Below are 57671 nucleotides of genomic sequence, written 5' to 3' on the forward strand. Positions count from 1 at the left end.
CGTCGGCTTCCTCGGCGGTCGTGCCTTCGGCCTGTCGAACTATCACGCGATTGAGTCGGGCTTCTGTCTCGGACCGCGCGGGGAATTCTCGATCCTGTTCATCACGATGGCAAGCGGCGGGTTCGTCACGCTGACTGGTATCTACATCTTCGTCTCAGCTTTCCTTGGGATCCTGTTCTTCCGAATCTCGAGTTCGCTCGCTGATAAGGCTCACCGGACCGCAAAAAAGGTCAAGCATACGCTGGATTGAAAAATGAGGATGACTCAAAAGTCGATCAGTAAACGAAAACCGGGAGTGGACTTCGAATCCACTCCCGGTTTCTCGTTCAGCCGACATCACTCGTTCCACTCGACTCCTGCAGGAAAAAGCGCGATAGTTCGCGCTGTCAGAGACAGACAAGACCCGGATTCCCTTTCCGCTTCGGAAAGGAATCCGCGGCTTGTGTCTCGCCTGAGGAAAGCGAGTGAAGGACGAGTGATGACTTTTGAGTCACCCTCATTCCGGTAATCATCCAAATCGATGTTTCTGATCACCGTCCGCTGAATGTCGGACGTTTCTTCCCGATGAAAGCTTCAAGTGCGGCACGATGATCGTCTGTCTTGCCAGCACGTGTCTGATAGATCACTTCTTGCGCGAGCATCTCTTCGAGTGTCGATTCATAGCTCGACGCGTGCAGACGCTTGATATATCCGATCACCTTCGTCGGCTGCTTAGCGAGGCGTTGTACGAAGGCCTCAACTTCACTATCGAACTGTTCGTCTTCGTACACACGCGTCACAAGACCGATACGGGCCGCTTCCTCTGCGGAAAGCGTCTCACCTAGCAGCGCAAGTTCGAGAGCCTTCGCCGAACCTACCAGCCGAGGGAGATAATACGGACTCCCGGCGTCCGGAACGAGTCCGATATGAACGAACGCGAGCGAAGCTGTCGCAGATTCCTTCATCAGACGGAAGTCGCAGGCAAGGGCGAGAGACAGGCCCGCGCCGGCCGCCACACCGTTCAGTGCGGCAACGATCGGTTTCTTGAGGTTCGCCATCGAACGGATGAGCGGATGATAGTAGGACTCCAAATACTCACCATGAACGAGTGTCGGATCAACCGTCTTCAGGTCCTGTCCCGCACAGAACCCTCTGCCGTCCCCCTTCAACAAAATCGCTCTCACTGAGTCGTCCTGTGACGCCTCCTCCATCGCCTCCGTAAGTTCGGTAAGCATCACGGAAGTCAGCGCGTTCAAGCGCTCCGGGCGTTTCATCAATACATAGGCCACTTCGTTTTCGACTCGATATTCAATCTCATTCCACATGAAAATCCCCCTTTTCCACTTTGAACGACAATTCATTATGATGTATTCGTGATATTTTATGAAAATCCTTTTAAAAGGGATTCTTTTTTATGCAAGCTTCAAATTTCCTCTTTCATTCTGGAAAACAGAGGCGTATAGTTCAGCAAAGATAAAAAAACGTTTGAACCGGAACAAAGGGGAATTTAACCATGACAAAAGCAAAACAACAATCACTCTTTCAAATCAGCTGGCCTCTCTTCATAGAAATCGCTCTCCATATGAGTCTCGGTATCGTCGCCACGCTGATCCTGAGCTTTTATTCTGACAGCGCAGCAGCGGCAGTCGGGGTCGCGAACCAGGTCCTGAACATCTTCATCATCTTGTTCAACATCACGTCCGTCGGGGCGACGATCATCATCGGTCAATATCTCGGTGCACGCAGGAATCTCGACGCAAGACAGACAGCACGTTCCGCATTTTCACTCAACCTGTGGGCCGGCATCTTGATCTCCGTCGTCGTCGCATTGTCCGGTACGCAGCTGTTAGGCTTCTTCTCACTCGAAGGCGCGACACTGGCGTTCGGTGAGACGTTCCTTAAAATCGTAGGTTTGTTCCTGTTTCTAGAGGCTATCTCCCTGACGCTCGGAGCTATTCTCCGAAGCCACGGCTATACGAAGAATGCCATGTACGTCACGCTGATGACGAACTTCGTCAGTGCAGCCGGAAACATCATTGCAGTTCTCGGACTGTTCGGCCTTCCAGTCTTCGGAGTTGCCGGGGTCGCCTGGTCGATCGTCGTCGCCCGTGCATTCGCCGTCGTCGTCCTGCTGTATGTCGTATACCGTAAGCTGTCGCTTCGTTTCCGTATCAAGGACCTGTTCGCGATCGACCGCGGGGATTTGAAGACGATCATGAACATCGGGATTCCTTCGGCAGGTGAAGGCATCAGTTATCAGTTTTCACAACTCGTCATCACAGGATTCATTGCGACTGTCGGAGAAGCGGCGTTGTCTGCCCGCGTCTATGTCTCGAACATCACGATGCTCTGTTTCTTGTTCACCCTTGCGCTTGCTCAAGGAACGCAGCTCCTTGTCGCGCAACAGGTCGGTGCCGGTGATTATGAAGCCGCACATCAGCGGACGATCAAGACATTGAAAATCGCCGTCGTCGCGAGTTTCGCTTCCGCTGTCGCCATCGCTTCGGCAGGCGGGCAGGTGCTCTCGCTCTTTACGTCGAATCCTGAAATCATAGCAATCGGTCTTCCACTGTTGTGGGCGAGCGTTTTGCTCGAGCCCGGCCGTGCCATGAACATCGTCTTGATGGGTACGCTCAAATCAGCCGGCGATGTCCGTTTCCCTGTTACGATCGGCATCTTGTCGATGTGGGGAGTCGCAGTCGTGCTCAGCTATACGCTCGGTCTCGAATTCGGCCTCGGTCTACTCGGTATTTGGATCGCGTTCTCGGCTGACGAATGGTTCCGCGGAGTCTTTGCGCTGAAACGTTGGAACGACCGGAAGTGGGTTGCCTATACTCTGACAACAAAAGGAGATACGCATGATAACGAACGCCGCGAGACTTCTGAAGCAGTCTAATGTCACTTTTGATCTACTAAATTACGATGTCGACTTGAACGACCTTTCCGCCGGTGCTGTCGCACATAAAATCGGACGTCCGCCGGAGGACATCTACAAGACGCTCGTACTCGTGGACGACAAAGGCCATCATGCCTTCGTCGTCCTTTCGGGTGCCGAGGAACTTTCACTAAAAGCGATCGCAAAGGCAATCGGGGCTAAAAAGGTTCAACTCGTTCCGATGAAGGATCTCGAGAAACTGACAGGTTATATTCGTGGAGGCGTCTCTCCGATCGGCGCAAAAAAAGCGTTCCCCGTCTATTTGTCCGACACGGCAGAAGCGAAGCAAACGATCATCATTTCAGCAGGCAAGCGGGGCTGTCAACTCGTTCTCGCACCAGAGGACCTGCTTGCGTTCACGAAAGGAAAAGTCTTTTCGAACTGCTGAATCCCTCTCAAAATATGGTATGATTGATAGTATCGAATATGCGGCAGGAGGAATTCATTTTGTGGAAAGAACGCATACGTAATACGATTCCGAACCTCTTTACGTTCGGAAATCTATACTGCGGATTTTTAGCAATCGTCATGGCAGCGAAAGGCGACTTTCAAAATGCCACGTTGCTCATCGTCATCGCCATGATGCTCGACAGCCTCGATGGCAGAATTGCTCGAATGCTTGGTGTAGCAGGTGATTTCGGAAAGGAACTCGATTCCTTGGCGGACGTCGTCACGTTCGGGGTCGCTCCAGCGATGATGGCCTACTATACATACTTCTTCGAGTTCGGTGAAATCGGGCTTTTGATCGCGGCGTTATTCCCGCTCTTCGGTGCGTTTCGTCTCGCCCGCTTCAACCTGACTGCGACGAACGTCGCGTCTACCTACTTTTCAGGAGTCCCGATAACTGCTGCCGGTGGCCTGCTCGCCGTCGTCACCCTGTTCAGCGGACGGATGAACGACCTGATGGTCCCGCTCGTCTTTACGGCGCTCGCCTTTTTGATGGTCAGCCGTGTAAAAATCCCGAGCTTCAAGGACATTCCGGTGCCACGCCATACGTTCGTCATCACGTTCACACTTCTCTATGTCACGTACGTGATGATCGCCCGGTCTAAGGAGTGGTCGACGTTCTGGTTCGTCGCCGTCCCGCTCTACATCGCTTTTCTGCTCTTCTCTTTCATCAAGAAGCGGCGGAACAACCACGTAAAAGAGAGCTGAACACCCATAGGTCTTTGGCCGACAAGACGCATCACCTGTTCCTATACAATGGAAGGACAGGCGGTGCGTTTTCTTTTTCACTCCTTCGTATTTGCGTATGGTCATTATTTTCAGGTACAGCTGGGAATGGCGTACATCTGAACCGCTCGTTATACTGAAGTCAATCTGAACGTGAGGTGATCCGATGATTCGATTTTCAACACGCCTGTGGTTTGTATTTGCCGTCTGGTACACCGTGGGTATTGTTCTCGTCAGCCTTTCGCTGCTTCCGCCCTGGCTTGAATGGGCGAACGCCGTCTTTCTACTTCTGTCCGGACTCTATGCGTCCGTCTACTTCTGGTTCGCACTTCCGCGTGCCCGCTTCGTGATCGCCGTCATTTTTTTCGGTTCCATCGCGATCGAGTCGATCGGTGTACATACAGGTTGGCCGTTCGGGGAATATCGCTATGAACAGGACTTCGGCCCGATGTTGCTTGGTGTTCCCGTGACGATTGGAGCAGCTTGGTTGTCCGTCATGGGCGCGAGCCATGCCTTCGCCCAGCGATTCAGCATGCAGCACCGTACGCTCGTTTTGACACCTCTCTTTGCGGTCTGGCTCGACCTTGCGATCGACCCGGTCTCAGCCAATCTGAAGTCGTATTGGGTTTGGCTTGAGTCAGGATTCTATTACGATATCCCGACCCAGAACTTCATAGGCTGGTACGGTACGGCGCTGGTTTTCAGTCTACTTCTGAGACGTTTCGAGCAGCCGGTCGAAGAGACTCTTAAGCGCAGAACGACATGGCTCTATCTGATGCTCCATCTCCTGTTCGGGATGACATCCCTCGCAGGCGGTCTGATGGGCGTTTTTCTGGTGAGTTTAGCTGCCTTCCCGCTCTACATCATGACGAGAGGAGTCGTTGAGAGTGATTTACGCCAACAAAAAACCCGTTTTTGACGCCCTTTTCTCATCCTATGTTAAAAGAAGGCTGATCAGCCGTTCGTTTCATCGCGTCCTCTACCGCGCAGACGATATTCCGCTGAAAGGGCTGATGCTCGCGACGCATGCATCCTGGTGGGACGGGATGGTCCTCCTCGCGCTGAACGATGCGATGTTGCATCATGATCCTTATGTCATGATCGACCGTCACGGTCTCGAACGTTTTCCCTTTTTCACCTATCTGGGTGGCTTCTCAGTCGATCCCACCTCCTTCTCCGAGGTACGGGAGAGCTTGCGGTACGCCGAGAAATTGCTTGATGCCGGACAGACGGTCTGGCTTTTCCCACAGGGTGGCGAGGTCCATCAAGAGGCCCGCCCGCTGAAGCTTGCTCAAGGTGCCTCTCACCTCGCGAAAGGACGGAAAGTCTCCATATTCTCCTTCTACTATTCATTTTCTCATCACCAGCGACCGGATCTATGGATACGGACAAGACGTCTTTCCGTCAGCGGGACTCTGAGGGAGCGGACAGAACGGCTAACCGAAGCCCTGACGACGCTATACGATGACGTCCGGGCAGACGCCATCGCAGATGCTGAGGCGCACTACATCCCGCTTTACGAACCTAAACGAACAGTGTCCGATTGGACGGAACGCTTGACGAAGAAGGTGAGAGGATGATCGTCTCCTTTTTCGCAGCTCTGTCACTTTTGATGTTCTCGGTAGTGAACCTCTTCTTTCTTCCGCGGCTGAAACGTATCGGCGAAGTGCCGCAGCTTGCTGTCTGTATTCCGCTCCGCAACGAGGAACGCCATGTCGAAAAGTTGATTTCTTCACTACGTGCTGCCCTTCCTGAAGGTGCGACCGTCTATTTATATGAGGACCGGTCGACAGACCGAACACGCGAGTTGCTTCAGGCGCTTACCCGGACAGACACACGCTTCAGAATCATCGACGGGCTGCCTCTGCCTGCCGGTTGGGCGGGAAAGGTTCACGCCTGCCATCAGCTTTCACGCCAAACGACCGAGCCTTATCTCTTGTTCCTCGACGCCGACGTCACGCTTTCTCAAGATACGATTTCCCGCCTGTTCGCGAAGATGCAGGAGGAAAAAGCAGTCTTCCTTTCGGGATTCCCGTCCTTTCCCGTCGAGACATTTCTCGGGAAATTATTGATTCCGATGCAACACGTGCTGATTGCCCAACATCTCCCTCTCTTTTTTCGAAAGGTACGACATCCCGCATTCGCTGCCGCTAACGGGATGGTCGTCCTCGTCGAACGGGAAGCATATGAAAACATAGGCGGCCACAAGGCGATACGGGACGCCATCGTCGATGATCTCGCGCTTTGCAGACTGTTCAAACAAAACCGATACATCACGACACTGGTCCACGTCGCTCCTTTCGTCAGTTGCGATATGTATGCGACGAACCGGGAAGTCTGGCTCGGATTCAACAAGAATATCTTTCGGGGAATGAACGATTCCTATCTGCTCGGAAGTTACTTTTTACTCTACTACGGGTATCAAGCAATGACGCTCCCCTTCGCAATCCTCTTTCCCTCCGCCTGGTCGCTTGGGGCACTTTCCTTCGTTCTTCTTGCCAGGCTGCGGATTGACCGCGTCGCTCGAATGAAGGGAGCATGGTTGCTCCATCCGCTTGCGTGCCTCGTCTACTGTCTTCTGCTTTTGACAGCCATGACGCGAAGCCTGCGGAAGGGAACGATCGAATGGAAGGGGCGCACGTATACTTAAGGGGGTCCTAAAATGAAACATGTCGCTGTGATCGGAGCAGGACTTGGCGGCTTGAGTGCCGCCATTTCTCTCGCTTCAAAAGGTTTTAAAGTTACTGTAATCGAAAAGAATAAGCACATCGGAGGAAAGATGATGCCGATCATGACGGAAGGGCATCGCTTCGACTTCGGTCCGAATACGATCACGATGCCTGAGGTCTTTCAGTCAGTGATCGCAAAGTCCGGTGCCGATCCGGACGATTATTTCCAGTTCGAAAAACTCGAGGCCCATACCGTCAATCATTTCGAGGATGGCAGGAAGCTGACGTTCCGTCCCGGCCGTGAGGCGATGCGGACCGAGGTTGACCGCTTCACGGGCGGTCAGCTGAAGAAAAACGATATCACCGGCTACATGGAGGAAGCGCAAAAACTGTACGACATCGCGAACAGCCGTTTCTTCACGAACCTCGATTCCTATCTCGATCCGAAGCTGTGGCGCGACATGTTGAAAGTCCACCCCTTGAAGAGCATGCACAAGCTCCATCAGAAGTATTTCAAGGACCCGGCTTTAATACAGGCGTTCGACCGTTATGCGACCTACATCGGATCTAATCCGTATGAAGCACCCGCGACGTTCGCGTTGATCGCCCATCTTGAATTGAACGACGGTGTCTACTTCGCAAAAGGCGGGAACACGACGATTGCCGACGGATTCGCAAAGCGCGCGCGCGAGCTCGGGGTTGAATTCAGGTTACAGGAGGAAGCGACGCAAATCGAGGTATCGGACGGTCTTGCGACCCACGTAGAGTTGAACCATTCCGAGTTCCTCCCTGTCGATTACATCGTCATGAACGGTGACCTGTTGACGCAATACCCGCGACTCGTCGCTGAGGCTGACCGGCCCGACTTCAAAAATCCGGTCGCATCACAGACTCCGCCTTCGATTTCCGCCTATGTTCGTTGTATCGGATTGAATCAAAGAATCGAAGGTCTCGCCCACCACAATGTCTATTTTTCTTCTGACTACGAGGCGGAATCACGTGCGCTCTTCAAGGAGCATCGTTATGCAGGCGAACCGACCATCTATATCTCGAATTCATCTGTGACGGATAGATCGATGGGAGATGCCGGAGATAACTTGTTCCTTCTCGTCAATGCACCCGCGACATCAAGCGGAAGTGAGATCGATTTTGATGCGTATGATGCGCTGATTGACCGGCGCCTGCGCAGGTTCGGAGTCGACCTTTCCAAAGCCGCGACGGATTTGCGGATGACGCCGAGTGATATGGAGCGCAAGTTTTCCGCTTATCACGGTGCGATCTACGGATTCGCCTCGAATGATATCCAGCATGCGTTTTTACGTCCCTCTAACCGTTCAAACAATGTTCACAATTTGTATTTTGCCGGAGGTTCTACGCACCCTGGCGGTGGAAGCCCAATGGTTACGCTTTCAGGAGGACTGGCGAGCGAGCGAATCATTCGTGCCGCTGCACAAGGCGTGTGAACGTTATGTGAAAAACAAATCAATCACTTGTACGGACCTCTTAGATTTGTTACGATTGGTTCGAGTTCAAGAGGTAGTGATTGACCCCACATCCTCGGCAAGCGCATATCTGGCTTCCCCGAGTCAGTCGGCGTTTTCGAACTTCAAAACAATCTCAATGAACCGACGAGCCCCACTCGGAATAGAGCGGATCAGGCAGCATGTAGCAACGACGTTCCCCCTTAGATCGTCAACATCCTGTCCGGTCCAAACGGCACACAATTCGTCCATCCCCCGTGGACATCGTTCCGTTTCTTAATGTGTTCAACGAGTTGTTCAATTGGAAAGTCGGACTCCCCGGTCCGCTTTCCGCATAGAAAAAAGACCTCGTCCCCGCGAGGTCTTTTTTCTATGCCTAAACATCAGATTTTCGTCAGTAACTTGATTTTCTGGAGGTTCGAGACGTAGGCCCGTTTCGTAAAGACGTCATAGCGATTGAGGCGTACCGCATCCAAAATACCTCGATAAAGCAATGCGGCTGCCCGCAAGGATTTCCGGCTTTCTGAAGGATATGCGGGGAACGTCGTCGATGCCAAGTCATATAATCCCTCGGCACGCAAGGCGATGGCTTCCCACAGACCTGAGAAATCGCCTGTCGGCTCTCCTCTAAGCACCGATTCTTCCGAAACGCCGTATCGCTCAAGCAACTCTCCTGGAAGGTAGATCCTGTTGCGTCGGGCATCCTCCCCGACATCGCGCAAGATGTTGGTCAACTGCATCGCGATACCGAGTTGAATGGCGCCTTCCTTCAAATCCTTTCGTCCCGGAGCAAGAATCGGCAACAGCATGAGTCCGACCGTGCTTGCGACGAGATAGCTGTAACGCTCGGTTTCCTCGAGTGTACGATACCGTGATTTCGTAATGTCCCATCTCATTCCTTCCGCAAGCTCGAGGAACGGCATCTCTTCCATCTCATATCTGTCAAAGACATCACGGAGGGCAAGCCATAGCGGCTGCTCGATCCGTTCGCCCGAACGGAAACGTTCGAACTCACTTAGGAACGCCGTCAAACTCTCTTTCGGGTTTGATGATTCGTCGACCGTATCATCCAGACAACGGCAGAATGTATAGATCGCGTTGACTGCCTGGCGGTCCGCTTTCGGAAGCAGCGAGAATGCCTTATAGAATGTCTTCGATCCCTGCTGAATCACTCCTTCACAATAATCGTACGCCTTCTCGGTCGTATACATCTTTCCACCCCATCTCTTGTTCCATCCGTTCAACGAGCAATGTCGCCCCCATCATGACGATCGGCACTCCTCCACATGGGTGGACTGATGCTCCTACGGCGTAAAGCCCCTCGATGTCCGGATAGGGTTTCGCTTGCGTCTTGAATGCTGCTGACTGTGTCATCGTCGGTGCGATGCCGAAGCTGCCTCCGGCGTATAAACCAAACTGTTCCGCGTCTTTAGGGGTACGAATCTTCATCTCGATGACCTGCTCGTCAAACCCCGGCAAATGATTCGTGATTCTGTCCATCACCCGTTCCATGAATCCGTTTTGCTCATAGTCCTCTTTCCCCATGCCAATCGGCGCTGGCGCCAGTGCGTACAGGACGCTTTTGCCTTCTGCCGCAAGGGTATCATCGATCGCACTCGGGTGGAACAGATACACTGCCGGTTGCTCGGGTACTTCCTTTTTCTCAAAAATCGAATGCATCAACGGCTTCAGTTCGTTCGGCATCAAAAAGCGATGGACGGGCAGTTCGATCTGACCGTCAACCAGGAAATAAAGGAGCATTGTTCCTCCTGAGGGAACGTAACTTTTTGGTCGTACTCCTTCTACCAGATGTTCCATGAGTGGAAAGTCCCCGTTCAGGACGATCGCATCATAATGAAGTGTCTCGCCATTTACGACTAACGAATCCGCCCTACCATCTTCTACTGGTATCCGCTCGACACGACTTCCGAGACGGATGTCCACACCTTCCTTACGCAACTCCTGTTCAATCCGCTCAGCCAGGGTGAAATAGCCCCCTCTGACATACCAAACGCCCTCTGCCTGTTCCCGGTAAGGAATCAATCCATAAAGTGATGGAGTGGTGTAGGGATTGCCTCCTATATAGAACGTCGGAAAACTGTAGGCGACCTTCAAATGTTCGCTTTCGAAATAACGTCCCATCTGATCATACGCGGATTCGAAAGCCCGCATGCGAAGGAGAGCAGTGAGCAGTTCTGGCTGGAGCATCTCCGCTTTTCCTTTATAGCTCCGTTCTAGCAACTTCGAGACGCTGTAGTCATATTCCTTCGACTTTTCATGCATATATCGCTGAAATGCTGCTCCTTCTCCGAATTGCCGTTCGATTGCGATGGTTTGATCGACGACATCCGCCTTTTTCTCAAAGATCGTTCCGTCCGAAAAATGCAAATCGTAAAGTGGTTCGATCGGAAGGATCTCGAGGTCATTGATGCCTACCTCCTGCAATTGTTGCTTTAGTTTCGACGGCATCAATACGATAGTCGGACCTTCGTCAATCTTGCTCCCATCAGAAAATTCAACCGCGGCAAGCCGGCCGCCGACACGCTCTTCTTTTTCAAAAATCGTCACCTCAGCCGAGGGGTACTTCCTCTTGATCATGAGTGCGGCATATAACGTACCGATTCCGCCTCCAACGAATGCGATCTTCATGTCAGCACACCTGCCTTCTGTTCGATCAACTCTGCCGTGATGCGGGCGGATTCGAAGATTGTCGGAAGACCGCTTCCCGGATGCGTTCCGCCTCCGACGAGATACAGACTGTCGATTTCCTCGAACTGATTGTGCGGACGGAAATACATCATTTGATCAAGCTGATGGCCCAGGTTGAAAGTCGCCCCGATGTGAATGCCGAGCTTTTCCCAGTCTGCAGGCGTATACATCTCTTCGACTTCTATCGCCTCACGGACTCCCTTGTAAGGCGAGCGACTTTCAAGGGCATCGAGAACCGCTTCCCTCAGCCGCGCCCCCTCCTTCTCCCAATCGATTCCGGATGCGTTGTTTGGGACCGGGACGAGTACGTAAAGAGCTGATTTCCCTTCAGGAGCGAGTGTCGGATCAAGGAGTGACGGGTTCTGGATGTAGAATGAGAAATCTTCCGACAAAATCAGTTCCTTCGTCATCTCCCGGACATTCTTCTCATAATCGTTTGCGAAGTAGATCGTGTGGTGCTCTGCGTCAAATGACTTGTCGACACCAAGATACAGCATGTACGTCGAGCAGGAGAATTTTTTCTTGCCGATCCGTCTCGGAGACCATCTCTTCAATACCCCTTCAGGCAGAAGGTGGTTCATCGCATGCGCGAAATCTGCCCCGAGTACGATGTCATCGAATAGTTGGTGTTCGCCGTTCTCCAAGATGACTCCCTTCGCGCTCTTGCCGTCGAGGATGACCTGTCTGACACCTGTCCCGAGCTTTACTTTCCCGCCATATTCCTCGACGACCTGCTTCATCGCTTCCGGCAGGCGATTGATTCCCCCAATCGGATGATGGACACCGAATGCATGCTCCATGTAGGAGAGGATCGAGAACCCGCCTGGACATTCCCATGCGGACATTCCGAGATATTTCGCTTGGAACGTAAACGCATATTTCAACTCTTCGCTCGTAAAGTAATCAGACAAAACGTCGTAGAGGGACCTTCCAATCGATAAGAACGGGAGTGCTGAGATCACCCTTGGTGACAGGTAGTCCCGCCAGCGGTCGTGCTTCGTCTGAAGAATCGGCAGCATCTTCGACAACTTGAGCGCCTGATCCGCCATGAAACGGTCATACCCTTCTCCGTCCCCCGGAAAGTGCTGCTCTATCGTCTCCCGCATCCGGTCACGATCTGTCGTCATCGTAAAACTTGAGCGCCCTCCATCGAAGTACAACGTATACATCGGATCGAGCGTCTTCATCTCGACATAGTCCTCGAGTTTTCGGTCTACACGCTCGAACAGGTTTTCGAGAATATGAGGCATGTTCAAAAAAGTCGGGCCGCGGTCGAATCGATACTCACCCACTTCTAGCCTTGAAGTTCGTCCTCCAACGCGGTTTTGTTTTTCATAGACGGTGACATCAAGCCCCCTTCCCGCCAAAAGCATCGCACAAGCGAGTCCTCCCGGTCCTGCTCCAATCACTGCTACCCGACGCTTCACAATCCATCTCTCCTTCATTGACACTGTTTGCACCTATTATACTTTTCACATATGAGCGCAAACAAATTTTAACTGTTTTGAACTGTTCAGACTGAAAAAGCAGTTCCTTTTGCGTGATTTTTGGAGAAATCACCTTTGCATGGCCGGTGCTCAGATTTTTTCACCTGTTCAAAAAACCACATCCGATGTCAGGATGTGGCTTCTGCAGTGACGATATACCAAGCTCCTTCTTTTAGGAAAGGCGTGATGGAGACGTTCTCAAAACCTGCACGGTGAAGGTCATCGGTCAGTCTTTCCTTTCCTGGGAGAGGATGAAGATTCTCATGAAGCGTCATGAACGTGTTGAACGCAGCAGAGAAAGGTGCTCCATGATCACTTCCTTGCAACGGTGTGACGAGAATGGCTGTACCTCCATCCTTCACGAAACGCCTTACCCCTTTGAGGAGGTCAATTCGTTCGTCTTCCGGGAAATAATAGAGGATATTGTTCATCATGACTCCGTCATACGTCTCATCGACGTCGAATGTCTTGATATCCCCGACCGCGAAGTCGATTTTCCCGCTCTTGTCCCGTCTCTTCGCCTCTTCGATGACACTCTCTTCGATATCGATTCCGGCAAGCCGAAGGTCGGGCATCGCTTCATGTAGCTTTCGCAGATATCCTCCATATGCACATCCGATATCGAGCAACGATTTGATTTCCCGCGAACGAATGATGTGTTTGACCGGAGGGAAGGCGACCGTTTCGACGAGGGCGGATGTTTCTGCGACGAGATCGCCGTGAGTCTCACCATCGAACTTGCGTTGTTTTCCTTCCTCAAGGAATTGCGGATAGGAGAAGAGGGCGGGAAGATGCAGTTCCATCAGTTCAGACAACATGAATCCGACGCTTCGCTCATCGTTCTTCAACAACTGGGGCAATACGCGCCGTGTCGGCTCGTAGCGGAGCTCCTTTTTCTTCAAGTGGCCGACCGCCACTCCTACCTCGAACCATCTGGCAAGTGCTGCCTTCGTCAGGGGCTGTTTCAGTCTGAGATGCGCCTCAGCCTGTGTCGCACCGCCGCACAGCGCATCGAACAAGCCATACTTATAACCGATATATCCATGCCAAAGAGGCAATACAGGCTCTGCTCTCTTCATCCATCTTCTTGCGCGCAATACTTTCGTCCACTCCTTCAATTGAGCCACGTGTGTTCCCCTCTCCAAATCGTGATAACATCCTTTTCCCAATTGAAGAGTTTCTGAAAACAAAAAAAGCCGAACCGGAGCATATCGCTCCGTTCGGCTTGTCTTCATCCGAAGATGATGCTGTTGAAGAAGGAGAGTCCGAGCGGCAGCGCGTACCCGAGGAAGACCGCTGCAAGCGCGAATACGGCGAACCCGCCGAACAGACCTGTGTACGACTTCCCTTTCTTCAGGCGGATGAGTGTCATTTCTCCAAGAATCAAGACGAGCAGACCCGCTGTCATCTTGATGTCATAGAATGGCGAGACTGAAGACTTCACTCCGTCCCCTACAGTCAAATAGAGATAGAGGCCCGTACCGAGCGTCAGAAGCATGAACAGGCGGTATGCCATATGTGCCCCTTTGCCATTCTTGCCTTTCTTGTACATCGAGAACGCGACGAAGAACGTCACGAGCAACAGGACCCACATCAGAACGTGGGTGTGAACGAAAGCTGTGATTGGCATGATGATTCCTCCTTGTCATTATCTTCTTAATCCTAGCTGATTTTCTCAGAAATCCCAAATCTTTTTTATATCGAGACCGTTTGCCCGACGAGCAGCGGCAGGTGGATGTGGAAAATCGTTCCCGAACGCTCCACCGACTCGACGGTGATTCTTCCGCCGTGTCCGGTCACGATCTCTTTGCAAATCGCAAGGCCAAGTCCGGTCCCCCCGATCTTTCGGCTGTCCGAGTTATCGACGCGGTAGAATTTTTCGAACAACTTGGGGACAGCATCTTTCGGGATGCCGATTCCTTCATCACTGACACTGATATGGACTTCATCAGTACTGCTGCGCAGTTCGACACGGATATTGCCTCCGTCAGGCGAATATTTGACAGCATTCGACAGAAGATTGCTGAGCAACTGCTTCAGCTTTTCCTCATCCGCTTCGATCAGGTGCGGTACCTGGTCCTTCACTTCGAACGAGATGACATGGCGGTCCGTCGAGGCCGCATAGAAGCTCGTCATCTCTTCAAAGAGCGGCAGAATGTCAACAACTGTCTTCTTGTATGACAGCTTACCTGACTCCATCCGCTGGACATCAAGGAAATCATTGACGAGATTCGCAAGCCGTTCGGTCTCGGAATGGATCGTCTTCAGGTATTTATGTTGTTTCGGCGTCTCGATGTCGCGGTTCAGCATCAATTCCGTGTATCCATAAATCGATGAGAGAGGCGTACGCAGCTCATGCGAGACGGTCGAGACGAACTCCGTCTTGAGGCGGTCCGCCTCCGTCTCCTTCGTCACGTCACGCAGGACGAGCAACAACCCTTTTCGCACTGAACCTATGTCGATCGGCTCGACATACAATTGAATGAAGGCGCATTTTTCACGAATCGAGAATTGGAGCGCCTCCTCCGGGAACTTGCCTGACAGCGCGTCATTGACATGACGTTCGAGAAGTTCAGGCTGATCGACGAGAGGTGACAGCATCGCGAGACACGCAGCGATCGATTCGAATCCGTTCCTGCCCTGGCTTTGGATTTCCGGGAACAGTTCATAGAGCGGCCCGTTGACGAACACTTCTTCCGTGTCTTGTTCAACATAGATGACTGCTTCACGAATCGAATCGAGAATCCGCTCCGTCTTCGACTTCTCACGCTCCATCTCGTCGAACATTTGCATGCGAAGGATCGAAAGCGACAGCTGTCTCGCGAATGACATGATCTCCCGCAGCTGTTTCGAAGTGAACTGGTCGCGATAACGCACGAGGTAGATGCAGGCGATGACCTGCTCCGTCGCCGGATCGAGAATCGGGACGGCTGTCTCATACATGTAGTATGGGTAAGGCAGCGGATGGTCACTCGATACCTGCTTCGAAGAATGGACCGGCCGCTTCAGCGAACGGGCACGGCTCAACAAAGAAAAGTCGTTTCCGATGAGCTGGTCCGCGAGACTCTCGCTCATTCCGTAGGTCGAGACATGATGCTCCCCGTTCTCATCGGTGAAGACGAGCGCGCCGATCTCCGATTCGGTGATCGCGACGAGCTTCTCGATGATTTCAGGATATGCAGTCAACGATTCACGCGCAGCCAGCGTCTCGGTCAATTCATTCCGGTACGCAAGATGCTTTTCGTTACGCATCGTCAGTTCAAGCGCCTCTTCAAGTTCCTGTTGCTGAGCTTGAAGTTCTTCCTGTTGAGCGACGAGCTCTTCTTGCTGAGCCTGCAGCTCCTCGTTCTTCGCAAGAAGATGTTGCTTGTTCTCTAAAATTGAAGCTGCCATCTGATTGAACGACAGCGCCAGGATCCCGATTTCGTCTTTCCGGTTCAGAACTTCCACGTGTGAAACATCCTCCCCGTTCGCAAGCCGCTGGCTGTTTTTGACGAGCGAAAGCAACTCGGCCGTGATGCGACGGATGAAGGGGTAGACGAACAGGAAAAGGACGAGAACGAGGACGAGAATATTCGAAAGCCAAATCAGCTGTGAATTCTGGATCTCTCGCTCTAGCTGTTCGCTCGCCTTCGCTCCTTCATCCCGAAGAAGTTCGCGATAGTCCCCCATGATGGATTCGATTTGACCGATTTGAGTCAGTACATCGATATTTCCTTCACTGTCGAGCTTTATTTTCCCTTCATCGAACAAACGCTTCCCGATCGGAAGAGAGACCAGCGTCCGGCCATCGAGGAACACTTCCTTCACCTCACCGCTCTCTTTCGCGGCAACGTACTCCTCGATTGCCGGGATGATCGCGTCGAAGTAATAGTCGTGCAATTCGCGTGAACGTTTCGCAAAGGTCTTCCCTTCTTCATAAGAGGAGTTCCTCTCGAACCACTCGGTCTGTTGATCGAGCGATTCTTCCTGCTTCTTGATCCGGGCAAGCACGTCCGGGTCCCCGAATAGGGTATATCCTCTGACATTGAATTGAAGGTCCTGCCATTCTTCCCACAAACCGCTCGTCCGGAAACGATTTTCGCTCAATTCATCGAGTTTCTCACGTGTGACGTCCAGACGTTCTTCCGTATAGTCGTAGACGATCAGGGAGGACATCGATAATGTTACGAGTACGACGTAAAAGGCGGCCATCAATTGACGGCCGACTTTTTCATTGATCCATTTGATTGTCACTCAGAATTCCTCCCACGACATCGATCAACTCAAGTGGGCTGAACGGTTTCGAGAAAAAGTAGTTCGCTCCGATTTCTTCGGCACGCTCTCGGTCTGACTGCTGGCTCTTAGCCGTCAGCATCATGATTTTGAGCTCTTGTTTCTCCGGATGTTGACGAACTTTTTCGATGACTTCAAGGCCGGTCATCCCGGGCATCATATAATCGAGCAGGACGAGATCATATGTCTCACTCATGATTTTTTGATAGGCTTCATCCCCATCTGTCGCTTCGTCAATCGTGTATCCTTCATCTTCAAGGGTATCGAGGACGAGCATTCGCAGTACATCCTCGTCTTCCGCAAGTAAAATCCGTGCCATATCACGCAGCCTCCTAAATTCTTATGAACAATCTTTTTTCATCCAACTCTTATTTTACACACTTTGTTCACCATATGAAAATAACAATACCTGAATTCGTGAAATCCGGCTACGTCATACAGAAAGAGCCACACCCAGCGAAGGGTGGGGCTCTCATTGATCTTTGAAATCAAATCTCGATTGTCGCATTCAGCTCGAAGGCGTAGATGACACGTCTATCGATTTTAATACCAAGAATCGATTCGAGTGCCTCCTGATATAACACGAGCTGGGTCCGATACCTTTCTTTGAGCACGTCCTCAGCCGTACTTCCTTCAGGCGTCTGAAAAACACGATCCGATTTATAATCGAGCAGGATATAGCTACCGTCATCCTCGATCAAGCAGTCGACGATACCTTGCATGACCGCATATTCAGAAGGACCCGTCCAGTCGTCCCTGAATCGTCTCGCGTCGATTTTGTAGGTGAACGGAAGCTCACGATAGACACGGTTCTCTTTCAGGCTACGCTCGAACACCTGACCGATATCGGATGCAAGAAAAGCTTCGAGTTGCGGCAGAGCGGCACGCATCGTCACCGCCTCTTCATCGATTATGCGGCTTTCTGTTTCCCATTCGTCGATTTGCTGATGAAGTGGTTTCCCTAATGCGTAGAGCTGCATCGCCAGGTGAAGGACGGTTCCGCGCTCTGCTCCGGTAAGCGTCTTTCCGAGGAAATGAGGAGACCGGTACTGATCGTTCGCCTCGATTCGGTACGTCGTTTCAAAAGCCGCACGTTCCAATTGCTCGCGACGCTTCAATTCCGTTACCGTCTGCTTGGCCGACGTATCCACCGCGCTTTTGTGGGCATATGAGAACGCGAACGATTCCTCGATCCGCCGGATGACGTCTTCGTCCGGTTCGACATCGATACGCTCAAGCACCTTGACGTGTTCCAGCTGATCTATCATCGCAGTGATCTCCTGATAAGGAGCGAACTCCGATTCCTTCATCTTCCGGACCGTCCATTCGATGTCTGTCCCTGTGCCTTGCAAGAGGGAGTTCCGAAGGACAGCAGGCGCCACCCAGTCCGCGTAACTTCGCGCAGAACGCCGTTCCTCTTCCGGAAGAAGCACTGAATCGTCCGTAAGTCCGCTCCATTTCACGAACTGATCATCGAGATCTTTGACGGACCCCGCAAGAATCAGCTTTTCCTTCGCACGGGTCATCGCGACGTACAGGACACGCATTTCTTCCGCCTTCATCTCACGGTCCATCTCCCGTTTGATGATTTCCTTCAAGAGAGTGGTGCTTCTCAGTCGCTTAACCGGGTCGACCGCGTCGAGCGCGATCCCGTAATTCTTATGCAATTGAATCGCTTGATTCTGGTCCTGTTTGTTGAACTGTTTACCGATCTGACTGACGATCGTCACGGGGAACTCGAGCCCCTTCGATTGATGGATCGTCATGATGCGAACGACGTCCTCGTCCTCTCCGAGTGAACGCGCCTCTGCAAAGTCCTCTCCCCGATCGATCAGACGATTGATCAGGCGCAAGAAACGATACAGACCCCTATAGCCGGTCGCTTCGTATTGCTTGGCTCTTTCATAGAGTGCATTCAGATTCGCCTGTCTGCCTTTACCGCCGGCGAGACAGCCGACGTACTCGAAGAAGCCTGTCTGATCGAACAGGGACCGTATCAGACCGGGCAACGATTTCCCGCGCGCCTCCGTACGCCACCGGTCGATTCGATCGAGTGCTTCCTGCGCACGCAGTCCAAGTGGTGTCTCGTCCTCAGCGGCCGCAATCAACGCTTCATAGAACGTCCCTTCTTCCCACTTCGCACGGATGCGGGCCAAATCCTTGTCACTCATTCCGAAAATCGGGGACCGAAGTAGTCCGGCGAGCGGAATATCCTGAAGCGGATTATCGAGCGTCTTGAGCAGAGACATCATGATTTGAATTTCAGTCGTCTGGAAGTACCCTCCGCTCGTATCAGCGTACACGGGGATCTCATATTGCTGGAACGTGTCGACGAGAGATTGAACACGTTGCCCGCGTGAACGGACGAGGATGACGATGTCCCGGTACTCGCATTTTCGGAAGTGTTTTTTCTTCGCATCATAGATCAAGTACGGATTCGTCGTGTCGACGAGTTCAATCACCCGGGTCGCGATCATTCTCGCTTCCAGCTCCTCCTTCTTCAGCTCGTCGCTCGCCTGGTCGACGAGTAAAAGTTCAGGTGAGACCTGGTCCGATTCCATGTAGGAGAGATTTCCGAGACGGAGATAGGCTGCTTCGTCGTAATCGATCTCTCCGACCGCCTCGTCCATCACTTGTCTGAAAATCTGGTTCGTCCCCTCAAGTACCTCGAGGCGGCTTCTGAAGTTTCGGGTCAGGTCGATCCTCTTGCCACTTCCGTCGTTCTTGAAGCGCTTGAACTTATCGATGAACAAGCCCGGCTCCGCATGGCGGAACTTATAGATCGATTGTTTGACGTCGCCGACCATGAACAGGTTACCGTTCGCCTCGTCTGCTTTCGCGACGAGGCGCAGTATCTTCTCTTGGACCTCGTTCGTATCCTGATACTCATCGATCAACACCTCGATGAAGCGGTCCTGAAGAAGCCGCGCAACTTCCGACGGTGCTCCGTCTTGTTCAAGAATCGCGAGCGCATAATGCTCAAGGTCTGAAAAATCGACGATTCCCCGCTCGATTTTCGCCTGACGGTAAGCTTCGTCAAACGCCCGGACGAGTGATACGATCGATTTTACATGGTCGATCTGGGAGCGCAGATCCTCGAGATAATCGACACCTTCCTTATCCGTAAACAGTCCTTTGATTCCTTTGAACTCTGTTTGCATCCGTTTTCGTTCCTCTTGAAAGATCTTGATCCCTTCATCCCCGCGAGGTCCGTTCCAACGTTTGAAGTCAAGTGCCCGAAATGCGAGTGCGAACTCTGTCCAGGCACTTTCCCGCGTAAGTCCTGCTAGCGGCACGACATCACCAAGGAGGAGTTCACCCGTCTTCTCATACCCCGCCTGATTCAGGCGATGACCGAGATCCTGATATCGTCTGAGCAACGTGGCAAATCTCGGCCATTCAAGCTCGATCAGACGCTTCAGCAAAGGCGATTCGTCCGGATCGACCGGCTGATCGTATTGATCGACCAGACTGTCGTAATACGCTTCCGGATTCGGCAGTGAGCGCGCGAAGCGATAGAGATTCGCGATCAGAGCCATTAGCGCATTATCATCCCTGTCTGACGTATAGCTGTCGACGAGCGCATAGAAAGCAGCATCCTCACTCGCGTAGAACGATTCGAGCACTTCTTCGAGCACATCGTCCTGAAGCAGGAGCAATTCGGCGTCGTCGGCGATCCGGAAAGCCGGATCGAGTCCGATTCGATAGTAGTTTTCACGGATGATGTTGAGACAAAACGAATGGATCGTCGTGATCTGCGCCCGGTTCATCAATTGTCTTTGCCTGCGCAAATATTCGTTCGTCGGATCCTCCTCGAGCTTCTTCTCGATTGCCTCGATGACCCGCGTCTTCATCTCCTTTGCAGCAGCATTCGTAAACGTCGCGACCAGCATGCGATCGGCCGTCAACGGATCCTCTTGATCGATCACGCGTTTCGTCAACCGCTCGACGAGGACGGCCGTCTTTCCGGATCCGGCCGCCGCAGAGACGAGGATATGCCCTCCGCGCGCCTCGATTGCGAGTTGTTGCTCATCTGTCCATTTCACACTCATTCCTCTTCCTCCTTCAGGCGCTCGAGCACGTCTTTCTCCGACAGCGGTGCGAGTTCACGATATTCGTTCCCGAGCGCCTCGTCGAACTGACAGACGGCCCGGTATTCACAGAACGTACAGGGTTTCCGATCCTGGTAATTGAACGGATCGATCGCGATCTCCCCTTCGTAGATTTCGGAGCTGCTCTCCTTCAACTCTTCCCAGGCATGATCCATCAACCGTTCAAGGTCCTGTTCCGGCAAGACACCTCTCGTCTGGGTCTTATGCAGGCCGTCCTTCGTGAACGTGACTTTGACGAGCGGGGACTTCGTCCGCTCCGCAAAGGCGATTCCGTCCGTCGCTTCGAGTACACCGTCGTTCTCGACGATCACTCCCTGCATCTGGTACGACTCGAGCAGGAGCCGCTCCCGCACCTCGTCGGACGCAGACAGGTCGCCTTTGAGCAACGGGTTCTTGACATGGAAGTAAAGCGCTCCGGCAGGCTTCGCCTGCCTTGCGAATAGGTGTTCCGACTGTTCGACGACCGTCTTCAGGTAGAGCAACATCTGAATCGCGAGTCCATAATAGATTTCCGCGAAGTCAAGGCCGCGTGCACTCGATTTATAGTCGATCACCCTGACATACAGCTCATCCCCGATCGTCGCCTGGTCGATCCGGTCGATCCGTCCCGTGAACTCGATGACGACACCGTTCGGCAATTCAAAGCGGAGCGGCGGGAACGTCGACGTCCCGAAACTGATCTCGAACTGATCCGGTTCGAAGTCGGATCGCGCCGCCTGTTTGACGAGCATCTGAGCCGTCTGTTCGACCACATCCGTCAATTTCTTCTTGATGTAGCCGAAGCGGTTCGAACTCATCAAAATCGCATTCTGGATGGCTGGCGTCACCTTGTCGACCGCTTCGGTGGCGAGCGTCTGGCATGTCTCCTGATCCAGGTCGCGCCAACGTTTTCCTTGGGCCTTCAATGAAATCGACATATCGCTGAGCGCGCCGTGGAAAAGGTTCCCGATGTCAGGCGCCTCGAATTTATACAGCTTCCGTTCCTTCAGGCGGAGACCGTAGCGGGAGAAGTGCTTGAACGAACAGGCGTTATAAGTCTCGAAGCGTGATACGCTCGCCTTCAACGTCTCCCCGTAGAGCGTTCTCGCCAAGTCCTTCGGCAGCGGCTCTGTCTTGTTCTCGAAGAACAGTGCTTTCGCGAACAGCCCCATCCGTTCACGTCCCTGCTGACTCGTCAGCAGCTCATTGTAGACATGGAACCAGGCTGGCTGGATCGGATATCGACGCTGCAACCTTCGCAGTTCGATCGCCGTCGCGGCCGCCGCCCGGTCAGGATCCGTCACGAAATCGAATTGGTCGTTCGGCAAGTGCTCGCCCGCTTCGGCGAAACGCGTCTTGACTGGCCGGTCCTGCAACACCTGAGCCTTCAGCTGCTTGACGAACGAGGCGGGTTGCATTGCCTTCCCTTCCTCATCGACGAGCGCGTAGCTGACGTAAAGGTATTCAGACGGGGCTGTCAGCGCCTTGTACAGATAGAACTGTTCATCATCGAACAGATGGAGCGACGCCTTTCCGACTTTGACGCCCTGCTCATGCAGGAAGTCGTGGTCGCCCTCCGAGAGCAACTTCGATTGATCAGAGACGAGCGGAATCAGTCCTTCGTTCGCACCGAGCAGGAAGACGACCTTGACTCGTTGCAGTCGGCCGCGGACGTAATCCGTCGCGATGACCTGGTCGAGTGACGGCGGGAAGAGTGCGAAACGCAAACTGTCAAGACCGGTCTCGACCATCTGCGTGAACAGTTCTGTCGACAGACGCGTCTCTGGCGCCGCTGCTTCGAGTTGTTCGAGCAGATGAAGGACCGCCTCCCACACTTGATCATGCTCCCGTGCGACGAGCAATTCATCCGCTTCCGTCGCTTCCTGACGCCATGAAGCAAGCGTCTCAGCAAGCTGATGCTCCTCGAGGAACTGATAGAGCGCCCGGGTATATTCGCTCATCGTCCGGGCCTTTCCCAGGCGTGTCTTGAACGGGCGCAGTGCTTCGACGAAGAACTCACGGGACGCGTTCAACTCTTTCTCTTCCCTCAGTTCGTCCTCCGTCAGACGGACCTCATCCGCTAAACGTCGTTTGAGTTGCCACTCCTCTTCCCACATCGTCCCTTTGATTCCGCGCTCGAGCACGAACGTCTCCAGCCGGTCGAGCGAAAGACGCGGCTGATTCCCTGGCAGGCGGATCAATTCAGTTTTCAACATCCTGAAAATCGACTCTTCCCTGTAACCATGGGCGATGATATCGAGCACCGCCTTGATTAGTTCGACGATCGGATGATGGACCATCGTCTCCCTTCGGTCAATGAAGTAAGGAATACCATAGGAACGAAATGCCTGTTCGAGCGGATCAGCATATGCGTCGAGCGTCCTGACGACGAACGCGATCTCATTGTAGCGATAGCCGTTCCGGATGAGTCGTACCATCTCGCGGACTGCAGCTGCAGCCTCGACATGCCGGTCGACGGCAGCGCTGAGCATCACACCCTGCTCCCTGACATCGAGCGGTTTCATTCCGGGATTCGTAAATGCCTTCTCCAAGTGCCTCAAAGCTTCTGTCTTGAATTTTACCGTTGTGTCGTAGAGAACTTCCTCATGGGCGAGTCCACGTTCATTCATCTGTTCCTTCAATTGCATGAACGTTCGCTGGGAAGGGCCGAAATCTGCCTGGACCGCGTAAGGGTCGGTGACATCCAGCGTGAAGCTGATGTGCATCTCTTTCGCCTCTTCCATCAATGCGAGCAGCACCTGCTGCTCCTGCAACGAAAACTCGTAAAAGCCGTCGACGAGGATGAGCGTCTCCGACAATCCTGCCTTCGGCAACAACTCGAGCAGGACGTCATAATAATCGTCGGCATGAAGCGCCTTGCCCTTCGTCACGTCACTGAACCGTTCATAGATCAACGCGAGGTCATTGAGCTTCGGCGAACGATCCGGAGATCTCGAACCTGCCTCCCGCAACATCGAAGGATCGACGAGTGAGCGTTTGAATCCGGCAATCAACTCATCGAGTCCGTGAAAGAATCCAGGCATGTTCTTCGTCCGCTTGAAAATCATCAAATCTTCCTCTGACTGCTCGACCACCTGTCTCAGCAACAATTGCGTCCCTGTCTCGTCAAGGAACTGTTGCGTCTTCTCTCCATAGTCCCGCATGATGTGGAACGCGAGACGGCGTATGCTCATGACTTCCATTCTGACGAGCCCGCTAAGACGTTCATCCGTGGCGATTCGCCGCTCCATCTCGAACGCCATCTGATCCGGGACGAGGAAGTAGATGGGACTTCCAAGCGGACGCTCGACGAGCTCCGCTACGACCTTTTCGATCAATGCAGTCGTCTTACCCGTTCCTGCTCTTCCGACATGTAAAAAGTTCATTTGCCTCACTCCTTTTGGTTCGCGATATGGATTCATTATCTCACAAAGACGAACAGACGTCCGTTTCTTTTTGTCACCCATTCCTTTTTTTACCCAGCTTGATCCACTTGCTGATATACTTGATATTCGAGACTTGGAGAGGGGTGATGTGAGTTGACGCTTTATGATCAGTTAGGCGGGGAAGAGGCTATCAGGAGGCTCGTTCGCCATTTTTATCAGGCCGTCTACTCGGATGACGTCCTGCACCCGCTTTTTCCTGAAGACAGGCAACGCGTGGAAGAGGCACAATACGCATTCTTGACTCAGTTGACCGGGGGGCCTCGACTCTATGAGGAAGCCTACGGGATGATGAACTTGGCGATGATCCATCGTCTCTTGCCGATCAGAGAATGGCATGCACGCCGCTGGATCGAGTTGATGCGAGAGACGATCGACGAGACGCTCACCGGGGAAGCTCGTGATATTCTGAAGGAACGACTGACCCTCGCTGCCATGAACGTGCTTCGTGTCTGTGAGGCTCATCGCGTCGATTGATTGCTTTTTCTTTATGGCGAGACCATTTCAGGGTAAACTAATAGGTGGAGGGGATTTATGATGAGCGAAGAAAATGAGAACCTAGAATCAGTCCAAGAGGAAGAGAAGAAGCTGGAGCATATCAAAGGCTTGTTCACATTCGAACGTGGCGCTGATTATTACCGCGTCGTCTTCTATGATGACAACAAGCACCTGATTTTCAAGGAGCTCGATTATGACCGAGTCGATTTCGTCGGACGTTTCCATGATGACAGTTTTGATGCGACGAATTTGTCCGAGATGGAGCAACTTGCCGAAAAGGCATTGACGAAGGCTCTTTCGGACCGGAAACAAAAACGTTTCTTGTAATAGAAAAGGAAGGCCAGTCCTCGTGCGAGGGCTGGCCTTCCTTTTGTCGTCCTTATTTCTTTTTGCGCCGGAGGATGTAGGCAAGCACACCGCCAGCGACGGCGAGACCGGCGGCTGCAAGGACCGGTATGACGACCTTGCGCGACGTGACCACCTTTTTGACCGCCTGAAGTTTCGTCATCTTCACTTGCGCCCGTTCAGCGCCTGTGCGACGGTTCATCGAGGCATGCTTGCTCGCATCGGTGACGACGATACGCTGGGTCACCCAGCGGCGATTGCCTGCCTCATCGACGATCGGCTGGCGAACCCGTTTGATTCCGCGCACCCGCTTACCCGGTGTATTTTCAGGGCGTACGATACGGGAACTGATGAAACGGCGCCCACCTGTCGCTCCGAATCCCGGCTGCAGTTTTCTGCGATTCAACCATTCATGACTTTCATTCATCGCGTGTGACGGCTTGATGCCGTCACTCACCTCCCTCATTTGCTATCCGTATAAGTATTGCTAGTCCTTTGTCTATGTTCCACATGTGGAGGCATATTAAACGTCAGACGGACTTGAAACGTCGCTGCATCTCATAAGCGAGCTCAAGCGTCTTGATCCGCTGGCGTTCGATACTGTAGGCAGAGACATCCGTTTCGACTGCCTGTCCCGTCTGGAATTCCACCCTGACCTGTTTGCCATTTTTCTGAACGGACTTCATCTGCTTGAAGTTGATCCAGATACATTCCGCCTTCTCTTTCGCGCCCGTCGGGAAAAAGATCGTCTGCGCCTCCCAGTCGATCAGGACCGGCGTCTTCCGGTGCGGACCAAGTATGTGGCGTGCCGCCTCGATTCGACCGCGCATCGATGACCCGTAATACAGGCAAGTCTCTTCAATCAGCTTCATCGGATGTCCTTCTTCAAGCGTCTCGGATCCTTCCTTGATGACAAGAGTCTGAGGTTCACCATATTTCCCGTAACACGGCACGAGCGCGAGCGTTTGAGCGTTGATTTTAAGTGGCATTGATCTTTCTCCTCTCTTCATCTTGTTTTCTTTATACCAGATTCATCGTTCGCCTGTTTCCGGATGGCCGTTATTGCCCAAACGAAAAAACGGCACGAAATCGTGCCGTTTCTAAGAAATCAACAGATGAATATGAAAATCAGATTCCTGCATCGCGCGGGATTTCGAATTCCACACAAACATTCTTTTTGTTATTGCCCACGTCCAGATTCTCGATTTTCACCTTCCCGCCATGCATCTCGACGATGCGTTTGACGATATAGAGCCCAAGACCGAACTTTCCTTCCTTGCCGCGGGAGAACTGATGGAACAGCGGTGAGCTCTCATCGAGGGGAGGCCCGTCGTTTTCGATCTTGATGATCGAGGAATCCTTCGTTTTAGCAAGACGGATCCAAATATTCCCCTCGGCATACCGGATCGCGTTATCAAGGACGTTCTCGATCGCGACACGGAGCTGCTCCCCTTCCCCGTTAACGAGACCGGCCTCTCCTTCGACCTTCCATTCGATGTTCTTCGCGGTTTTGAAACGCTCGACGAGCATCCGGATCAGGCGATCGAGATCGACAGTCGCCCATTTCGATCTGTCTCCTTCGAAGTAATCGAGCTTCGTCACATAAAGCAGATCGGCCACTTTCTTCTCAAGACGCGCCGCCTCCTCATCGATGACGGATACCGATCCCGTCAGATCACCTGACGGATAGAGGCCGTCCGAAATGGACTGCGCGTAGCTCCGGATGACCATGATCGGCGTCTTCAAATCGTGCGATATGTTTTGCAGGAGCGACTTTTGAGCCTTATCCTGCTTCGCGAGTTCCGAACGCATCGCATCGATTGATCGCGCAAGCTGTCCAATCTCGTCCCCGCGTTCGAGCGGCAGCGGCGTGTCCCATTGACGCGCCGCGATCTTACCGACGGCACCTTCGATTTCGACGAGCGGTTTCGTCAAGCGACGCGACAGCCAGAAGGCAGCGAATAGCGTCCCTACACTGACTGCTGCGACGAGCCAACCGACTTGATAGAACAGTTTCGAGATCAATTGCTTCCGGTAAGCATCCCAGACGTATGAGACTTGATAGTACGTCTCGTCCTGCTGCTCGATTTTCCGGATGATGTAATAGACATCCTCTTCCCCGAGGCGTGTCGTATACTTCGCAACCGTCTCATCCTGTTCGATGGCCTGTTGGTACATCCGGTCGACCAGCTGTTCCGGTGCACCTCCGTAGTAGAGCTTCCCGTTCCTTGAGAAGAACAGTTCATTGACGGACCGGGATTCCTGCTTGCGCCGATCGAACTCGATCGGATTCTCCTTCAGCATCGCAATGACCGATGGATCATCTGACAAAAACATCTCACGATTTTGAAGAGTCTCATACACCTGCTCATCTATGAAATCACTGATGGAGGAACGGATGACGATCAGCATGACGATGAGTAGCGTGGCGATGACGAGGAGGAATAGACTCCAAATCTGCCACAGCAGGCTCCGATTCTTCATGCGGCCACCAACCGGTAACCGATTCCGTAAATCGTCTCGAGTTCAAGCTTCGGCAATTTCTTGCGGACACGCCTTACAAGGTCATCGACGACGCGGTCCGACCCGAAATAATCGTCCCCCCAGACGCTGACGAGAATCTGCTCCCGCGACATCGGCGTTCCGATTTGAGTCGCGAACAGCAATAGAAGGTCATACTCCTTCGAAGTCATGTCGATTTCGACTCCATCCTCCTCGATGACACGCTTTTCGGGATAGATCACGTAATCGCCGTACCTGATCGCCTCCTTCTTCGGGGCAGCGTAGGTACGTGCGAGTATCTTCCTTACACGGATGACGAGCTCACGCGGCAGGAACGGTTTTGCGATGTAATCGTCAGACCCCATCTCGAGCCCGATGATCTTGTCGATATCCTCGTCCCGCGCGGAGATGAAGATGACCGGGGTCGCCTCATTATGCGCCTTGATTCGTTTGATCAGCTGAAAACCGTCCATGTCCGGCAACATGATATCGAGCACCCAGAGATCCGGTTGCTCCGAAATCGCCTTCGCCGCGCTTTCTCCGTCCGTGAAAGAACGGACATTCCAACCTTCTTGCTCCAAATATTTCACAAGTACCCGATTCAAATTCACTTCATCATCTACAAGATAGATCGTATGCACGTCAATTCACCTCTAAAGTTAAGTTCTTACCAACAAGTGTAGCAGAAGACTTCCGCAGAAATATGTGAGAAAAGCGCCGAAAACAAAAAAAGTCTCAAGCGTACTTGAGACTTTAGCGATTCACTTGATGAGGCGCAGCGCAGGATATGCCGCCCGCACAGCTTCCGTCTTCGGCGAGTCCGAAAGGTGGGCACGCTCTTTTTTCACGATATACGTCAAGAAGCTTACACCGCCTCCAAAGAGGACCGAGACTCCTGTGATTACGATCAGTTCCATTGCTTCCGCCATCCTTTCATCGCAATTGATAATCAATATCATCTTCAATACGACTATAGCACGATGAAATCGAAATGAGAAGCCTTCTCACAGAAAAAAATCAATTTTCTGCAGTTCTCCTTGCCTGGATGATATCCCGCCATTTGAAATCACCGCGTTCAAGTCCGTGCAACAGCACCTCTGCCGTCCCGAGATTCGTCGCGAGCGGCAGGTCATAGACGTCGCAGAGGCGAATCAGTGCCGAGACGTCCGGTTCGTGCGGTTGCGCCGTCAGTGGATCCCGCAGGAAGATGACGACATCGATTTCCCCGCGCGCGACCATCGCCCCGATCTCCTGATCGCCGCCGAGCGGACCTGATTTACATCGATGGACAGTCAAATTCGTCGCCTCCATGATCCGTTTCCCCGTCGTTCCCGTCGCATATAACGTATGCTCAGCGAAAATCGGCTCATACGCCTTCGTAAACAACATCATCTCGTCCTTCTTCTGGTCGTGTGCGATCAATGCGATATTCATCATATTCCATTCCCCCTTCCCTACACTATGCACGAAAAAAGGACTTCAGAAACACTGAAGTCCTTTGCTTTATCAAGACGTCGCCGTTTGTTGCTTCAATACCGTCCGGAGAATCTTACCTGTCGTATTGCGCGGCAATTGATCAATGAACTCGATTTTCGTCGGCCATTTGTACTTCGCGAGTGATTGCGCGCAGAATTCCTGCACTTCTTCCGCCGTCATCTCTTCCTTCGCGACGATGAACGCCTTGACCGCCTCACCCATCGCTTCATCCGGCACGCCGATGACTGCCGCCTCGACGATGTTCGGATGGAGATAGAGCACTTCCTCGACTTCACGAGGATAGACGTTGTATCCGCCGACGATGATCATATCCTTTTTCCGGTCGACGATGTGGAAATATCCGTCCTCGTCCATCCGGGCGAGATCCCCTGTATAGAGCCAGCCGCCCCGAAGCGCGATTTCCGTCTCCTCCGGCATCTTATAGTAGCCCTTCATGACGTTCGGGCCGCGAACGACCAGCTCCCCGACTTCGCCGGTTGGAACTTCCTCGCCTTGTTCATCGACGACCTTGTTCTCGACATCGACGATCGACGGTCCGATCGATCCGGGTTTCTGAACGCCTTCGAGCGGATTGAAGCACGTGACAGGTGAGGCTTCCGACAGTCCGTATCCCTCGAGAATCCGGCAGGAGAACGTCTCCTCGAACGCCTTCAGCAACGGCACCGGCAGACTGGCACCGCCGGAGACGAACAAGCGAATCGACTTGAAGCTGTCGACGAAGTCCGGTGCGCTCTTCGCCGCCTGGAGAAGGAAGTTGTACATCGTAGGTACACCCGCGAAGATCGTCACCTGCTCTTTTCGTGCGAGAGCGAACGTCTCCTGCGGTGAGAAACGCGGCGCGATGATGATCGAGGCACCATGAGCGAGCGAGGCGTTGACGACGACCGTCAGGCAGAAGACATGGAACATCGGCAATACGGCAAGCGTCCGGTCCTCTTCCGTCATCTTCAGATAACGCCCGATCGAAAGTGCGTTCGACGCCAGGTTTCTCTGCGACAGCATCGCCCCCTTCGGTTTTCCCGTCGTTCCGCTCGTATAGAGGATGACTGCCGTGTCATCGAGATCCGTCTCTGTCTCCGAGACCGGATGATCGATTGAAAGCCAGTTCTCGAGTGTCGTAAACGTGACGTTGCCCACCTGTTCTTCCGGTCCGTTCGAACCGCCGTACGGGACGGAGACGACAGTCGACAAGTGTGGCAGCATCGCGAGACGTTCCTTCGCAGCTTCGACGAGCGGTGCGAGGCTGAGTATGCCTTTGACATCGCCGTTCAGGAGGATATATCCGATTTCGTCCGGTGTGTAGGTCGGGTTGATCGGAATGGCGACTGCCCCCTGCTTCATGACGGCGTAATACCCGACGAGGAACGCCGGACTGTTCCCGAGGATCAGGGCGACATGATCTCCTTTCCGGATGCCGTTCGCTTCGAGCGCCCCGGCAGCTCTATGGAATTTGCCGACGAATTCGCCGTAAGTGACGCGCTCCCCTTCGAATACGTATGCCGTCTTGTTCGGAAACTTACGTGCTGTCTCCTCGACGGAATGGATCAAGCCGATCATCAAAACTCCCCCTTGTGAATGAATGACTATTCATTTTTTACGCAAAAAAAACCATACATGGCGTAGTTGCATGTATGGTTAGTGTATCATTTCCAGAAAGAATTGAAAACGGTTTCATCAATCATCCGTTGATGATGACGCCTCCGTTCAGATGCAGAACCTGACCTGTCATGTAGCTCGAGTCATTGCAGGCGAGGAACACGAACGCCGCCGCGAGTTCAGCCGGTTGCCCCGGCCGGTCCATCGGGGTGTTCTTCCCGAACGTCTTGACCGATTCATCAGGGAACGTCTCCGTGATGAGCGGTGTCCAGATCGGTCCAGGAGCGACTCCATTGACCCGGATCCCCTCTTTCGCCAGGTTCATCGATAAACTGCGTGTGAAACTGACGATCGCGCCTTTCGTCGAAGAATAGTCGATCAGCTGATCGTTACCTTCGTAAGCGGTCGAGGAGGTCGTGTTGATGATCGCGCTGCCCGGCTTCAGGTGCTTGAGTGCCGCACGGGCGAGGCGCATCATGCCAAAGATATTCGTCTGGAACGTCTTCTCCAGCGATTCATCCGTGATGTCGAGCAGTGACTTCTCCGGCTTTTGCATGCTCGCGTTGTTGACGACGATGTCGAGCTTGCCGAACCGGTCGATCGTCTTCTTGACGAGCTCTTCACAGTAAGCAGCATCGCCGATGTTTCCCTTCGAGACCATCACGTCCCCGCCCAGTTCTTCGAGGCGCGCCTGTGTCTCTTCCGCACCTTTCGTATCGCTGTGATAGGCGATGACGACCTTTGCGCCTTCCAGAACGAATGCAATGGCGGCAGCCCGGCCGATGCCTGAATTTCCACCGGTGATGATGGCGACTTTATCCTTCAGCTTTCCTGCTGCTAAGTAATCTTCTCGCTCATAGTATGGGAGCGGTTGGTTTTCTTCGGTCTTTGGAAGCGTCTTCGAGCGCTCCTCATAATGTATGAAATCATCAAGCGAACCCTTCAAGAAATTGTCCTTGTTGTATGCCATCGAAAAAAACTCCCCCTATCGTCATGATAGTGAGAGTTTTCCCCAAATCGCCTTATGCTAAAACGTCGAGCAATTCCTCGAGTTCGACGGCCCCGAAGTAACGCTTCAGCTCGTATTGTTCCAAGGCATCACGGAGCGAGGACCGATCGTATCTTACACCGACGAGTGCAGCTGCGATCTCGTTCGCATCCTCGACGCCGAAGAAGTCACCGTATATTTTCGCCTCGCCGATGACACCGTTCTTGACGTTCAGGCGGAAGTCGATCGTCCCGATCGGAAAGCGACGTTTCTGGACGACGTCGAATTTCGGTGATTTCCCGAAATTCCAGTCCCAGTTGCCGTAACGCTCTGCCGAGATGGCGTGGACCTTTTCCCAGTCTGAATCCGTCAGCGTGTAGCGTTCGATCTCCTTGCCGGCATAGATCGAATCAAGCAAGTGGTCGACGAACTGCTCCATCGTCATCGGTGTTTCGAGGAACTCCGTGATGTTCGCGACGCGGCTCCGAACCGATTTGATCCCTTTTGAACGCATCTTCTCCTCGCTGACGACGAGCGCGTTGACGACCTCTTCGATGTTCGAATCGAGCATGAGCGTCCCGTGACTGAACATCCGGCCGCGCGTCGTGAACTGGGCGTTGCCGCTGATTTTCCGTTCGCCGACGTGGATGTCGTTACGTCCTGACAATTGCGCCTCGACACCGAGCTTGTGGAGCGCTGCGACGACAGGTTCCGTGAACTTCTTGTAGTTGTTGAACGAGTCCCCGTCGTCGCGCGTCAGGAAGCTGAAGTTGAGATTCCCTTCGTCATGATAGACGGCACCGCCGCCGGACAGACGGCGAACGACATGGATCCCGTTGTCTTCGACGTACTTCAAGTTGACCTCTTCGTTCGTGTTCTGGTTCTTGCCGACGATGATCGACGGCGCATTGATATAGAAGAGGAAGTAATCCTCCTCATCGACGTTCAGATGTTTCAGGATGAATTCCTCGACCGCGAGATTGATTCGCGCGTCACGGATATCCGGATGAAAAATGAATTTCATGATAGTTCTCCTCTCAAACACGTATACCTCTATTAAAACGTGCAGCCGTCCGTTCCGCAAGCATCCGCTGAAGACAGGAGTTGCGGCTTGTCGGTTTCTTGCTCGGCGAGACGTTTCTCGATGACCTGAACGAAGGCTTCGACCGGCTGGGCGCCGGAAACGGCATACTTCCGGTCAAAGACGAAGAATGGCACGCCCTGGACTCCGATTTCGCTCGCTTCCGACTCGTCTTTGCGGACTGCTTCCGCGAATGCGTCACCGGCAAGCACTTCTGCCGTCTTTTCAGGGGAAAGTCCAGCCTCCTTCGCGAGGCGCAAAAGTGTTTCTGAATCATTCAAGTTCTCGCCTTGTTCGAAATAGGCGCGGAACAGTGTTTCAGAGAGTTCCACTCCTTCCGTGAGGGCGTGGTGCGTCAAGCGGTGCGCGTTGAACGTATTCGCCGGTTTGATCGCGTCCATCCGGTAATTCAGCCCGTCCGTCGCAGCCGTCTGTGCGACCTGTGCGGACATCCCTTTCGCCTGTTCGACCGTCATTCCATATTTAGAGGCGAGCAACTCATCCATCGATTCCTCGATTTTCGCTGGTGCGTTCGGGTCGAGTTCGAAACTCTTCCATTCGATGTCGACCTGATTTTTCATATCGAGCTCGGCGAGCGCTGACTCAAGTCGGCGTTTTCCGATGAAGCAGAACGGGCATGCGTAGTCAGACCAGATTTCAATTTTCATCATTATCTCCCTCTCCATCGTTTCTATCTATAGAATAGCGAGCGAAGCTTTCAATCGGCAACAGATGTGCTCGCCGAGCGCTAAAACAAAAAGAGATGCGCCTTTTTAGCGCACCTCTCGTCAGGTCAAACTTCGACCGGATATTTCGCGTCCTGCAGTTCCTGATTGAGTTCAGCGGTGTAGGTTGCTCTTTGCTCATCACTCCAGCCAAGATGACGCGCCATCACGTCGATGACTGCAGTCTTGTGCGTCTCGACCCAAGCGATGTCGAAGAAGAGAGCGCCAGTACGGCGAATGAAGAAATCGACCGGTTTAGCTGCCATCTCGTACTCCATCGCATACATCAGCTGGGCATAGACGTCAGCCGGCAAACCATCCTGTTTCTCCGCAGCAAAGGCGAATACGCGGTCTGCGTTCGAGCCGTAGCGGCCTGCGAGCAGACGTACTTGTTGCTCCGTAAGTCCTGCTTGCGCCTTCAGTCCCGCGAGGAATCGCCCGAAGCCGTTCGATCCGTCGACGTGACCGCCAGAGATCGGCATGTCCTTCGTCTCACAGCGCAAGTAGACGCGCCCTTGTTGTTCCTTCAAGAGTTTTGCGACGAGGTTGACGACAAGCTCCGCCATCTTGCGGTAACCTGTCAGCTTTCCACCGGCGATCGTGATCAGCCCGGACTCCGACTGCCAAATCTCGTCCTTACGTGAAATTTCGGAAGGGTCCTTTCCTTCTTCGTAGATGAGCGGACGTACCCCAGCCCAACTCGATTCGACGTCATCCGGACTCAGCGTGACTTCCGGGAACATGTAGTGGATCGCACCGAGGATATAGTCGCGGTCCTCGACCGTGCATTTCGGATGCGCCGCATCCTTGTCGAAGAACGTATCCGTCGTCCCGACATAGGCCTTGCCGTCACGAGGAATCGCGAAGATCATCCGGCCGTCCGGCGTATCGAAGTAGACCGCTTGTTTCAGCGGGAACTTCGACTGGTCGATCACGAGATGGACACCCTTCGTCATCCGCAGTTGTTTGCCTTTCTTCGAACCGTCCTTCTCACGCAGTTCATCGACCCATGGTCCTGTCGCATTGACGACCTTCTTCGCACGGATTTCATGCATGCCGCCTGTCAGCAGGTCCTTGACGCGGACACCGATGACCTGTCCATCGGCGTAGAGAAGCTCTTCCGCCTTCGTATAGTTGATTGCCTGCGCCCCGTGATCGATCGCTTCCTTCATGACCTCGATCGTCAGGCGGGCGTCATCCGTCCGATACTCGACGTAATAACCGCCACCCTTAAGCCCGTCCTTCTTGACGAGGGGCTCCTTCGCGAGCGTCTCCGCTCCTGAAAGCATCGAGCGGCGCTCCCCGCGCTTGACGCCGGCAAGGAAGTCGTAGACTCGGAGGCCGATCGACGTACTGAACGGTCCGAACGTCCCCCCCTTATGCATAGGCAGCAACATCCATTCCGGCGTCGTGACGTGTGGTCCGTTCTCATAAACGATCGCACGCTCTTTTCCAACCTCAGCGACCATCTTCACCTCGAATTGTTTCAGGTAACGGAGTCCGCCATGAACGAGCTTCGTCGAGCGACTTGACGTCCCGGCAGCGAAGTCCTGCATCTCGACGAGTCCGATCTTCATTCCGCGCGAAGCGGCGTCGAGCGCGATTCCAGCCCCGGTGATGCCTCCTCCGACGACGAGGATGTCGAGCTCCTCGGTTGTCAGACGAGTTAGCATCTCACTACGTTTTCTGCTTGAAAATGATTGGTTTGCCATGTTGATTTCCCCCTGTTTGAAGGTTCGGGAACGAAAAAAGAGACCACAACAAACCGTTGGCAATCGCCAACGCGTGTTGTGGTCTCTCCGTATTCTCCGACCGGTTTGATTAACTTGTGTTCAGTATAACATGTGTCACATCATTTGAACAACATTGCCGCTTGAACCGCCTTGTTCCAGCCTGCATATAAAGCATCGCGTTCTTTTTCGTCCATCTTCGGTTCGAAACGATGGTCCATCTGCCACTGACTCGCGATATCCGCCTTGTCCTTCCAGAACCCGGTCGCGAGACCCGCGAGATAGGCGGCACCGAGGGCCGTCGTCTCATTGATGCGCGGACGTTCGATCGGTGTCTCGAGCATGTCGCTCTGGAACTGCATCAGGAAATTGTTGTGGACGACGCCGCCGTCGACACGGATTTTCGAGATATCGAGACCGGAATCCTGTTCCATCGCTGTCAGGACGTCACGCGCTTGATAGGCAAGTGATTCGAGCGTCGCCCGGATGAAGTGCTCTTTTTGCGTGCCGCGCGTCAATCCGAACACAGCCCCGCGAACGTCGCTATCCCAGTAAGGTGTGCCGAGCCCGACGAATGCCGGTACGACGTAGACTCCATCAGAAGAGGTCACGCGTGTCGCATATCCTTCCGTCTCCTCTGCGTTCTTGATCATCCGCAGACCGTCACGAAGCCACTGAATGGCAGCGCCGGCGATGAAAATCGAGCCTTCAAGGGCATACTCGACCTTTCCGTCGACACCCCAGGCAATCGTCGTCAGCAGACCATGTTCCGACGCGACAGCCTTCTCCCCCGTGTTTAGGAGCATGAAGCAGCCCGTCCCATACGTGTTCTTCGCCATCCCTTCCTCGAAGCAGGCTTGACCGAAGAGTGCCGCCTGCTGGTCTCCCGCTGCTCCCGCGATCGGAACCTCGTGCCCGAAGAAGTGATAGCCGATCGTCTTGCCGTACACTTCAGACGAAGGACGCACTTCGGGCAACATCGACTTCGGAATATCGAGGATCTCGAGCAGTTCTTCATCCCACTTCAAGTCATGGATGTTGAAGAGGAGCGTCCGGCTCGCGTTCGAATAATCCGTCACATGTGCCTTACCGCCTGAGAGCTTCCAAATCAGCCATGTGTCGATCGTCCCGAACAGGAGCTCCCCCTTCTCGGCACGTTCCCGTACTCCTTCGACGTTATCGAGGATCCACTTGACCTTCGTACCGGAGAAATAGGCGTCGACGAGAAGCCCTGTCTTGTCTCGGAACGTCTGCTCGTGCCCTGCCTTCTTCAGCTCTTCGCAGATATCCGCTGTCTGGCGGGATTGCCAGACGACCGCATGATAGACCGGGTGCCCGGTTTCCTTGTCCCAGATGACCGTCGTCTCACGCTGGTTCGTGATTCCGATCGCTTCGACCTGCTCGGCCTTGACGTTCGCTTCCGTCAAACAAGCAGCCATGACGGCGAGGATGCTTCCCCAGATTTCATTCGCATCATGTTCGACCCACCCTGCCTTTGGGAAGTACTGTTTGAATTCACGCTGTGCCTTTTGAACGACGTTACCTTGTTTATCGAACAGCATCGCACGTGAGCTCGTCGTTCCCTGATCAAGTGATAAAATGTACTTTTCCATCTGTCTACCCCATCCTTTTCAAATCAATTAAGCTGCTTTTCGCTCCATTTTTCCCGGCCGCACGCCGAATCGGTAACTCGCTGCAAGCACGAGCGCCGCGACGGCACATGCGACATACAGCATCGGTGAGACTTTACCCAAGAACACTGCATTATACAACAATCCGCCGAGACTCCCCCCAAGCAATGGACCGATGATCGGCACCAGTGCGTAGCGGAAGTTCGAACTGCCCTTTCCTGCGATCGGCAAGATGAAGTGGGCGATCCGCGGCCCGAGATCACGGGCCGGGTTCATCGCGTAACCCGTCGTCCCACCGAATGACATGCCGAGGCTGACGATCAGGAAGCCGACGATCAGCGGATTCAATCCGTCACTGAACGTGTTCGCTCCGATTGACAGCAGACCGATCACGAGCAGAAACGTCGCGATCATCTCGCTCAAGATATTCGCGAACGTGTGCGGAATTGCTGGACTCGTGGCGAATACGCCGAGCTTCACACCTGCGTCTTCCGTCTCTGCCCAATGTGGCAAATAATGAAGGTAGACGATCGTCGCACCGATGATACCGCCGAGCAACTGTGCAAGCATGTAACCCGGTACGTCCTGCCATGCGAAGGACCCGGTGAATGCCAGTCCAAGCGTCACGGCCGGATTCAAGTGCGCCCCGCTATATTGTCCGACCGCGTACACTGCGAATGCGACCGCGAATCCCCATGCGAACGTGATGACGATCCATCCGGCATCCTTCGCATATGATTTCCGGAGCGAGACGCCGGCCCCTACGCCCGTGCCAAGGGCGACGAGCATCGCCGTCCCGACTAGTTCCGCTAAAAACGGTGTCATTATGTATTCCCCCTTTTTCGTGAAAGAAGTCACAAAAAAAGAGACCCACGCCCCTCCCCTTATTAGGAAAGCAAAGCGTGAATCTCCGAATTCTCCGTCACTTCGTATCAACTTATCGACTACTATAGCAACATATGAAAACGCTGTCAACGAATCGAGTGATTTTTTCCCGGGCAGTTTTCACGATTTCGGCTCAAAGTGTTTCCAAAGCATCTTGTTCGATGTCGTGATGCTCGATGCACCGGCGGCAATCGCTTGGTCGACCTCCTCGACCGTCTCGATCAGACCTCCCGCGAAGACAAGGCGCCCCGTCTTCGCCTTGACCTCCTCGATATACTTCGGCATCAGGCCGGGCAGCACCTCGATGTAGTCAGGCTGTGTGCGCTCGATGAGGTGATAGCTCTTTTCAAGCGAACTCGAATCGAGCAGAAAAATCCGTTGCATCGTCTTGACCTTCTTCTGCCTCGCCTTCAGGATGACACTCGCCTTCGTCGAGATGACGCCATACGGTTTCATCTCCTGACAGACATACTCCGTCGCGTACTCGTCGTTCTTCAATCCTTGTACGAGATCCATATGGAGGAACATCTTCTTGTCATACCGATGAGCGAGTTCATAGATCGATTTCAAGCGGGAGACATGCATCTCGAGCAACACCCCGTATTCGTACGGGCTCTTGAGCATCTTTTCGAAATCCTCGATTCTTCGGACCGAGGGCAGTATCTTTTGACCAAAATATGTCACGCGAATCCCTCCTGTTCTCGTCTTAGTATCGCTTCTCCTTCCTTTGCGCGCAATCCAAATCTCTGCATTTTTGCAGGAATAGCGCTACGATGGGTACATCCATTGTTGAAAGAGAGGTGTCAAGCGAGCCATCTTCTTTTTTTGACGAGACTCGTCCCATCCTATGCAGCCGAAACGACTTTTTCTGTACTTATTCGCCATCCTGCTCAATGCTCTCGGCAACAGCTTCATGATCGCAGCTCATATCGGCAGCGCTCCATGGACTTCGGCGAGCGAAGCCCTCGCACACATCTCTCCCCTGACCGTCGGGCTTGCGATCGTCGCCCTTCACTCGATTGCTCTTCTCGCGACCGTCTTGCTTGGCGGACGTTTCAGCTGGTGGACAGTCGTCGCGAGCTTCTCGCTCGTCGTCCTGTTCGGGACAGCAATCGATTTCTTCCTGTCCATCCAGTCACAGATTTTCCTTCCAAGTACGCTTCCGGAACGGATGCTCTACATGGTCATCGGGATGCCTCTGATTTCACTCGGTATCTCACTCTATCTTCAGATCGGTTACGTGCTCATGCCGCCGGATTATTTCATGAAGACATTGATCACACGCGTCAAGAGCACGTCGCGCGGCGCGACGATCAGCCTTGCGATCCCGTTCTCGATGGCGGCCGTACTGTCGTTGCTTGAGCAGCAGCTGCTCGGAATCGGCTTCGGCACGTTCGTCTTTCTTTTTTTCAACGGTCTGCTGATCGAGCAATTCCAGCGCTTGTTCGTGATCCGCTGAAACGACAAAGAGGGTGACTCAAAAGTCATCACTCGTCCTTCACTCGCTTTCCTCAGGCGAGACACAAGCAGCTAGATCCCTTTCCGAAGCGAAAAGGAAATCCGGGTCTTGTCTGTCTCTGACAGCGCGATATATCGCGCTTTTTCCTGCAGGAGTCGAGTGGGACGAGTGATGTCGACTGAACGAGAAAACGGGAGTGGATTCGAATCCACTCCCGTTTTTCGTTTACCGATCGATTTTTGAGTCATCCTCTTTGCTTAATTGATGACAAGAAGTTCTTTTCCGGCTCTCGGCTTCCCGAACAGATACCCTTGACCATAATCGAATCCGATTTCTCGGCAAAGTTCGTACTCCTCTTGTCGCTCGATCCCTTCCGCGAGACTCTTGATTCCCATCGAAGTCGTCAGGCTGTGTGCCTGCCGCAGGAAACGTTCCTTCTCTTCCGACTCGTCGCAGCGGTCGATATAAGACCGATCGATCTTGACGAAATCAGGCTGCAGCATCTGTAGCATCTCGAGCGTCGAGAAGCCTGCCCCGACGTCGTCGAGTGCGACTTTGATGCCTTCCTGCTTGTACTGGGCAAGTACCCGTTTCAAGTGATCGACGTCCTCGATTCGCTCCGTCTCGACGACTTCGAAGACGAGGTTGTTTGGATCGACCCCGTATCGCTCGATCGTCTCGAAAGTATGCTTCAGGCAAAAGTCCGGATTATAGATCGTCGACGGAAGGAAGTTGATGAATGTTTTTTGCCCCTCCGGTACGTATAGATGCGTCGCCCGGATCGCTTCCTCACGCGCCCGCTGATCGAGCCTCGAGTGGAAGCCTGTTTTGGAAGCCACCGAGAACAGCTCCCCCGGGGAGAACGTCTTTGCCCCTTCCCCTGCCCGGAGCAACGCTTCATATCCAAAAGGAGTTACATCCTCAAGTGTCAAAATCGGTTGAAGGAAGCTGATCATCTCACCGCGTTGGATGAATTCGACCACATCCCGGTTCTTCAGCCGCTCGTGAAACGACCGGACACCGGTGAACTGCACGTACCGTCGATCCGTTGAAGCCACACATGCGACTTCGCATCCTTCCCGCTCGGACAATCGTTCAAGTATTCCTTCGAGCGTATATAGAGAGTCATACGAAAATGTCTCTCCCTCTTTCGTCAGTAAAAAGCCCTTCTCAAGCATTGGAGGGGCGATGCCGCAGTCCGCGCATGGATGCCACATGCTGATCATTCCTTTCCTTCAGTGCCCCCATTGGGAATGCTCCTGTCATTTCTTTACTATCTTAACTTCTTGATGACGTGATTTCCTTTTTTTAAGACAAAAGAAAAGAAGGGATTTCCCCCTCCTTCTTTACAACGCGTGCTCCATTACATGATTTTCTTCATTCTGATGCATCTGTGCCAACCGGTGAAGCTTCGCAGCATACCATACGATCGCAAGTCCTGCGCCTCCGCCGATCATGTAGACCAATTCGATGGCAAGATGGTCGGCAAGCAGTCCGAAGGTGAGACTCCCTAGACAGAAAGCAAGCGTATATGAGGTCTGCTGAATACTGTAGACGTAAGGCAACTTCTCGTTCGGCAGCTTTTCCTGGAGTAGCGTGTTCGTTTGAATGACACGCACCTGACTGGCAGCACCTTGGATGCCGCACGCAACGAGGGCAAGCAGCACATGTGGCGCCCACCCGAACAAAAGAGCCGCGGCAACCGAGCAGACGGCACTCAAGACAAGAAAACTTCTCTTCGTCCCTTTACGGAACAGATAGACGCTCGAAAGGATCATGCTCAGCATGTAAACAGCGTTCAAAATTCCCCACCAATATTTGTCCGCCTCCAGATGGAACTCGATATACAAAAGAAAGAGCGCGGAGATCCACACCGTTCCGGCGAACGCATCAGCACCGACGAGCAGACTGCTCGAACGTGCCATGGCATCCCTCTTCACATACGATATACTCGAACGAAGCGTCAGATGAGCGGATTCTTCCTCTGCCGGAACCTTCGTGTCGCGCATCGCCCTCATGAAGAGATACGTGCCAAACGTAGCCAATCCGAAGAACGCAAAGGAGATGAGCAGGACTTGCCCCGTCGTAAACAGACTGACCAGGATGGCGCCGAGCGGCCACATGATCAGTTGAATCAATTGATTCGAACCTTGAACGAGGCTGTTCGCTTTAAGCTGATCCGGATGAAGGACAGGTACGAGCGCCCCTTGGATCGGACGGGCGAAACCGTCCAGAAAAGCGATGAGGGCGACGAGAACCAATGCCGCTTCACCCATATCTCGCATCATGATTACTGCAAGCAGCAACGTCTTCAACACTTGCGTCACCATCAGCGTATGACGATGCGGTAGCGTCCGCGCCACCCTTGCGAAGAAGAACCCGCTGAGCGTCATTCCGAGCGTGACGGCGACGGGGAAACTCGCCGCACCGAGTGCGGACCCCGTCTGTTCAAACAACATGGCGATCAAGGCGATGATGTAGAGGACGTCCCCTACATTCGCCAGCCATTGGCTAACCAAAAGGATGTAAAAACGTTTCATACGGATTCCCTCCTGAGGAGTATTCAATTTTCACAGGATTCCGATTGAACGTTACATGCTTTCGCCTCTTTCCATTATTTCGGTGCAACCACTATAACACGAAAAAATTATTGATGTAAAATAATTACATTAAATCAAATGTATGATTTTTTCTGGAAAATCAGTAAAGACCCTCCAAGTAGAACGATCATGTGGGCAAAGACGAAGATGGCGGAGAATGTCAGATTCGTCCCCATCCGGTCAGCGATGAACGTTGCCTGGTCATCGAAATACATGCTCCAGTCGAGATGCATGAACACGATCCATTTCGCGATCTCCGGCTTGAATCCGATCAGGATACCACCGACGATCGACGTGAAGAATTGCGCGAGCACCGTAAAGCCGATGATCATGCCGACAGAGCGGAACAGGAGCGAGAAGAAGAGCGTCATGATGATCGTAAAGACTGGACCGACGAGTTGCATCAACGTATCGCGCATGATGTGGTCCCCGAACTGACCACTGAACGCGAACGACAAAGCGAAGACGAGCACGACGATGAAGAAGAATTGCAGGAGCGTCACGATGATCGCGAACGACAACTTCGCGAAATAGATCGACATCCGTGTGTACGGACTCATCAGCAGGTGCTTCATCGTGTCATATCGCAGCTCATTGCCGATCAATTCCGCCGTGAAGACGATCGTGATGATGCCCAGCAAGCCGCTCAAGATGAGGGTCGTATCCGAGAAATAGGAGTCACGCGCAAACAGGTCATTGTATTTCCCGATGGCAAGGACGGCAAGCGCGACCACGATATATAGCCCGAAGACGATTTTCGACTTTTTCATCGACCACCATTTGATCCATTCATTTTGAATGAGCGAAAGCATGTGATTCCCCCTCCTTTTTCGTCACTTGCATGAATTGTTCCTCAAGCGTCATCCGCTTGATACCGAGCTCAAAGAGATCCGCAATGGCCGTGACGCGTCTTGCGATGTCCGGACAAGACTCTTCCGGCGCATCGATCAGGATGTTGTTTGCCACCGTCTGCGCCTGATAGTTCGCACGCAGAAGCATCTCGAGCACTTCAGCGGCCGCATCCGGCGCGACACGAATCGAAATTCGCGCACCGGCGTCGTTTCGGACCGACTCGACCGACTTGATGACACCATGATCGATGATTGCATACCGGTCACTGATCTGTTCCATCTCACTGAGCATATGACTTGATATCAGAATGGCGATTCCTTGTTCGCTCGCCATGCTCCGTAAGTATTCACGAAGCTCCGCGATTCCGGCAGGATCCAGTCCATTCGTCGGCTCGTCGAGAATCAGCACCTTCGGCTCGTGAAGCAGTGCGCGGGCAATCCCTAGACGCTGCTTCATCCCGAGAGAATATTCGCCGACCTTCTTGCCAAGTTTCCCTTCAAGTCCGACCAGACGTGCGAGCGCATCATAATCCGGCTCTACCATGCCAGGTATCAGATTCTTCGCGTGAACGAGGTTCTGTCTGCCCGTCAGATAAGGATAAAAAGCGGGGTTTTCAACGATCGCCCCGATTTGGGTCAGCGCTTTCGAACGTTCTGCCACGACATCATATCCGTTCACCGTGACCGTTCCAGAGTCCTGTTCGAGCAGGCCCGTGATGATGCGGATCGTCGTCGTCTTCCCGGCACCGTTCGGACCGAGGAATCCGAATACCTCACCAGGCGACACCTCGAAGCTGACATCCTTCAGGATTTGTTCCTTCCCGAGCCGTTTCGATACCCGTTCGATTTTAAGCATAGGGTTTTCCTCCTTTTTCTTTTCCGACCTAATATACGGAAATAATGGATGAAAGTTTCAATTCGAACGAAAAAACACCTCAGCGTCTCTCCCTTCCTTTCAAGGAATGGATAAACTGAGGTGTTTTTGAACTCCGAACTGCAAGCAGACTCTAAATCAGTCCATCTTGTGGCGCAACAGGTAATAGACAGGAAGTCCAAGCGCGACACACAGAAGCGAATAGAACGCTTCATCAGGCGTGCTGATCATCTTGCTGACGATGACGAACAGGCCACCGCCGATCGCGATGATCGGGACGAGCGGGAAGAGCGGCACACTGTAAGAACGTTCCTTGTTCTGCCGACGCAACTTGAAAAGCCCGTAGAAAGTGAAGATGTAGAAGCAGTAGATGACGAAGATACAGATTTCAGACAGGAATTCAGCATCAAAGAACGCCATCATGATCAATGAAAGTACAAGCACGAGTCCAAGCGAACCAATCGGTGTATTGAGCGTCGGATGGACATAACGGAAATGGCGTGAGAAAGGCAACATGTTCCGCTCTGCCATCGCGTATGGCACACGCGGAAACGTCATGATTTTTCCGTTGAGGCAACCGAAAATCGAGATGATGACACCGAGGTTGATCAATTTCCCGCCGATATCGCCGAAGAGAATCCGGGCAGCTTCGGCAGAAGACGTATCTCCGAGACCGACGAGCGTCTCAGCCGGGATGACCTTCATGATAGCGAAGTTGACGAAGCAATAGGCGAACGTCACGACGAGCAGACCGATGATCATCGCACGCGGCAGGTTCTTCTGCGGATTCTTGATCTCCCCGCTCATGTTCGCGAGCAAAATCCATCCGTCATAGGCGAACAGCGTCGCCAGCACCGCGACGCCGAAGTTCCCACCTTCCGTTTGTGGTACGACCACGTTGCTGACTGAAGCATCTCCTTGAATGATTCCAAAAACGATGATGAATGCGACAGGAAGCAATTTTGAGATCGTCGTGATGACCTGTACGAAACCGCCGTAGGCAGTCCCAATCATATTGACGACCGTCAGGAAGACAACGGAAGCTACACCGATCCAGATGACGAGTCCCTGATCGAGCTGGAAGAAGTTCGCGACGAGTGCTCCGAAGAACAGACCGAGCGTAGCGACGATCGCCGGACCATAGATCAGCGTCTGCATCCAACCGGACAAGAAGCCCCACATACGGCCATACAGTTCTTCCATGTACGTAAACAATCCACCAGTCTTCGGGATCTGCGCACCGATTTCTGCGATCGTCAAACCTGCGGCCAGTGTCATGATTCCACCGAAGAGCCATGCCCACAGGGCGAGCGAGGAGTTCCCGGCGTAACCGAGCACGCTCGCCGGTTTGATGAAGACGCCTGAACCGATGATCGTCCCGATGACGAGCGTCAGCGCGACCCAGAATCCGATCGTGCGTTTCAACTCCGTTTCATGAACCACCATTTTTTCATTGACCATTGTACTTGCATCCCCTTTCCAAATCTCTCTCTGTAGTCTTAGAGTCCCCTAAGATTTTTTTAGTATACTATGAGGGTCAGCCAAATAACATGACTTTTCTGAAAGATCATACGTCTGTCCTGCTGAAGCATCATTCAACACGACTTGAAAGGAGAGAACCCCTATGCTATTCGAATTCATCCCAGTCGACACCGGGAATCTCAAGGAAGCCGTCTCGATCATCCACTCCAATACGGAATACAACCTTCTCGAAGGCCATGAAGGCCCGCCTCCCGTTGATGAGATCCAGGAAGAGTTGATCAACGACCGTACGACTAGTCTGCTTGTCCGCTTGGACGGAAGGGCAATCTCCGTCATCGACTTCCTGCCCGAGCACCCAGATGGTTCACTCTGGATTGGTCTGCTAATGGTCCACGCCGACCTTGCGAATCGCGGAATTGGCAAGCGGATTTACCGGACCCTTGAATCGGAATACCTGTCCGGCGCACGAATCATTCGTCTCGCTGTTCTCGAACAGAACTCGAAAGCAAAACGTTTTTGGGAATCGCTCGGTTTTCGGTTCGAGCGAACGGGAACTTCTTCAAAGGGGCATAGCGTTCAGGTCTACGCATCGACTCAGAATCTGGAAAACGATCCTTACCTTTCAAATCCACACTGATTAAAAATGGAAAATCATGATAAAATGAAGGCGTTATCTTCATATTTTTAGACTGGAGTTTTTCTAAATGAAACAAGTTTCAATTCGTTTTGGTACACTCGTCGCTCTGTCGATCGCCTTACTCGTCTTCATCTTGACCCTCGTCCTCACCTACACGATCGGAAGCCGCTCGACGCGCGACATCGAGAACGAGGCAGGTGCGAGCCTCGCAGCGAGCGCATATCAGCTCGCCGACAAGATGGACTATTCGATGTGGGCGAGGAAAGCGGAAGTCGACCTTCTTGCGAATCTGCCTGCCCTTCAGGATGAGCAAGAGAAGGACTCTGCCCGCCAATTGATCGATCGCCTTCAAGAGACGATCCCGACCTTCTCCTGGATCGGCGTAACGGACGAGAGAGGCAATGTCGTCGTCGCGACCGACGGCATCCTCGAAGGCGCATCCATCGCGGAACGTCCCGTCTTCATGAACGCACAAGAGACTTCCTTCATCGGTGACGTCCATGATGCGATCCTTCTCGCTAAACTTCTACCGAACCCGTCAGGAGAACCGCTCCAATTCGTCGACATAAGTATACCGTTAAAAGTCGACGGTCGATTCAAAGGCGTCATTGCGACCCACCTCAGCTGGGAGTGGGCGAAAGAGATGGAGCGGAATTTTCGCAGTTCCATCCGCTCCGATATGAAGGATCTCGATTTCTTGATTTTGAGCGCCCGGGAAGATACCGTGCTACTCGGACCGGATGATCTGATCGGTGAACCACTCAATCTTGCGTCATCAGAAACCACCTCCGGATGGCAAGTCGTCACGTGGCCGGACGGGAAGGAATATTTGACCGGATATGCAAAATCCGACGGTTACGCCGACTATGAAGGGCTGGGATGGAAGGTTCTCGTCCGTCAGCCGACCACCGTGGCGTTCGCCTCGTCGAACCAGTTGCAACGCTACATCCTAGTCACGGGTCTTACGGCATCCGTTCTGACCGCCGTCCTCGGCTGGCTGCTTTCGCGCTTGTTGACTCGTCCGCTCAAGGAGATGACGGAGGCGGCACACAAGCTTCGCGAAGGAATCTCGACAGAAATTCCGCGACATACCGGTATCTATGAAGTGAACATCCTGTCACTGGCACTGCGCGCTCTCGTTCGCTCATTGACTCGGACGGAGACGGAGCGAGATGCACTTGAATCGCTAGCTCTGCACGACCCGCTGACCGGACTCGCAAATCGGGCCTCGCTCGTTCGTCACTTGGATCAGATTTCATCCGGCAAAACAGTCCCGTACGTCATTTTCTATCTTGACCTTGACGGTTTCAAGCAGGTCAACGACAGATACGGACACCACACCGGCGACCTTCTTCTAACAGAAGTAGCAGACCGGCTCCGTGACCAGATTCCATCTGACTGCTTCGTCGCACGACTCGGCGGGGATGAATTCCTTTTGCTGGCCGAACGGCACGATTCGGAAGAAGAGCTCAACCGTTCCGGTGAGCGGCTGATCCAGATCTTGTCCGCACCGTACAGAATCAACGGAGAGGATTTAACGATTGGAGTCAGCATCGGCGCTGCTTTCTGGACTCCACCCGACCAACCCGAAAAACTCATCCGAGAAGCAGATGCAGCTCTCTATCTATCGAAGGCGGCAGGCAAAAATCGCATCACCTTCGCCAAACGTCAAGTGTTTTCCTGAGCTACATACGACCAAGGAGGTACGACAATGAGTATATGGTCACGCGAAGCCCGGTATCGTCCGCTTTCGGACGTCGATCCCGAATCATACCGCCAGATGAAGGAAGAGGTGCGGAATTCGCCATGGCGTTTCCGCTTTCACATCCAACCTCCGACCGGCCTCTTGAACGATCCGAACGGATTCGTTCATCACGACGGGTCATATCATCTCTTTTACCAGTGGTTCCCGCTCGGTCCGGTCCACGGTCTGAAGTACTGGTATCATTTGACGTCGAAAAATCTCGTCGACTGGTTCGATGAGGGTGCAGCCCTCATCCCGAACGATGATCCGGATTCACACGGTGCTTTTTCCGGCAGTGGGTTCGTTAAAGACGATCAGGTGTATATCATGTATACAGGAAATAAGAGAGATGCCGACTGGAAACGGCACACGAGCCAAATCGTCGGGCGCCTCCGTGGCGACGGCAGGATCGAGAAATTTCTCCCACCAGCCATCCCCGATGTTCCTGACGGTTACACCGAACATTTCCGTGACCCGAAGGTATGGCGGGAAGATGACGTATGGTACTGTGTCATCGGTGCACAACGGTCCGATCTGACTGGATGTGTCGTCCTCTTCAGTTCGCCGGACGCATATGTGTGGACGATGGTCGGGGAAATCAAGACGACTTTGCCGGATTTCGGATATATGTGGGAGTGCCCCGACTACTTCGTCCTCGACGGCATAGGGTTTCTCCTATTCTGTCCGCAGGGGCTTGCTGCTGACGGCGACCGATTCCGAAATGTCCATCAGTCGGGTTACATCCAGGGGCTCCCGATCGTCCTTCCGCATACCGATTTCCGACACGGCCCATTCCAAGAACTGGATTTCGGCTTCGACTTCTATGCGCCGCAGACGACTCTTTCCCCGGACGGCAGACGTCTGCTCGTCGGATGGATCGGGTTGCCCGATACGACATATCCGAGCGACCGCTACAACTGGGCGAATGCCCTGACCTTACCGCGCGAGTTGAAGGTGATTGGCGGTAAACTTCTTCAAAATCCGGCAGTAGAGCTTGAAGCCTTGAGGAAGGAAACGATTTTCGACAGCGAACTCGTCCATTCCGGTATGTCAAAAATCGCAGATGCTGAGACTTTCGAACTTGTTCTGACATTGAGTGTCCCCCTTGAAGAAGGTCTGACCCTCATCGTTCGTGCCAGCGAGGCAGAAGAAACCTTCATCAAGTACGATGCGGCTACACGCACCCTGACTCTTGACCGGACACGTTCAGGTCAGGAGGTCGCTTCGGAGTCGTTCGGCACTGTGCGGCGGACCACCCTATCAGAACCGCTTCATCACCTGCGCCTGTTCGTCGATTCCTCCTCGATCGAATTGTTCGCGAACTTAGGCGAAGCTGTCGCGACGGCTCGGATTTTCCCTAAACACACAAGTACCGCCCTCAAGATCGAGGGAGAATTCGAAGGGAATGTTTCCATCTATGAACTATAAGAAAGAGCCGCGACTTAATGAGTCACGGCTCTTTCTTCATATCATAGGCCAGAATGTGCTGTTCTCCGATTGGTCCAGAGACGGACTGAAGCGTATCGAAGAAACCGGTCTTGAAGTAGAGCGATTTCGCAGCGATGTTCTTCTTGTTGACAGCGAGTGTGATGGCTGTCATCTCCGGGAAGTTGGCCCTGACGAAGTCCGGAAGCTGCAACATCGCTTCCTTGGCATATCCCTGCTTCTGATGTCGCGCATCGATCGAAAAGGCACGAAGCAGAATACTTTTATCATCGGTCCGGTGCGTCTTCGGTGGATTCTTATGCAAGATGAAGAATCCGACGACATCCTCGCCATTTTTGATGACGACCGGGAACTTGTCCGGATCCTCGAGCGCATCGGAGACTACCTGTGTCGGATACGCGCTGTATTGAAGTTGCTCTTCCGGCAGGATGAACGCGTCACACTGGTCATAGTGCTCATTCGCGTACATCGCCAACTTTACATCTGACATGTCGTTTCTCCGCCCTTTCCTAATTACCCTTCCTCATTCTAACACCTGAGTCAGAATGTGTCATAGTACCGCTCGGGCGCGGCATGTGCTGCACCATCCTTCAGCTGATCATAGAAAGCGGCGACACTTGCATACCAATACGGCATGATCCAGAGATAGCCGATGCCAAGAGTCACGATCCCGAGCAGGAACCAACCGAGGAAGGACAGCCAAAGCAGGAAGAGTTCTCCTTTGTGTCCATCCATCATCCGTCGAGATGCAGTGATCGCTTCAGTTCTCGAAAGCTCGGGATGATCGTTCAAAAGGTATTCGGTCATAGAATAGGAAAACCATTTGATGATGCCTGGAATGATCAGGAGTAAAGACCAGAGGAAGATGAAGAGGAATTTCAAAAACATCGTCACGAACGCCTTTGCGTACATCTCCTTGAACGGCCGGAAGAGCCTGTTCAGGTTCGCCTCATGTCCACGAATCAACTGGAGATTGAAATTCGCATACCCGACATGAATCGGCAACAACAACAATGCAATCGCGAAGATGATCACCATGATAAGGGTCGCGCCTGCAGCAAACAACCAGACTTCGCCGGTCGAGAGCGATTCAAACCATTGCTCAGCCTCATTCATCCCTTCAGCAGGACGTCCTTGACGATCGCCGTCCCCCCTTGAGCTGAACAAACTCGGAGCGTTCCCTGACAGGACTTGATAGATGATGAAGGCGATGATCGCAAACAACCAGTTGCCGCGCAGTCCTTCCTTCGCCCTGCTTTTCAATGCTTTCCGGTCCATCGTGCTCACTCCTTTCCGTTGTGGACTATCGGTGCTTGCCTTCTATTTCCCTTATTCCTTTTCTTGAGGCAAGCTAATCTGAAATCAACGAAGGATCGAAAGAACATCCATCGCCGCGATATGCTAGAATAAGCAAAGCAAACTGCACGACAGAAGGATCAAGGGAGATTGATATGGAACAAGATTTTTTCGAAAGAATGGCCCGGGAAACGGGCAAGGTCCTGAGTGACGTTCAGCGCAAAGCCGTCCTACATACGGACGGACCACTGCTCTTGCTCGCGACGCCGGGTTCCGGGAAGACGACGACACTTCTGTTCAAGGTCGCTTATCTGATCATCGAAAAAGGCGTTGATCCCCGGACGATTCTCGGACTTACCTTCAGCAAGGCATCTGCCCGCGAGATGGCAGAACGATTCCAAGCCACTTTCAGTCATTTGACAGGCGGGATGGCTGCGTTTTCGACGATTCACAGTTTCGCTTTCAAAGTGGTGCGCGACTATGCGTCGAGACACCATCTCGGCTACACGGTCATCGAAGGGGACACCGGTTCCTCCCCTCATCTGAACAAAAAAGCCATGCTCCGGCGTTTATTCGAGGAGCATCAAGGGACAGCAATCACAGAAGACCAGATGGAGGAACTGACTCGCTTGATTAGTTTCTCGAAGAACAGGATGATTTCAATCGAGGCTGTCTCCTCGATTGAAACAGACATCAAAAAGTTCCCTGAAATCTTCAGGGATTATGAAGCGTGGAAAACTCGCGACATGAACCATCCGCTCATGGACTATGATGACATGCTGACCTACGCGAACATGCTGCTCGACAGCGACGCCGGCCTGCTCTCAAACTACCAGCGGCAGTTTTCATACATCCTGACCGACGAGAGTCAGGACAGTTCGCTCATCCAGCACGAGCTGATCGAGAAACTCGCCCGGCCGAACAACAACATATGCGTCGTCGCTGATGATGACCAGACGCTTTACAGCTGGCGCGGGGCTGAGATCAACAAGATCCTTCACTTCAAGGAGACCTACCCGGATGCGAAACTCTTGTACATGGAAGAGAACTACCGGTCGTCCAAGGAAATCGTCGAGGTCGCGAACATCTTCGTCGGGCGCAACAAAAATCGCTATAAGAAGAACATGTACACGTCGAATCCTTCCGATCAGCCGCCATTGATCCGGTCATGTCCGACACATGCGAGCCAAATCGATTTCGTCATCGATTCACTGAAGAAAGAGCCTGATTTGAAGGAGACTGCTATCCTTTACCGGAACAATGCCTCCTCGATCCCGTTCATCAATGCACTCGACCTGGCAGGAATCCCGTTCTACATGCGTGACATGGATCACCGGTTCTTCAGTCACTGGGTGCTCAAGGATATCATCAATTTCATGCGTTTCGCGGAGGAGCCGACGAACGAGGGGCTGCTCGAGCGGATCCATACGAAGTTCACCGGATATATCTCGAAACGCCAGCTGGCGATGATTTCAGCCGACCCGACACGGGATGTCATCGACCGCCTGCTCGAGCTCGATCTGAAATTCTATCAGAAGAAAGTACTGCGGGCAGCACGCGCGAGCTTCCGGTCGATTCGAACGCTACCCCCGCAACAGATGATTCGCGTCATCCGAACCGAACTCGATTACGAGAAGACGATCAAGAAAATGAGCGACAGCCTCGGTTTCAACTTCGAGAACCTCCGCGACCTTCTGGATCAGATCGAAACCGTCGCCGCAGGTGTCGATACCGTCTCTGCATTCGAAGAACGGATTCTCCACCTCGAGTCCCTTGTCAAGAAGTCGCGTTTCAACCAGGACCACTTGACCCTTTCGACTCTGCACAGTTCCAAAGGTCTCGAGTTCGACAGTGTCTATATGGTCGACCTGGTCAACGGCGTACTTCCGTCGGATGATAATATCAGCCAAAAAGGCGAGGGCATGGAGGAGGCTGTCCGTTTATTCTATGTGGGAATGACACGGGCCAGAAGAAAGCTCCATCTGCTCTCCTATCGTCAGAAGGGCGGAGCGAAGACGACAGAGTCCCTCTTCCTGCTCGACATCAAACGCATACTTAACCGGATGTATCCGGGGACGAGAACGGAACAACCTAAGCCTGACTCACCTTTCGAGCTGACTGTCGGTCTTGAGCTCACCCATCGCTTGTTCGGCCCAGGTGTCGTGTCCGAGCTCTCAGGAGACGTGGTCCGCCTGCAGTTCGACGACGGCGTAGAAAAGATGTTCTCCGTCGAGGCCTGTATCGAGAACGATGTCCTTCGTCCAAAAACTTGAAGCTCACATGAAAAGCTCGCCCCTTTTGCCGGAGGCGAGCTTTTCATGTGATGAATGAATCGTTCAGTCTTTGCGTGCGAGCAAGTCGCGAATTTCAGTGAGAAGCTTTTCCTCAGTCGTCGGCGCAGTAGGCTCTGTCTTCTCTTCCTCTTTGCGCCGGAAGATGTTGATCGCCTTGACGAACAGGAACAGCACGAAAGCAATCAGCAGAAACTCGATCACTGCCTGCAGGAACATGCCGTACTGAAGATCGACCTCCCCGACTTTAGCTGTCAGCCCTTTGACGTCGATCCCTCCGATGAGGATACCGATCAACGGCATGAACACGTTGTCGACAAGCGATTTGATGATTGAACTGAACGCTGCCCCGAGGATGACCCCGATCGCTAGATCGACGACGTTTCCCCGGAAGGCGAACTCCTTGAACTCCTTGAACATTGCCTACACTCCAATCATTTTTTGCGGTTATTCGTCCATTTTTGATCGGCCAGCATCCGGATCGCGTGTGCCACCCCATGATCGTCATTCGTCTTCGTGACGTAGTGCGCGATTTCCTTAGCGTCCGCATGACCGTTATCCATTGCGATTGCTACACCAGCCACCTCGAACATCGGTGTATCATTCAAATTGTCACCGATAACGGCGACTTCTTCGAGTGAGAGTCCGAGATGCTCCGCGAGTATCGTGACTCCTGCGCCTTTATCTGCGCCGATCGCCATCACCTCGATGTTGTCATGACCGCTCGATGTTACATATACGCCTTCGACTTGTTCTTCGACTTCGCGCCATATATGCTGCATCAATTGATCATGTAAAGAGAACGAGATGTATTTATAGATATCGCCTGCGTCCTGATGAATGAACGAGCGGAATCCGTCGATCAGCTTGACGTCCTCATTGACGTAATAACGATTGTGGAAGAAGTCAAAGACGTTCTTCGCCCGCTCGCTTTGCTTGCTCATCTCGCGCAGCGATTCATAGGCGGCATCGATCGTCGCGCCCTGGGCCGAGACGAGGCCATAGTCGCAAAACATCTCGAAGAAGACTTCGTACTGGGAGATGATCTGATAGATTTGTTCTGCCTGTCCCTTCGTCAGCGTCGTCTTACTTAACTCCTTGCCTTCTCGCGTCAGTACGCGCGCACCATTAGAAGCGACGACCGGACAGTCGAGCCCCGCCTTCTCGAGCAGTTCCTTGGCGTTCACATAATTGCGTCCGGTCGCGATCGCAAACTCGACGCCACGCTCCTTCGCGTAGCGGATTGCTTCGACGGCCTCCGGCGCGATTTCCTGTTTGCTCGAGAGAATCGTACCATCCATGTCTGAAACGAGTAGTTTGATGTTTGCCATGACAATCACTCTCCTTTTCTATTCCCTGCTAATATACCATGACCGCAGATAGACTCTCCAAAGAAAGCCTGTCGATCCGACGATACGCCAAAGGACCTGCTCCCCGAATGATACGGGAAACAGGTCCTTCTTCAGCACATTATCTCAACAAGTGATATGAAGTTGTTCGATTTGTTCGATGATCGACCTTGCCCCGAGTACACAATCCGGGATCCCGACACCATCGTAGGCAAGACCGGCCAGATAGACGTGCGGATACGCCTTGGCGACGTTCTCCCTTACTAGCTTCATCCGTTCAGCGTGCCCGACCGTGTAGGCGGGAAGGCCGTCGAACAGACGACTGACGACCGTCCGTTCAGGCTTCAGTTCCATGCCGTAGATCGACTCCAGATCACGCGTCACGATTCGGACGAGTTCTTCGTCCGTCGCACCGACGAGGACGTCCTCGCCAGGGCGACCTACGAAGGCACGAAGCACGAAATAGTCTTCCGGAGCTGAGTGGCTCCACTTTTGATCAATCACCGTACATGCCGTGATCGTATATGGCGCGTGACGATTGACGACGAACCCCGTCCCTTCGAACGGAAGCGCCTCAGTCCCCTTTTCGCAAATCAGCGTCACCGTCGCTGTCGAGTGGGCATGCAATTCTTCAAGAATCGAAAGATCAGCACCCGGCAGGAGTGAGCAAACTTGCTGATGCGGCACCGTCAGGAGGACGACGTCAGCGTATTCAGGTCCATGATCCGTCTTCAGCCGATATCGACCGTCCTCCTCCCGGATTTCGAGCAGCGGCGTCTCGAGTCGGATTTCTGTCCTTTCGAGTACTTCCTCGAGCCGTTCGATGACGGATTCAAGCCCGGTCGTAAGCGACAGGAACTGTCCCGATTTCTCACCGCCGACCGCACCCATTCTGCTCTCGGGGCGCATCAGGCGCATCCCTTCGAACAAGGATCCCGTCTTCTGTTCACCGGCAAGAAATTGCGGATAGGTCGCGAACGTGCTCATCCGGTCGATGTCACCGGCATAGATGCCGGACAAGAGCGGCTCGATCAACTTCTCGACGAGCGCATCTCCGACACGCGGGCGCAGGTAGCTTCCGAGCGGAATATCCACGGTCGGGAATTCGAGTTCTCCCGGATGGAGCAGACGCTCAGCCGTCTCCTGTTTCTCCTCATCCGTCAGAAGTGCCGTCTCACTAAACAGAGTGAGATCAGTCGGAATCCCCATGACCGTTCCTTTCGGTATCGGATGGAGGCCGTCCGGTGCAAGGATGTAAGACTGAGAGGTGTTGTTGCGGACGAGCTTGTCGCCGAGTCCGATCGACTCGATCAAATCCGTGAACACATGTTTGCGCGCAACGTAGGAATCCGGACCGCGCTCGATCGTGAATTCTTCCTCGCGGAAAGTAGCGATTTTACCGCCGAGACGTTCACCTGCTTCGATCAAAGTGATGTTCATATGCGGAAGTACCTGCTCTGCATAGTAAGCGGCGGCGAGACCGGTGATCCCGCCGCCGACGATGACGAGTCGCTTACTTGGCATAGCTGACGACCTGCTTCGAGACTGCGTCAGCCACGGCCCGCATGAATGCCGGCTCTGCATTCGGCATCGCAGGGCGCGCATAATGGACGCCAATCTCTTCACAAACCACTTTACATTCATAGTCGTTGTCAAACAGTACTTCGAGATGATCCGCGACGAAGCCCACAGGGACGTAGATGAATGCTTCGTACCCTTCCTTCGCGTGAATGTCGCGCGTCAGGTCCTGTACGTCCGGTCCGAGCCAAGGTTCAGGCGTCTGACCAGCAGATTGCCAGCCCGTCACCATGTTCTTGACACCGGCACGCTCCGCAATCAGACGAGCCGTCTCTTCGAGCTGCTCCGGATACGGATCGCCGTTTGCGATGATTTTCTCAGGCAAGCTGTGCGCAGAGACGACGAGGACCGCCTTGTCTTCCGCGACAGGAAGCGCATCGAACGTCGAGCGGATCGCCTTGCCCCACCAGTCGATGAATGCTTCTTCCGCGTACCAGGATTCGACCGAAGCGAGCGCGATGCCGTGCTTATCTGCGACTTCCTTCGCACGTCCATTGTAAGAACGGATGCTAAACGTCGAATAATGAGGCGCGAGGACGACGGACACGGCTTCCGTGATGCCGTCCTTCGCCATCTGCTCGACTGCGTCCTCGACGAACGGTTCGATATGCTTCAGACCGATATAGAGTTTGAACTCGAGTTCTCCGGCGTATCTCTCATTGAGCTGACGTTTCAGCTCTTCCGCCTGATTGATCGTGATTTGCGCAAGCGGCGAGACGCCACCGATTGCTTCATAACGTTCCGTCAGGTCCTGAAGTGCTTCCTGTGAAGGTGCCCGTCCGTGACGGATATGCGTGTAGTAACGCTCGATGTCCTCAGGTTTATATGGTGTTCCGTAAGCCATTACTAGTAGGCCGATCGTCTTCATTTCGTTACCCCCATTTTTTCGCGAGAATAGTCATGGATGAATGCAGTCAATCGCTTCAGCACTTCCGGATCGACTTCCGGGAAGATCCCGTGCCCGAGGTTGAAGACGAATCCTGGCTGCTTCATCCCCATGTCGAGAATCTCCTTCGCCTTTGCCTCGAGGATATCCCATGGTGCGAGCAGATAAGACGGGTCGAGGTTGCCCTGGACCGTCTTCGTGATGCCGCGCTCACGCGCCTCGTCGATCGACAGACGCCAGTCGAGTCCGACGACGTCGAGCGGAAGACTGTGCCACTCTTCAGCGAGATGACTCGCACCGACGCCGAACATGATCATCGGCACACCCGTATCCTTCAATTCCGTGAAGATTCGCTCCATCGTCGGTTTGATGTACCGGACGTAATCCTTCCGGCTCGTCGTCCCTACCCATGAATCGAAGATCTGGAACGCCTGGATTCCTGCATCGACCTGTGAACGGATGTAATCGATGACCATGTCACCGAGCTTCTCCATCAACGCATGCCAAACATCCGGCTGTCCATACATCAAAGCCTTCGTCTTATGATAACCTTTTGACGGGCCGCCCTCGATCATGTAGCTCGCGAGCGTAAATGGCGCACCCGAGAATCCGATGAGCGGCACTTCAAGCCGTCCTCGGAGAATCTTGATCGTCTCGTAGATGTAAGGGATGTCCTCTTTATTGAAAGGTTTCAGCGCCTCGACATCTTCCATCGTCCGAATCGGATTGGCGATGACCGGACCGATTCCGCTCTTGATTTCGACATCGACACCCATCGAAGGGAGCGGAGTCATGATGTCCTTGTAGAGGATGGCAGCGTCGACACCGAGCTGCTTGACCGGAAGCTCCGTCACATAAGCGCCGAGTTCCGAATCGTGTGTGATTTCGAACAGTGTCCGTGTCTTCTTGATTTCGCGATATTCCGCCTGGTAACGCCCAGCTTGACGCATATACCAGACCGGCACATGGCTCGTCTCCTCGCCGCGGATCGCCCGCAAGAACGTATCATTGAATTTATTCATCATGAAACTACCCCTTTATATCTGATTCTTTCGCCCCAAAAAATGATCCCAATAAGTTTGTGAATACAGAAACATTATACTTGAAATCAAGACGACTGTCCCATTAAATCGTTTACAAATGTGTCCATTCTTCCGCTTATTTGCGGTACATGCCGAACGCCGCGTTTAGCTGACCGCGAATCAGATCCGTCCGCTGTTCCTGGGTGATCTTTCTTTCCTTCTCCTTGATGTCGTGCGTACTCCATCCCTCCTCGATTTTTTCTGCCACGGCGACGAGCCGTTCGACATCCGTAAAGGAATATTTCCTTGTGTTGCCGGCAGATCGTTCAGGATGGATCAGTTTCCTCTTCTCATAGTAACGGATTTGCCGCTCTGACAATCCCGTCAGTTCGCAGACGATGCCGATCGTCATCACTTTTTTCTCCCGGTAACCCTC

General features: G+C 53.1%; 52 protein-coding genes (2 of these 52 only partly in view). 15 read left to right on the top strand and 37 right to left on the bottom strand.

Features of this window, described 5'->3' with window-relative positions; genetic code table 11:
- Window positions 1–250: the 3' portion of a cation:proton antiporter gene (locus DFG60_RS04145; protein ID WP_114570479.1), read on the top strand. It extends 902 nt beyond the left edge of the window; the window shows 250 of its 1152 coding nt (coding positions 903–1152); its start codon lies beyond the left edge, outside the window; its stop codon occupies window positions 248–250.
- A 280-nt stretch (window positions 251–530) separates the two neighbouring features.
- Here DFG60_RS04145 and DFG60_RS04150 read toward each other — a convergent pair whose 3' ends face one another.
- Window positions 531–1304: an enoyl-CoA hydratase-related protein gene (locus tag DFG60_RS04150; RefSeq protein ID WP_114570480.1), complete on the bottom strand. Its 774-nt coding sequence runs from the start codon at window positions 1302–1304 to the stop codon at window positions 531–533.
- A gap of 188 nt (window positions 1305–1492) precedes the next feature.
- On the opposite strand from DFG60_RS04150, the gene DFG60_RS04155 reads away from it, so the two are divergent.
- From DFG60_RS04155 to DFG60_RS04185, 7 genes are all read left to right on the top strand, one after another.
- Window positions 1493–2875 carry an MATE family efflux transporter gene (locus DFG60_RS04155; protein ID WP_114570481.1) on the top strand — a complete coding sequence of 461 codons (1383 nt, stop codon included), beginning with the start codon at window positions 1493–1495 and terminating at the stop codon, window positions 2873–2875.
- Window positions 2838–3302 carry a Cys-tRNA(Pro) deacylase gene (gene ybaK / locus DFG60_RS04160; RefSeq protein WP_114570482.1) on the top strand — a complete coding sequence of 155 codons (465 nt, stop codon included), beginning with the start codon at window positions 2838–2840 and terminating at the stop codon, window positions 3300–3302. The genes DFG60_RS04155 and ybaK overlap by 38 nt, the downstream gene beginning before the upstream one ends.
- Window positions 3303–3361: 59 nt before the next feature.
- Window positions 3362–4069, top strand: coding sequence for a CDP-diacylglycerol--serine O-phosphatidyltransferase (pssA, locus tag DFG60_RS04165; RefSeq protein WP_114570483.1), 708 nt, complete (start codon window positions 3362–3364; stop codon window positions 4067–4069).
- Between the two features lie 184 nt (window positions 4070–4253).
- Window positions 4254–5006 carry a carotenoid biosynthesis protein gene (locus DFG60_RS04170; protein WP_114570484.1) on the top strand — a complete coding sequence of 251 codons (753 nt, stop codon included), beginning with the start codon at window positions 4254–4256 and terminating at the stop codon, window positions 5004–5006.
- Window positions 4975–5667, top strand: coding sequence for a lysophospholipid acyltransferase family protein (locus tag DFG60_RS04175; protein WP_232818615.1), 693 nt, complete (start codon window positions 4975–4977; stop codon window positions 5665–5667). The genes DFG60_RS04170 and DFG60_RS04175 overlap by 32 nt, the downstream gene beginning before the upstream one ends.
- Complete coding sequence (locus DFG60_RS04180) at window positions 5664–6737, top strand: glycosyltransferase (RefSeq protein ID WP_114570485.1); 1074 nt, start codon at window positions 5664–5666, stop codon at window positions 6735–6737. The genes DFG60_RS04175 and DFG60_RS04180 overlap by 4 nt, the downstream gene beginning before the upstream one ends.
- A 12-nt stretch (window positions 6738–6749) precedes the next feature.
- Entirely contained in the window at window positions 6750–8219 is a 1470-nt protein-coding gene (locus tag DFG60_RS04185; protein WP_114570486.1) for a phytoene desaturase family protein, read from the top strand.
- A 401-nt stretch (window positions 8220–8620) separates the two neighbouring features.
- On the opposite strand, the gene DFG60_RS04190 is transcribed toward DFG60_RS04185, so the two are convergent.
- The 9 genes from DFG60_RS04190 to addB form a co-directional block, all read right to left on the bottom strand.
- Window positions 8621–9448 (bottom strand): phytoene/squalene synthase family protein, encoded by an 828-nt coding sequence (locus DFG60_RS04190; protein ID WP_114570487.1) that lies wholly within the window; start codon window positions 9446–9448, stop codon window positions 8621–8623.
- A complete protein-coding gene (locus DFG60_RS04195) occupies window positions 9414–10886 on the bottom strand; it encodes a phytoene desaturase family protein (protein WP_114570488.1) in 1473 nt (490 codons plus the stop codon). The genes DFG60_RS04190 and DFG60_RS04195 overlap by 35 nt, the downstream gene beginning before the upstream one ends.
- Entirely contained in the window at window positions 10883–12373 is a 1491-nt protein-coding gene (locus DFG60_RS04200; RefSeq protein ID WP_114570489.1) for a phytoene desaturase family protein, read from the bottom strand. The genes DFG60_RS04195 and DFG60_RS04200 overlap by 4 nt, the downstream gene beginning before the upstream one ends.
- 188 nt (window positions 12374–12561) lie before the next feature.
- On the bottom strand, window positions 12562–13560 hold the full coding sequence (locus DFG60_RS04205) for a class I SAM-dependent methyltransferase (protein ID WP_114570490.1): 999 nt from the start codon (window positions 13558–13560) through the stop codon (window positions 12562–12564).
- A 104-nt stretch (window positions 13561–13664) separates the two neighbouring features.
- A complete protein-coding gene (locus DFG60_RS04210) occupies window positions 13665–14063 on the bottom strand; it encodes a DUF1516 family protein (RefSeq protein ID WP_114570491.1) in 399 nt (132 codons plus the stop codon).
- A gap of 65 nt (window positions 14064–14128) precedes the next feature.
- Window positions 14129–16669: an ATP-binding protein gene (locus DFG60_RS04215; RefSeq protein WP_198661542.1), complete on the bottom strand. Its 2541-nt coding sequence runs from the start codon at window positions 16667–16669 to the stop codon at window positions 14129–14131.
- Window positions 16647–17027 carry a response regulator transcription factor gene (locus DFG60_RS04220; protein WP_114570492.1) on the bottom strand — a complete coding sequence of 127 codons (381 nt, stop codon included), beginning with the start codon at window positions 17025–17027 and terminating at the stop codon, window positions 16647–16649. The genes DFG60_RS04215 and DFG60_RS04220 overlap by 23 nt, the downstream gene beginning before the upstream one ends.
- 169 nt (window positions 17028–17196) lie before the next feature.
- Complete coding sequence (gene addA / locus DFG60_RS04225; protein WP_114570493.1) at window positions 17197–20760, bottom strand: helicase-exonuclease AddAB subunit AddA; 3564 nt, start codon at window positions 20758–20760, stop codon at window positions 17197–17199.
- Window positions 20757–24185, bottom strand: coding sequence for a helicase-exonuclease AddAB subunit AddB (gene addB, locus DFG60_RS04230; RefSeq protein ID WP_114570494.1), 3429 nt, complete (start codon window positions 24183–24185; stop codon window positions 20757–20759). Before addB ends, addA begins: the two co-directional genes overlap by 4 nt.
- A 153-nt stretch (window positions 24186–24338) precedes the next feature.
- Here addB and DFG60_RS04235 point away from each other — a divergent pair, with 153 nt between their 5' ends.
- Together DFG60_RS04235 and DFG60_RS04240 are read left to right on the top strand one after the other, a co-directional pair.
- Window positions 24339–24719: a truncated hemoglobin gene (locus DFG60_RS04235; protein ID WP_114570495.1), complete on the top strand. Its 381-nt coding sequence runs from the start codon at window positions 24339–24341 to the stop codon at window positions 24717–24719.
- A gap of 60 nt (window positions 24720–24779) precedes the next feature.
- A complete protein-coding gene (locus tag DFG60_RS04240; RefSeq protein ID WP_232818616.1) occupies window positions 24780–25067 on the top strand; it encodes a hypothetical protein in 288 nt (95 codons plus the stop codon).
- A 52-nt stretch (window positions 25068–25119) separates the two neighbouring features.
- Here the strand turns inward: DFG60_RS04240 and DFG60_RS04245 are convergent, their stop codons facing one another.
- From DFG60_RS04245 to DFG60_RS04305, 14 genes are all read right to left on the bottom strand, one after another.
- Window positions 25120–25542, bottom strand: coding sequence for a hypothetical protein (locus DFG60_RS04245; protein ID WP_232818617.1), 423 nt, complete (start codon window positions 25540–25542; stop codon window positions 25120–25122).
- Window positions 25543–25615: 73 nt separating this feature from the next.
- On the bottom strand, window positions 25616–26074 hold the full coding sequence (locus DFG60_RS04250) for a competence protein ComK (protein WP_114570497.1): 459 nt from the start codon (window positions 26072–26074) through the stop codon (window positions 25616–25618).
- 139 nt (window positions 26075–26213) lie between these two features.
- Window positions 26214–27569 carry a sensor histidine kinase gene (locus tag DFG60_RS04255; RefSeq protein ID WP_114570498.1) on the bottom strand — a complete coding sequence of 452 codons (1356 nt, stop codon included), beginning with the start codon at window positions 27567–27569 and terminating at the stop codon, window positions 26214–26216.
- Window positions 27566–28228, bottom strand: a complete 663-nt coding sequence (locus tag DFG60_RS04260) for a response regulator transcription factor (RefSeq protein ID WP_114570499.1) — start codon at window positions 28226–28228, stop codon at window positions 27566–27568. The genes DFG60_RS04255 and DFG60_RS04260 overlap by 4 nt, the downstream gene beginning before the upstream one ends.
- Window positions 28229–28348: 120 nt before the next feature.
- Complete coding sequence (locus DFG60_RS13615; protein ID WP_157964477.1) at window positions 28349–28504, bottom strand: hypothetical protein; 156 nt, start codon at window positions 28502–28504, stop codon at window positions 28349–28351.
- A gap of 100 nt (window positions 28505–28604) precedes the next feature.
- On the bottom strand, window positions 28605–29021 hold the full coding sequence (gene mgsA, locus DFG60_RS04265; protein WP_114570568.1) for a methylglyoxal synthase: 417 nt from the start codon (window positions 29019–29021) through the stop codon (window positions 28605–28607).
- Between the two features lie 72 nt (window positions 29022–29093).
- Window positions 29094–30641 carry a fatty acid--CoA ligase family protein gene (locus DFG60_RS04270; RefSeq protein WP_114570500.1) on the bottom strand — a complete coding sequence of 516 codons (1548 nt, stop codon included), beginning with the start codon at window positions 30639–30641 and terminating at the stop codon, window positions 29094–29096.
- Window positions 30642–30762: 121 nt separating this feature from the next.
- Complete coding sequence (locus DFG60_RS04275) at window positions 30763–31650, bottom strand: SDR family oxidoreductase (protein WP_114570501.1); 888 nt, start codon at window positions 31648–31650, stop codon at window positions 30763–30765.
- Between the two features lie 52 nt (window positions 31651–31702).
- On the bottom strand, window positions 31703–32692 hold the full coding sequence (locus tag DFG60_RS04280) for a lipoate--protein ligase (protein WP_114570502.1): 990 nt from the start codon (window positions 32690–32692) through the stop codon (window positions 31703–31705).
- 32 nt (window positions 32693–32724) lie between these two features.
- Window positions 32725–33420 (bottom strand): DsbA family oxidoreductase, encoded by a 696-nt coding sequence (locus DFG60_RS04285; RefSeq protein ID WP_232818618.1) that lies wholly within the window; start codon window positions 33418–33420, stop codon window positions 32725–32727.
- A 122-nt stretch (window positions 33421–33542) separates the two neighbouring features.
- A complete protein-coding gene (locus tag DFG60_RS04290; RefSeq protein WP_114570503.1) occupies window positions 33543–35186 on the bottom strand; it encodes a glycerol-3-phosphate dehydrogenase/oxidase in 1644 nt (547 codons plus the stop codon).
- A 140-nt stretch (window positions 35187–35326) separates the two neighbouring features.
- Window positions 35327–36817 (bottom strand): glycerol kinase GlpK, encoded by a 1491-nt coding sequence (gene glpK / locus DFG60_RS04295; RefSeq protein ID WP_114570504.1) that lies wholly within the window; start codon window positions 36815–36817, stop codon window positions 35327–35329.
- A 27-nt stretch (window positions 36818–36844) separates the two neighbouring features.
- On the bottom strand, window positions 36845–37660 hold the full coding sequence (locus DFG60_RS04300) for an MIP/aquaporin family protein (RefSeq protein ID WP_114570505.1): 816 nt from the start codon (window positions 37658–37660) through the stop codon (window positions 36845–36847).
- A gap of 180 nt (window positions 37661–37840) precedes the next feature.
- The gene (locus tag DFG60_RS04305; protein ID WP_114570506.1) at window positions 37841–38404 is read right to left on the bottom strand and encodes a glycerol-3-phosphate responsive antiterminator; all 564 of its coding nucleotides are present in this window, start codon (window positions 38402–38404) and stop codon (window positions 37841–37843) included.
- Window positions 38405–38567: 163 nt separating this feature from the next.
- On the opposite strand from DFG60_RS04305, the gene DFG60_RS04310 reads away from it, so the two are divergent.
- Window positions 38568–39179, top strand: a complete 612-nt coding sequence (locus DFG60_RS04310) for a YczE/YyaS/YitT family protein (RefSeq protein ID WP_114570507.1) — start codon at window positions 38568–38570, stop codon at window positions 39177–39179.
- Between the two features lie 257 nt (window positions 39180–39436).
- On the opposite strand, the gene DFG60_RS04315 is transcribed toward DFG60_RS04310, so the two are convergent.
- The 5 genes from DFG60_RS04315 to DFG60_RS04335 all read right to left on the bottom strand — a co-directional run bounded on the left by DFG60_RS04315 (window position 39437) and on the right by DFG60_RS04335 (window position 44965).
- Window positions 39437–40396 carry an EAL domain-containing protein gene (locus DFG60_RS04315; protein ID WP_114570508.1) on the bottom strand — a complete coding sequence of 320 codons (960 nt, stop codon included), beginning with the start codon at window positions 40394–40396 and terminating at the stop codon, window positions 39437–39439.
- A 129-nt stretch (window positions 40397–40525) separates the two neighbouring features.
- Window positions 40526–41719 carry an MFS transporter gene (locus DFG60_RS04320; protein WP_114570509.1) on the bottom strand — a complete coding sequence of 398 codons (1194 nt, stop codon included), beginning with the start codon at window positions 41717–41719 and terminating at the stop codon, window positions 40526–40528.
- A 134-nt stretch (window positions 41720–41853) separates the two neighbouring features.
- Window positions 41854–42591 carry an ABC transporter permease gene (locus DFG60_RS04325; RefSeq protein ID WP_114570510.1) on the bottom strand — a complete coding sequence of 246 codons (738 nt, stop codon included), beginning with the start codon at window positions 42589–42591 and terminating at the stop codon, window positions 41854–41856.
- Window positions 42569–43486 carry an ABC transporter ATP-binding protein gene (locus DFG60_RS04330; RefSeq protein WP_114570511.1) on the bottom strand — a complete coding sequence of 306 codons (918 nt, stop codon included), beginning with the start codon at window positions 43484–43486 and terminating at the stop codon, window positions 42569–42571. The genes DFG60_RS04325 and DFG60_RS04330 overlap by 23 nt, the downstream gene beginning before the upstream one ends.
- 156 nt (window positions 43487–43642) lie before the next feature.
- Complete coding sequence (locus DFG60_RS04335; protein WP_232818619.1) at window positions 43643–44965, bottom strand: APC family permease; 1323 nt, start codon at window positions 44963–44965, stop codon at window positions 43643–43645.
- Window positions 44966–45128: 163 nt separating this feature from the next.
- Here DFG60_RS04335 and DFG60_RS04340 point away from each other — a divergent pair, with 163 nt between their 5' ends.
- The 3 genes from DFG60_RS04340 (at window position 45129) to DFG60_RS04350 (ending at window position 48795) form a co-directional block, all read left to right on the top strand.
- On the top strand, window positions 45129–45623 hold the full coding sequence (locus tag DFG60_RS04340; RefSeq protein ID WP_114570512.1) for a GNAT family N-acetyltransferase: 495 nt from the start codon (window positions 45129–45131) through the stop codon (window positions 45621–45623).
- Between the two features lie 67 nt (window positions 45624–45690).
- Entirely contained in the window at window positions 45691–47307 is a 1617-nt protein-coding gene (locus DFG60_RS04345) for a sensor domain-containing diguanylate cyclase (RefSeq protein WP_114570513.1), read from the top strand.
- A gap of 27 nt (window positions 47308–47334) precedes the next feature.
- A complete protein-coding gene (locus tag DFG60_RS04350) occupies window positions 47335–48795 on the top strand; it encodes a glycoside hydrolase family 32 protein (protein ID WP_114570514.1) in 1461 nt (486 codons plus the stop codon).
- A gap of 22 nt (window positions 48796–48817) precedes the next feature.
- On the opposite strand, the gene DFG60_RS04355 is transcribed toward DFG60_RS04350, so the two are convergent.
- Both DFG60_RS04355 and DFG60_RS04360 read right to left on the bottom strand, forming a co-directional pair.
- Entirely contained in the window at window positions 48818–49327 is a 510-nt protein-coding gene (locus DFG60_RS04355; protein ID WP_332871678.1) for a GNAT family N-acetyltransferase, read from the bottom strand.
- 26 nt (window positions 49328–49353) lie between these two features.
- Complete coding sequence (locus DFG60_RS04360) at window positions 49354–50091, bottom strand: DUF975 family protein (RefSeq protein WP_232818620.1); 738 nt, start codon at window positions 50089–50091, stop codon at window positions 49354–49356.
- A gap of 173 nt (window positions 50092–50264) precedes the next feature.
- Between DFG60_RS04360 and DFG60_RS04365 the strand changes: the two genes are divergently transcribed.
- A complete protein-coding gene (locus DFG60_RS04365; protein WP_114570516.1) occupies window positions 50265–52382 on the top strand; it encodes an ATP-dependent helicase in 2118 nt (705 codons plus the stop codon).
- 63 nt (window positions 52383–52445) lie between these two features.
- Here DFG60_RS04365 and mscL read toward each other — a convergent pair whose 3' ends face one another.
- The 6 genes from mscL to DFG60_RS04395 form a co-directional block, all read right to left on the bottom strand.
- On the bottom strand, window positions 52446–52820 hold the full coding sequence (gene mscL, locus DFG60_RS04370; protein WP_114570517.1) for a large-conductance mechanosensitive channel protein MscL: 375 nt from the start codon (window positions 52818–52820) through the stop codon (window positions 52446–52448).
- A gap of 14 nt (window positions 52821–52834) precedes the next feature.
- Window positions 52835–53731, bottom strand: a complete 897-nt coding sequence (locus DFG60_RS04375; protein WP_114570518.1) for a Cof-type HAD-IIB family hydrolase — start codon at window positions 53729–53731, stop codon at window positions 52835–52837.
- Between the two features lie 144 nt (window positions 53732–53875).
- Window positions 53876–55273 carry a protoporphyrinogen oxidase gene (gene hemG / locus DFG60_RS04380; RefSeq protein ID WP_114570519.1) on the bottom strand — a complete coding sequence of 466 codons (1398 nt, stop codon included), beginning with the start codon at window positions 55271–55273 and terminating at the stop codon, window positions 53876–53878.
- Window positions 55263–56195: a ferrochelatase gene (gene hemH, locus DFG60_RS04385; RefSeq protein WP_114570520.1), complete on the bottom strand. Its 933-nt coding sequence runs from the start codon at window positions 56193–56195 to the stop codon at window positions 55263–55265. Before hemH ends, hemG begins: the two co-directional genes overlap by 11 nt.
- On the bottom strand, window positions 56192–57238 hold the full coding sequence (hemE, locus tag DFG60_RS04390) for a uroporphyrinogen decarboxylase (RefSeq protein WP_114570521.1): 1047 nt from the start codon (window positions 57236–57238) through the stop codon (window positions 56192–56194). The genes hemH and hemE overlap by 4 nt, the downstream gene beginning before the upstream one ends.
- 133 nt (window positions 57239–57371) lie before the next feature.
- On the bottom strand, window positions 57372–57671 hold the 3' portion of the coding sequence (locus DFG60_RS04395; RefSeq protein ID WP_114570522.1) for a MerR family transcriptional regulator. Its footprint extends 6 nt past the window's final position; only the last 300 of its 306 coding nucleotides appear in the window; the start codon falls outside the window, past its right edge; its stop codon occupies window positions 57372–57374.

The organism is Exiguobacterium flavidum, assembly GCF_003344535.1.
Classification (GTDB): domain Bacteria; phylum Bacillota; class Bacilli; order Exiguobacteriales; family Exiguobacteriaceae; genus Exiguobacterium_A; species Exiguobacterium_A flavidum.

What these genes read in the sequence shown, in the direction of transcription:
- DFG60_RS04150 (WP_114570480.1), bottom strand. Translation starts at nt 1,304, where the DNA reads ATGTGGAATGAGATTGAATATCGAGTCGAAAACGAAGTGGCCTATGTA.
- DFG60_RS04155 (WP_114570481.1), top strand. Translation starts at nt 1,493, where the DNA reads ATGACAAAAGCAAAACAACAATCACTCTTTCAAATCAGCTGGCCTCTC.
- ybaK (WP_114570482.1), top strand. Translation starts at nt 2,838, where the DNA reads ATGATAACGAACGCCGCGAGACTTCTGAAGCAGTCTAATGTCACTTTT.
- DFG60_RS04170 (WP_114570484.1), top strand. Translation starts at nt 4,254, where the DNA reads ATGATTCGATTTTCAACACGCCTGTGGTTTGTATTTGCCGTCTGGTAC.
- DFG60_RS04180 (WP_114570485.1), top strand. Translation starts at nt 5,664, where the DNA reads ATGATCGTCTCCTTTTTCGCAGCTCTGTCACTTTTGATGTTCTCGGTA.
- DFG60_RS04185 (WP_114570486.1), top strand. Translation starts at nt 6,750, where the DNA reads ATGAAACATGTCGCTGTGATCGGAGCAGGACTTGGCGGCTTGAGTGCC.
- DFG60_RS04190 (WP_114570487.1), bottom strand. Translation starts at nt 9,448, where the DNA reads ATGTATACGACCGAGAAGGCGTACGATTATTGTGAAGGAGTGATTCAG.
- DFG60_RS04195 (WP_114570488.1), bottom strand. Translation starts at nt 10,886, where the DNA reads ATGAAGATCGCATTCGTTGGAGGCGGAATCGGTACGTTATATGCCGCA.
- DFG60_RS04210 (WP_114570491.1), bottom strand. Translation starts at nt 14,063, where the DNA reads ATGCCAATCACAGCTTTCGTTCACACCCACGTTCTGATGTGGGTCCTG.
- DFG60_RS04220 (WP_114570492.1), bottom strand. Translation starts at nt 17,027, where the DNA reads ATGGCACGGATTTTACTTGCGGAAGACGAGGATGTACTGCGAATGCTC.
- addA (WP_114570493.1), bottom strand. Translation starts at nt 20,760, where the DNA reads ATGAGTGTGAAATGGACAGATGAGCAACAACTCGCAATCGAGGCGCGC.
- addB (WP_114570494.1), bottom strand. Translation starts at nt 24,185, where the DNA reads ATGAACTTTTTACATGTCGGAAGAGCAGGAACGGGTAAGACGACTGCA.
- DFG60_RS04240 (WP_232818616.1), top strand. Translation starts at nt 24,780, where the DNA reads ATGAGCGAAGAAAATGAGAACCTAGAATCAGTCCAAGAGGAAGAGAAG.
- DFG60_RS04250 (WP_114570497.1), bottom strand. Translation starts at nt 26,074, where the DNA reads ATGCCACTTAAAATCAACGCTCAAACGCTCGCGCTCGTGCCGTGTTAC.
- DFG60_RS04255 (WP_114570498.1), bottom strand. Translation starts at nt 27,569, where the DNA reads ATGAAGAATCGGAGCCTGCTGTGGCAGATTTGGAGTCTATTCCTCCTC.
- DFG60_RS13615 (WP_157964477.1), bottom strand. Translation starts at nt 28,504, where the DNA reads ATGGAACTGATCGTAATCACAGGAGTCTCGGTCCTCTTTGGAGGCGGT.
- mgsA (WP_114570568.1), bottom strand. Translation starts at nt 29,021, where the DNA reads ATGAATATCGCATTGATCGCACACGACCAGAAGAAGGACGAGATGATG.
- DFG60_RS04270 (WP_114570500.1), bottom strand. Translation starts at nt 30,641, where the DNA reads ATGATCGGCTTGATCCATTCCGTCGAGGAGACAGCACGTAAGTTTCCG.
- DFG60_RS04275 (WP_114570501.1), bottom strand. Translation starts at nt 31,650, where the DNA reads ATGGCATACAACAAGGACAATTTCTTGAAGGGTTCGCTTGATGATTTC.
- DFG60_RS04280 (WP_114570502.1), bottom strand. Translation starts at nt 32,692, where the DNA reads ATGAAATTCATTTTTCATCCGGATATCCGTGACGCGCGAATCAATCTC.
- DFG60_RS04285 (WP_232818618.1), bottom strand. Translation starts at nt 33,420, where the DNA reads ATGATGAAAATTGAAATCTGGTCTGACTACGCATGCCCGTTCTGCTTC.
- DFG60_RS04290 (WP_114570503.1), bottom strand. Translation starts at nt 35,186, where the DNA reads ATGGCAAACCAATCATTTTCAAGCAGAAAACGTAGTGAGATGCTAACT.
- glpK (WP_114570504.1), bottom strand. Translation starts at nt 36,817, where the DNA reads ATGGAAAAGTACATTTTATCACTTGATCAGGGAACGACGAGCTCACGT.
- DFG60_RS04300 (WP_114570505.1), bottom strand. Translation starts at nt 37,660, where the DNA reads ATGACACCGTTTTTAGCGGAACTAGTCGGGACGGCGATGCTCGTCGCC.
- DFG60_RS04310 (WP_114570507.1), top strand. Translation starts at nt 38,568, where the DNA reads ATGCAGCCGAAACGACTTTTTCTGTACTTATTCGCCATCCTGCTCAAT.
- DFG60_RS04315 (WP_114570508.1), bottom strand. Translation starts at nt 40,396, where the DNA reads ATGTGGCATCCATGCGCGGACTGCGGCATCGCCCCTCCAATGCTTGAG.
- DFG60_RS04320 (WP_114570509.1), bottom strand. Translation starts at nt 41,719, where the DNA reads ATGAAACGTTTTTACATCCTTTTGGTTAGCCAATGGCTGGCGAATGTA.
- DFG60_RS04325 (WP_114570510.1), bottom strand. Translation starts at nt 42,591, where the DNA reads ATGCTTTCGCTCATTCAAAATGAATGGATCAAATGGTGGTCGATGAAA.
- DFG60_RS04330 (WP_114570511.1), bottom strand. Translation starts at nt 43,486, where the DNA reads ATGCTTAAAATCGAACGGGTATCGAAACGGCTCGGGAAGGAACAAATC.
- DFG60_RS04335 (WP_232818619.1), bottom strand. Translation starts at nt 44,965, where the DNA reads ATGGTCAATGAAAAAATGGTGGTTCATGAAACGGAGTTGAAACGCACG.
- DFG60_RS04340 (WP_114570512.1), top strand. Translation starts at nt 45,129, where the DNA reads ATGCTATTCGAATTCATCCCAGTCGACACCGGGAATCTCAAGGAAGCC.
- DFG60_RS04345 (WP_114570513.1), top strand. Translation starts at nt 45,691, where the DNA reads ATGAAACAAGTTTCAATTCGTTTTGGTACACTCGTCGCTCTGTCGATC.
- DFG60_RS04350 (WP_114570514.1), top strand. Translation starts at nt 47,335, where the DNA reads ATGAGTATATGGTCACGCGAAGCCCGGTATCGTCCGCTTTCGGACGTC.
- DFG60_RS04360 (WP_232818620.1), bottom strand. Translation starts at nt 50,091, where the DNA reads ATGGACCGGAAAGCATTGAAAAGCAGGGCGAAGGAAGGACTGCGCGGC.
- DFG60_RS04365 (WP_114570516.1), top strand. Translation starts at nt 50,265, where the DNA reads ATGGAACAAGATTTTTTCGAAAGAATGGCCCGGGAAACGGGCAAGGTC.
- mscL (WP_114570517.1), bottom strand. Translation starts at nt 52,820, where the DNA reads ATGTTCAAGGAGTTCAAGGAGTTCGCCTTCCGGGGAAACGTCGTCGAT.
- DFG60_RS04375 (WP_114570518.1), bottom strand. Translation starts at nt 53,731, where the DNA reads ATGGCAAACATCAAACTACTCGTTTCAGACATGGATGGTACGATTCTC.
- hemG (WP_114570519.1), bottom strand. Translation starts at nt 55,273, where the DNA reads ATGCCAAGTAAGCGACTCGTCATCGTCGGCGGCGGGATCACCGGTCTC.
- hemH (WP_114570520.1), bottom strand. Translation starts at nt 56,195, where the DNA reads ATGAAGACGATCGGCCTACTAGTAATGGCTTACGGAACACCATATAAA.
- hemE (WP_114570521.1), bottom strand. Translation starts at nt 57,238, where the DNA reads ATGATGAATAAATTCAATGATACGTTCTTGCGGGCGATCCGCGGCGAG.